The organism is Aeromonas sp. ASNIH2, from assembly GCF_002934795.1.
Classification (GTDB): Bacteria; Pseudomonadota; Gammaproteobacteria; order Enterobacterales; family Aeromonadaceae; genus Aeromonas; species Aeromonas caviae.
The window spans coordinates 4,490,630-4,546,029 of record NZ_CP026406.1; the positions used below are offsets into that span (position 1 = coordinate 4,490,630).

General features: G+C 63.3%; 54 protein-coding genes and 5 tRNA genes (2 of these 59 running past the window's edge). 21 read left to right on the forward strand and 38 right to left on the reverse strand.

The window, feature by feature from the left end; genetic code table 11:
- Positions 1–627, reverse strand: the 5' portion of a protein-coding gene (locus C3F36_RS21345; RefSeq protein ID WP_104456108.1) for a LysR family transcriptional regulator. It extends 252 nt beyond the left edge of the window; 627 of the gene's 879 nt are visible here — the first part of the coding sequence; the start codon lies at positions 625–627; the stop codon falls past the left edge of the window.
- A 161-nt stretch (positions 628–788) separates the two neighbouring features.
- On the opposite strand from C3F36_RS21345, the gene fdhD reads away from it, so the two are divergent.
- Together fdhD and C3F36_RS21355 are read left to right on the forward strand one after the other, a co-directional pair.
- Positions 789–1,574, forward strand: coding sequence for a formate dehydrogenase accessory sulfurtransferase FdhD (gene fdhD, locus C3F36_RS21350; protein ID WP_104455880.1), 786 nt, complete (start codon positions 789–791; stop codon positions 1,572–1,574).
- Complete coding sequence (locus tag C3F36_RS21355) at positions 1,558–3,855, forward strand: FdhF/YdeP family oxidoreductase (protein WP_103858140.1); 2,298 nt, start codon at positions 1,558–1,560, stop codon at positions 3,853–3,855. Before fdhD ends, C3F36_RS21355 begins: the two co-directional genes overlap by 17 nt.
- A gap of 83 nt (positions 3,856–3,938) precedes the next feature.
- Here C3F36_RS21355 and C3F36_RS21360 read toward each other — a convergent pair whose 3' ends face one another.
- Both C3F36_RS21360 and C3F36_RS21365 read right to left on the reverse strand, forming a co-directional pair.
- Positions 3,939–5,513 (reverse strand): sensor domain-containing diguanylate cyclase, encoded by a 1,575-nt coding sequence (locus tag C3F36_RS21360; RefSeq protein WP_010674612.1) that lies wholly within the window; start codon positions 5,511–5,513, stop codon positions 3,939–3,941.
- A gap of 101 nt (positions 5,514–5,614) precedes the next feature.
- Positions 5,615–6,532, reverse strand: coding sequence for a LysR family transcriptional regulator (locus C3F36_RS21365; protein WP_010674613.1), 918 nt, complete (start codon positions 6,530–6,532; stop codon positions 5,615–5,617).
- Positions 6,533–6,695: 163 nt separating this feature from the next.
- On the opposite strand from C3F36_RS21365, the gene C3F36_RS21370 reads away from it, so the two are divergent.
- Positions 6,696–8,129 (forward strand): glycoside hydrolase family 1 protein, encoded by a 1,434-nt coding sequence (locus C3F36_RS21370; protein WP_104455881.1) that lies wholly within the window; start codon positions 6,696–6,698, stop codon positions 8,127–8,129.
- 95 nt (positions 8,130–8,224) lie between these two features.
- On the opposite strand, the gene C3F36_RS21375 is transcribed toward C3F36_RS21370, so the two are convergent.
- Positions 8,225–8,983: an SDR family NAD(P)-dependent oxidoreductase gene (locus C3F36_RS21375; protein WP_104455882.1), complete on the reverse strand. Its 759-nt coding sequence runs from the start codon at positions 8,981–8,983 to the stop codon at positions 8,225–8,227.
- Positions 8,984–9,113: 130 nt separating this feature from the next.
- Here C3F36_RS21375 and C3F36_RS21380 point away from each other — a divergent pair, with 130 nt between their 5' ends.
- The gene (locus tag C3F36_RS21380; RefSeq protein ID WP_104455883.1) at positions 9,114–10,049 is read left to right on the forward strand and encodes a LysR substrate-binding domain-containing protein; all 936 of its coding nucleotides are present in this window, start codon (positions 9,114–9,116) and stop codon (positions 10,047–10,049) included.
- Here the strand turns inward: C3F36_RS21380 and C3F36_RS21385 are convergent.
- Entirely contained in the window at positions 10,029–11,039 is a 1,011-nt protein-coding gene (locus C3F36_RS21385) for a helix-turn-helix transcriptional regulator (protein WP_045524801.1), read from the reverse strand. The two genes, C3F36_RS21380 and C3F36_RS21385, sit on opposite strands and share 21 nt — an antisense overlap.
- A 231-nt stretch (positions 11,040–11,270) precedes the next feature.
- Between C3F36_RS21385 and C3F36_RS21390 the strand changes: the two genes are divergently transcribed.
- The 3 genes from C3F36_RS21390 to C3F36_RS21400 all read left to right on the forward strand — a co-directional run bounded on the left by C3F36_RS21390 (position 11,271) and on the right by C3F36_RS21400 (position 15,347).
- The gene (locus C3F36_RS21390) at positions 11,271–13,307 is read left to right on the forward strand and encodes a glycoside hydrolase family 3 protein (protein WP_104455884.1); all 2,037 of its coding nucleotides are present in this window, start codon (positions 11,271–11,273) and stop codon (positions 13,305–13,307) included.
- 169 nt (positions 13,308–13,476) lie between these two features.
- Positions 13,477–14,334: a deoxyribonuclease IV gene (gene nfo, locus C3F36_RS21395; RefSeq protein WP_042880583.1), complete on the forward strand. Its 858-nt coding sequence runs from the start codon at positions 13,477–13,479 to the stop codon at positions 14,332–14,334.
- 35 nt (positions 14,335–14,369) lie between these two features.
- Positions 14,370–15,347 carry a Gfo/Idh/MocA family protein gene (locus C3F36_RS21400; protein ID WP_052816399.1) on the forward strand — a complete coding sequence of 326 codons (978 nt, stop codon included), beginning with the start codon at positions 14,370–14,372 and terminating at the stop codon, positions 15,345–15,347.
- An 85-nt stretch (positions 15,348–15,432) separates the two neighbouring features.
- Here C3F36_RS21400 and C3F36_RS21405 read toward each other — a convergent pair whose 3' ends face one another.
- Positions 15,433–16,317 carry a LysR substrate-binding domain-containing protein gene (locus C3F36_RS21405; RefSeq protein WP_039039086.1) on the reverse strand — a complete coding sequence of 295 codons (885 nt, stop codon included), beginning with the start codon at positions 16,315–16,317 and terminating at the stop codon, positions 15,433–15,435.
- Between the two features lie 103 nt (positions 16,318–16,420).
- Here C3F36_RS21405 and C3F36_RS21410 point away from each other — a divergent pair, with 103 nt between their 5' ends.
- The 4 genes from C3F36_RS21410 to C3F36_RS21425 all read left to right on the forward strand — a co-directional run bounded on the left by C3F36_RS21410 (position 16,421) and on the right by C3F36_RS21425 (position 20,715).
- Positions 16,421–17,401, forward strand: a complete 981-nt coding sequence (locus C3F36_RS21410; protein WP_104456109.1) for a TDT family transporter — start codon at positions 16,421–16,423, stop codon at positions 17,399–17,401.
- A 219-nt stretch (positions 17,402–17,620) separates the two neighbouring features.
- The gene (locus tag C3F36_RS21415) at positions 17,621–18,610 is read left to right on the forward strand and encodes a lipid A biosynthesis (KDO)2-(lauroyl)-lipid IVA acyltransferase (protein WP_010674623.1); all 990 of its coding nucleotides are present in this window, start codon (positions 17,621–17,623) and stop codon (positions 18,608–18,610) included.
- Positions 18,611–18,764: 154 nt separating this feature from the next.
- Positions 18,765–19,760, forward strand: a complete 996-nt coding sequence (locus tag C3F36_RS21420) for an LpxL/LpxP family acyltransferase (protein WP_104456110.1) — start codon at positions 18,765–18,767, stop codon at positions 19,758–19,760.
- A 94-nt stretch (positions 19,761–19,854) separates the two neighbouring features.
- Positions 19,855–20,715 (forward strand): PA4780 family RIO1-like protein kinase, encoded by an 861-nt coding sequence (locus C3F36_RS21425; RefSeq protein ID WP_104455885.1) that lies wholly within the window; start codon positions 19,855–19,857, stop codon positions 20,713–20,715.
- 60 nt (positions 20,716–20,775) lie between these two features.
- On the opposite strand, the gene C3F36_RS21430 is transcribed toward C3F36_RS21425, so the two are convergent.
- Positions 20,776–21,654 (reverse strand): pirin family protein, encoded by an 879-nt coding sequence (locus C3F36_RS21430; RefSeq protein ID WP_104455886.1) that lies wholly within the window; start codon positions 21,652–21,654, stop codon positions 20,776–20,778.
- Positions 21,655–21,895: 241 nt separating this feature from the next.
- Here C3F36_RS21430 and C3F36_RS21435 point away from each other — a divergent pair, with 241 nt between their 5' ends.
- The gene (locus C3F36_RS21435; protein WP_104456111.1) at positions 21,896–24,298 is read left to right on the forward strand and encodes a DNA polymerase II; all 2,403 of its coding nucleotides are present in this window, start codon (positions 21,896–21,898) and stop codon (positions 24,296–24,298) included.
- 139 nt (positions 24,299–24,437) lie between these two features.
- Here the strand turns inward: C3F36_RS21435 and C3F36_RS21440 are convergent.
- The 7 genes from C3F36_RS21440 to C3F36_RS21470 all read right to left on the reverse strand — a co-directional run bounded on the left by C3F36_RS21440 (position 24,438) and on the right by C3F36_RS21470 (position 26,858).
- A tRNA-Val gene (locus C3F36_RS21440) sits at positions 24,438–24,514 on the reverse strand.
- Between the two features lie 39 nt (positions 24,515–24,553).
- Positions 24,554–24,630 (reverse strand) — tRNA-Val (locus C3F36_RS21445).
- Between the two features lie 37 nt (positions 24,631–24,667).
- Positions 24,668–24,744 (reverse strand) — tRNA-Val (locus tag C3F36_RS21450).
- A 17-nt stretch (positions 24,745–24,761) separates the two neighbouring features.
- A tRNA-Val gene (locus C3F36_RS21455) sits at positions 24,762–24,838 on the reverse strand.
- Positions 24,839–24,849: 11 nt separating this feature from the next.
- Positions 24,850–24,926 (reverse strand) — tRNA-Val (locus C3F36_RS21460).
- 194 nt (positions 24,927–25,120) lie between these two features.
- Positions 25,121–26,449: an MATE family efflux transporter gene (locus tag C3F36_RS21465; protein WP_158656189.1), complete on the reverse strand. Its 1,329-nt coding sequence runs from the start codon at positions 26,447–26,449 to the stop codon at positions 25,121–25,123.
- Between the two features lie 202 nt (positions 26,450–26,651).
- Positions 26,652–26,858 carry a YaeP family protein gene (locus tag C3F36_RS21470; RefSeq protein ID WP_010674629.1) on the reverse strand — a complete coding sequence of 69 codons (207 nt, stop codon included), beginning with the start codon at positions 26,856–26,858 and terminating at the stop codon, positions 26,652–26,654.
- Positions 26,859–26,991: 133 nt separating this feature from the next.
- Between C3F36_RS21470 and C3F36_RS21475 the strand changes: the two genes are divergently transcribed.
- Positions 26,992–27,603: a riboflavin synthase gene (locus C3F36_RS21475; protein ID WP_039039091.1), complete on the forward strand. Its 612-nt coding sequence runs from the start codon at positions 26,992–26,994 to the stop codon at positions 27,601–27,603.
- A gap of 102 nt (positions 27,604–27,705) precedes the next feature.
- Positions 27,706–27,996, forward strand: a complete 291-nt coding sequence (locus C3F36_RS21480; RefSeq protein ID WP_042865290.1) for a YciI family protein — start codon at positions 27,706–27,708, stop codon at positions 27,994–27,996.
- Positions 27,997–28,074: 78 nt separating this feature from the next.
- Here the strand turns inward: C3F36_RS21480 and C3F36_RS21485 are convergent, their stop codons facing one another.
- The 4 genes from C3F36_RS21485 to C3F36_RS21500 form a co-directional block, all read right to left on the reverse strand.
- Complete coding sequence (locus C3F36_RS21485; protein WP_104455887.1) at positions 28,075–28,278, reverse strand: CPXCG motif-containing cysteine-rich protein; 204 nt, start codon at positions 28,276–28,278, stop codon at positions 28,075–28,077.
- Between the two features lie 130 nt (positions 28,279–28,408).
- Positions 28,409–29,068, reverse strand: a complete 660-nt coding sequence (gene hxpB, locus C3F36_RS21490) for a hexitol phosphatase HxpB (RefSeq protein WP_069785071.1) — start codon at positions 29,066–29,068, stop codon at positions 28,409–28,411.
- A gap of 128 nt (positions 29,069–29,196) precedes the next feature.
- Entirely contained in the window at positions 29,197–30,375 is a 1,179-nt protein-coding gene (purT, locus tag C3F36_RS21495; protein ID WP_104455888.1) for a formate-dependent phosphoribosylglycinamide formyltransferase, read from the reverse strand.
- A 73-nt stretch (positions 30,376–30,448) separates the two neighbouring features.
- Positions 30,449–31,339 carry a DMT family transporter gene (locus C3F36_RS21500; RefSeq protein WP_104455889.1) on the reverse strand — a complete coding sequence of 297 codons (891 nt, stop codon included), beginning with the start codon at positions 31,337–31,339 and terminating at the stop codon, positions 30,449–30,451.
- Positions 31,340–31,565: 226 nt separating this feature from the next.
- Between C3F36_RS21500 and C3F36_RS21505 the strand changes: the two genes are divergently transcribed.
- Entirely contained in the window at positions 31,566–32,153 is a 588-nt protein-coding gene (locus C3F36_RS21505; protein WP_199769631.1) for an FMN-dependent NADH-azoreductase, read from the forward strand.
- A gap of 91 nt (positions 32,154–32,244) precedes the next feature.
- Here the strand turns inward: C3F36_RS21505 and C3F36_RS21510 are convergent, their stop codons facing one another.
- From C3F36_RS21510 to C3F36_RS21525, 4 genes are all read right to left on the reverse strand, one after another.
- Entirely contained in the window at positions 32,245–32,424 is a 180-nt protein-coding gene (locus tag C3F36_RS21510) for a hypothetical protein (RefSeq protein ID WP_199769632.1), read from the reverse strand.
- A gap of 161 nt (positions 32,425–32,585) precedes the next feature.
- On the reverse strand, positions 32,586–32,774 hold the full coding sequence (locus C3F36_RS21515; RefSeq protein WP_010674638.1) for a DUF4250 domain-containing protein: 189 nt from the start codon (positions 32,772–32,774) through the stop codon (positions 32,586–32,588).
- Positions 32,771–33,241 (reverse strand): MarR family winged helix-turn-helix transcriptional regulator, encoded by a 471-nt coding sequence (locus C3F36_RS21520; protein WP_010674639.1) that lies wholly within the window; start codon positions 33,239–33,241, stop codon positions 32,771–32,773. The genes C3F36_RS21515 and C3F36_RS21520 overlap by 4 nt, the downstream gene beginning before the upstream one ends.
- Positions 33,242–33,391: 150 nt before the next feature.
- Entirely contained in the window at positions 33,392–34,624 is a 1,233-nt protein-coding gene (locus C3F36_RS21525) for a UPF0149 family protein (protein WP_104455891.1), read from the reverse strand.
- Between the two features lie 271 nt (positions 34,625–34,895).
- Between C3F36_RS21525 and C3F36_RS21530 the strand changes: the two genes are divergently transcribed.
- Positions 34,896–35,765, forward strand: a complete 870-nt coding sequence (locus tag C3F36_RS21530) for a CvfB family protein (protein WP_042014378.1) — start codon at positions 34,896–34,898, stop codon at positions 35,763–35,765.
- Between the two features lies 1 nt (position 35,766).
- Complete coding sequence (locus C3F36_RS21535; RefSeq protein ID WP_042863822.1) at positions 35,767–36,078, forward strand: DUF1289 domain-containing protein; 312 nt, start codon at positions 35,767–35,769, stop codon at positions 36,076–36,078.
- Positions 36,079–36,123: 45 nt separating this feature from the next.
- Here the strand turns inward: C3F36_RS21535 and C3F36_RS21540 are convergent, their stop codons facing one another.
- The 6 genes from C3F36_RS21540 to minC form a co-directional block, all read right to left on the reverse strand.
- Positions 36,124–36,447, reverse strand: coding sequence for an HI1450 family dsDNA-mimic protein (locus C3F36_RS21540; protein ID WP_010674643.1), 324 nt, complete (start codon positions 36,445–36,447; stop codon positions 36,124–36,126).
- 284 nt (positions 36,448–36,731) lie between these two features.
- Positions 36,732–37,439: a monofunctional biosynthetic peptidoglycan transglycosylase gene (gene mtgA, locus C3F36_RS21550; protein ID WP_080767838.1), complete on the reverse strand. Its 708-nt coding sequence runs from the start codon at positions 37,437–37,439 to the stop codon at positions 36,732–36,734.
- A gap of 53 nt (positions 37,440–37,492) precedes the next feature.
- A complete protein-coding gene (locus tag C3F36_RS21555; protein ID WP_029314491.1) occupies positions 37,493–37,819 on the reverse strand; it encodes an HI1450 family dsDNA-mimic protein in 327 nt (108 codons plus the stop codon).
- 180 nt (positions 37,820–37,999) lie between these two features.
- The gene (gene minE / locus C3F36_RS21560; RefSeq protein WP_010674646.1) at positions 38,000–38,269 is read right to left on the reverse strand and encodes a cell division topological specificity factor MinE; all 270 of its coding nucleotides are present in this window, start codon (positions 38,267–38,269) and stop codon (positions 38,000–38,002) included.
- A 2-nt stretch (positions 38,270–38,271) separates the two neighbouring features.
- Positions 38,272–39,084 carry a septum site-determining protein MinD gene (minD, locus tag C3F36_RS21565; protein ID WP_010674647.1) on the reverse strand — a complete coding sequence of 271 codons (813 nt, stop codon included), beginning with the start codon at positions 39,082–39,084 and terminating at the stop codon, positions 38,272–38,274.
- A gap of 18 nt (positions 39,085–39,102) precedes the next feature.
- On the reverse strand, positions 39,103–39,828 hold the full coding sequence (minC, locus tag C3F36_RS21570) for a septum site-determining protein MinC (protein ID WP_104455893.1): 726 nt from the start codon (positions 39,826–39,828) through the stop codon (positions 39,103–39,105).
- A 106-nt stretch (positions 39,829–39,934) separates the two neighbouring features.
- On the opposite strand from minC, the gene C3F36_RS21575 reads away from it, so the two are divergent.
- A complete protein-coding gene (locus tag C3F36_RS21575) occupies positions 39,935–40,213 on the forward strand; it encodes a YcgL domain-containing protein (protein WP_039039102.1) in 279 nt (92 codons plus the stop codon).
- Positions 40,210–41,172: a lytic murein transglycosylase gene (locus tag C3F36_RS21580; protein ID WP_010674650.1), complete on the forward strand. Its 963-nt coding sequence runs from the start codon at positions 40,210–40,212 to the stop codon at positions 41,170–41,172. The genes C3F36_RS21575 and C3F36_RS21580 overlap by 4 nt, the downstream gene beginning before the upstream one ends.
- A gap of 162 nt (positions 41,173–41,334) precedes the next feature.
- On the opposite strand, the gene C3F36_RS21585 is transcribed toward C3F36_RS21580, so the two are convergent.
- From C3F36_RS21585 to ppnP, 3 genes are all read right to left on the reverse strand, one after another.
- Entirely contained in the window at positions 41,335–42,705 is a 1,371-nt protein-coding gene (locus tag C3F36_RS21585) for an L-serine ammonia-lyase (protein ID WP_039039104.1), read from the reverse strand.
- Between the two features lie 283 nt (positions 42,706–42,988).
- Positions 42,989–44,371, reverse strand: a complete 1,383-nt coding sequence (locus tag C3F36_RS21595; RefSeq protein ID WP_104455894.1) for an L-serine ammonia-lyase — start codon at positions 44,369–44,371, stop codon at positions 42,989–42,991.
- A gap of 156 nt (positions 44,372–44,527) precedes the next feature.
- The gene (gene ppnP, locus C3F36_RS21600; RefSeq protein ID WP_010674653.1) at positions 44,528–44,812 is read right to left on the reverse strand and encodes a pyrimidine/purine nucleoside phosphorylase; all 285 of its coding nucleotides are present in this window, start codon (positions 44,810–44,812) and stop codon (positions 44,528–44,530) included.
- A gap of 268 nt (positions 44,813–45,080) precedes the next feature.
- On the opposite strand from ppnP, the gene C3F36_RS21605 reads away from it, so the two are divergent.
- Positions 45,081–46,325, forward strand: coding sequence for a dicarboxylate/amino acid:cation symporter (locus C3F36_RS21605; RefSeq protein ID WP_041215213.1), 1,245 nt, complete (start codon positions 45,081–45,083; stop codon positions 46,323–46,325).
- A gap of 108 nt (positions 46,326–46,433) precedes the next feature.
- Here C3F36_RS21605 and C3F36_RS21610 read toward each other — a convergent pair whose 3' ends face one another.
- Positions 46,434–46,832, reverse strand: a complete 399-nt coding sequence (locus tag C3F36_RS21610; protein WP_010674655.1) for a MerR family transcriptional regulator — start codon at positions 46,830–46,832, stop codon at positions 46,434–46,436.
- 132 nt (positions 46,833–46,964) lie between these two features.
- On the opposite strand from C3F36_RS21610, the gene C3F36_RS21615 reads away from it, so the two are divergent.
- Positions 46,965–48,131: a thiolase family protein gene (locus tag C3F36_RS21615; RefSeq protein ID WP_104455895.1), complete on the forward strand. Its 1,167-nt coding sequence runs from the start codon at positions 46,965–46,967 to the stop codon at positions 48,129–48,131.
- Positions 48,132–48,192: 61 nt separating this feature from the next.
- On the opposite strand, the gene C3F36_RS21620 is transcribed toward C3F36_RS21615, so the two are convergent.
- From C3F36_RS21620 to C3F36_RS21645, 6 genes are all read right to left on the reverse strand, one after another.
- Positions 48,193–49,434, reverse strand: coding sequence for an EAL and HDOD domain-containing protein (locus C3F36_RS21620; RefSeq protein WP_104455896.1), 1,242 nt, complete (start codon positions 49,432–49,434; stop codon positions 48,193–48,195).
- A 116-nt stretch (positions 49,435–49,550) separates the two neighbouring features.
- Positions 49,551–50,807 carry an outer membrane protein transport protein gene (locus tag C3F36_RS21625; protein ID WP_104455897.1) on the reverse strand — a complete coding sequence of 419 codons (1,257 nt, stop codon included), beginning with the start codon at positions 50,805–50,807 and terminating at the stop codon, positions 49,551–49,553.
- 251 nt (positions 50,808–51,058) lie between these two features.
- A complete protein-coding gene (locus C3F36_RS21630; protein WP_041211385.1) occupies positions 51,059–52,330 on the reverse strand; it encodes an outer membrane protein transport protein in 1,272 nt (423 codons plus the stop codon).
- Positions 52,331–52,738: 408 nt separating this feature from the next.
- Positions 52,739–53,482, reverse strand: coding sequence for a DUF3379 domain-containing protein (locus tag C3F36_RS21635; protein ID WP_104455898.1), 744 nt, complete (start codon positions 53,480–53,482; stop codon positions 52,739–52,741).
- Positions 53,475–54,065 (reverse strand): sigma-70 family RNA polymerase sigma factor, encoded by a 591-nt coding sequence (locus C3F36_RS21640; RefSeq protein WP_080769901.1) that lies wholly within the window; start codon positions 54,063–54,065, stop codon positions 53,475–53,477. The genes C3F36_RS21635 and C3F36_RS21640 overlap by 8 nt, the downstream gene beginning before the upstream one ends.
- Positions 54,066–54,095: 30 nt before the next feature.
- Positions 54,096–55,400, reverse strand: partial view of a hypothetical protein gene (locus C3F36_RS21645; RefSeq protein ID WP_373870925.1) — the 3' portion only. The gene runs 231 nt beyond the window's last position; the window shows 1,305 of its 1,536 coding nt (coding positions 232–1,536); its start codon lies off the right edge, out of view — the gene reads right to left on this strand; its stop codon occupies positions 54,096–54,098.

Consider the following 55,400-nt stretch of genomic DNA (forward strand, 5'->3'; position numbering starts at 1 on the left):
CTCGTCCAGGTAGCGGCGAAACTGCATGGTGGTGCTTGGCAGGATCAGGGGGAGCTCTTGCAGGTCCGCCAGGGTCAGCGGCCCGGTCGGGGCGCAGTGGGCAGGCAGGGGGCCCAGCAGGGCCATGGGGTTGGGGTGGCGAAGCTGGACGTCGAGGGCCCTGCGCTGATGCTCGGTGAGCAACTCGTCAAAGCCGAGCCCGATGTCGATGCGATGCAGATCCAGCTGCTCCATCAGGGTGGCATGGGTCATCACGCAGAGGTGCAGGCCCACCTTGGGGTAGGCGTCGTTGAACCCCTTGAGCAGCGGCATGATGTCGATGCTCGACTGGGGCACGACGCCGATGCGCAGCGCCCCCGACAGCCCGCCCCGAAAGAGGCTGAGTTCCTGGCGCATGGCATCCTGCTCCTGCAGCATCCGCTCGGCGTGGTGCAGCACCACTTCCCCCGCCTGGGTCAGGGCCACGAACTGGCTGTTGCGCACCACCAGTTCGGTGCCAAGGGACTTCTCCAGAGCGGTGATGCTGGCTGACAGGGTCGGCTGGGTGATGAAGCAAGCCTTGGCCGCCTTGGCGAAGTGACGGTGCTGGGCCAGCTCGTAGAAATAGTGCAACTGCTTGATATTCATCGTGGTAATGGCAGCAGACAAAGGCAATGAGCGACAAATTTAATCAATCGACATCCTTATAGCAATAGAAGTTATCTATTGGTGAATAGATTTGTTTCATTGGTTTTGGCGCGGCGGCTTATCTAAACTTGAGGCCCGAATACAGCTTATAAGCGTCTCGCATGAGCCCTTTCAATTCACGGTTGCCCAGTCTGGATGAGCTGGTGGAGGAGGTGGCCGTGTCCGTCAACATCAACGGCATCAACCATGCCGTCATGATGGCCACCCCGGACGATCTCGACGATTTCGCCATCGGTTTTCTGTTTGGCGAGGGGATCATCGGGGGCAACCACGATGTACACGATATCCAGAGCACCCCGTCCGAGCACGGCATCGTGCTCGATGTCACCATCGCCAACCGCTGTCTGGCTGTGCTTGGTCAGCGCAAGCGCCGCCTGGCCGGTGCCAGCGGCTGTGGCATCTGCGGGGTGGAGGCCATCGAACATGCGTTGCCCGTGCTCACCCCGCTGACCCCGGGCGCCCCCTTCGACACCGCCTCTTTGCAGGATCTGCGGGAGCGCATCGTCCCCTGGCAGAGCAAGGCCCGCCAGAGCGGCGCCCTTCATGCCGCCCTGGCGCTGGATGATCGCGGCGAGATCCTGGCCTGCCGGAAGGACATAGGGCGGCACAACGCCCTGGACAAGCTCATCGGCATGCAGCTGCGCCAGCCGGTGCAGGCCGCCACCCTGGTGATCACCAGCCGCTGCGGCAGCGAACTCATTCACAAGGCGGTGCAATTTGGCGCCGCTCACCTCATCAGCCTTGCTTCACCCAGCCAGCTCGCGGTGCGACTGGCCCTGAAGTACAACCTGACCCTGATCCATGTGCCCCGATCCGATGCCCCGGTCTGCTATGCCAGCCCCCGCGCCCAGGATCACGTTGGAGATTCCCATGTCCAGTCATATTGAGAAACCGGCCAAGGCCGGCGGCTTTTCCTCCCTGCAGTCCACCTTCAAGCAGGTGCTGCGCAGCCAGAAGACCCGCCAGAACATCAAGAACCTGCTGCGGGTCAACCAGACCGACGGCTTTGACTGTCCCGGCTGCGCCTGGGGTGACAACAAGCAGGGGGCCTTCCAGTTTTGCGAGAACGGCGCCAAGGCGGTGGCCTGGGAATCCACCGGCAAGACGGTGGGGGCCGATTTCTTCGCCGAGCATTCGGTGCGTCGCCTCGCCACCCAGAGCGACTACTGGCTCGAATATCAGGGGCGACTGACGGAGCCCCTGCGCTACAACCCGGCCACCGATCACTACGAGCCGGTGAGCTGGGATCAGGCGTTTGCCCTCATCGCCGACAAACTCAAGAGCCTAGCCAGCCCCGACGAGGTGGAGTTCTACACCTCGGGACGCGCCAGCAACGAAGCCTCCTACCTCTATCAGCTGTTTGGCCGTCTCTATGGCACCAACAACTTCCCCGACTGCTCCAACATGTGTCACGAGGCGAGCGGGGTGGGGCTTATCCAGTCCGTCGGGGTGGGCAAGGGCACCGTGGTGCTCGATGATTTCGACGCCGCCAAAGCCATCTTCGTCTTTGGCCAGAACCCGGGCACCAACCACCCGCGCATGATGAACGCCCTGCGCAAGGCGGCACGCCAGGGGTGCCAGATCGTCACCTTCAACAACCTCAAAGAGGTGGCCCTCGAGCGCTTCGCAAGCCCCCAGAGCCCGGCGGAGCTACTGACCCCGGCGGCCACCACCATCAGCCACCAGTACCTCATGCCAAAGCTGGGCGGTGACATGGCGGCCATTCGCGGCATGGCGAAATACATCCTGGAAGAGGAGGGGGGGCGCATCGATCTCGCCTTCATCGAGCAGCACACCGCGCACTTTGACGACTACCTGGCCCAGGTGAAGGCTACGGAGTGGACGCAGATCGAGGCGCAATCCGGCCTCGGTCGGGAGGCGATCACCCGGGCGGCGCAGATCTTCGCAAGCAGCGAGAGCGTGATCAGCTGCTGGGCCATGGGGATCACCCAGCACAAGCATTCGGTCGACACCATTCGCGAAATCGTCAACCTGCACCTGATGTGCGGCCAGATTGGCAAGCCGGGGGCCGGACTCTGTCCGGTGCGCGGTCACAGCAACGTGCAGGGCAACCGCACCATGGGGATCAACGAGAAACCCAATGCCGCCTTCCTCGATCGCCTGGAGCGCCGCTTCCCGGTGGGCTTCAAGCGCACGCCGGGGCACAACGTCTACGAGGCCCTTAAAGCCCTTCATGGCGGCAAGAGCAAGGTGCTCATCTGCCTTGGGGGCAACCTGGCAGCCGCCGCGCCGGATACCGAGTTCACCTATGAAGCGATGCGAAGGAGCGAGCTCAACGTGCAGATCAGCACCAAGCTCAACCGCAGCCACCTCATGGTGTCAAAAGATGCCCTGATCCTCCCCTGCCTGGGCCGTACCGAGCTCGATCAGCAGCGCTCCGGGGTGCAGAAGATCACCGTGGAGGACACCTTCAGCATGGTGCACGCCTCCACCGGGATGAACGAGCCGGTCTCGCCGCTCTGTCTCTCCGAGATAGACATCGTGGCTCGCATGGCCGAGGCAACGCTTGGCAGCGATCGGGTGGACTGGCTGGCGCTGCGGGATGACTACGGGCTGCTGCGGGATCTCATCGAGGAGACCATCGCGGGCTTTGGCGACTTCAACCGCCGCATTGAGGAGCCCTGCGGCTTCCATCTGGAGAACAGCGCCGCCCTGCTGCGCTGGAACACCGCGAGCGGGCGCGCCGAATTCAGGGCGAGCCGTTTGCCGGACTCCATCCTGCCCGAGTGCACCAGCCACGCGGAGCAGATGGTGGACCAGCCCGTGCTGCTGCTTCAGAGCCTGCGCTCCCACGATCAGTACAACACCACCATCTATGGCATGGATGACCGCTATCGCGGCATCAAGGGGCGACGCAACGTGGTCTTCATGAACGAGGAGGATGCCAGGAGGCTGGGGCTCGCCGAGGAGCAGCGGGTGGACATGAGTGCGGTGTGCAACGACGGGCGCGAGCGGGTGGTGCGGGGCTTTAGCGTCATCTTCTACGAGATCCCGAAAGGCAACATCGCCGCCTACTACCCGGAGACCAACCCCCTGGTGGCCATCGAGAGCATAGGGGAGGGCTCTTTCACCCCCACCTCCAAATCGGTGCCCGTACTGGTGACCCCGAGCGCCGCCTCGGTCGAGAGCCTGGCCGTCACGCTCTGATCTCCTGACATGGATACCGTCCGACCCCTGCCATGGCAGGGGTTTTTTTATGGCCGAACGGTGTCCGGCAAAGCCTGGGCCGATCAGCCCAGGGCCACCACCACGCAGTTTCGGCCCTGGCTCTTGGCATCATAGAGCGCCTTGTCCGCCTCCTTGAGCACGGCGGCGATGCTGGTGGCATCCGCCCCCCAGTGGGCGACGCCGAGGGAGATGGTGATGTGGCCTGCTACCTCCATGTCGTGGCTCGCCACCCGGGTACGCAGGCGCTCGGCGATCTTCTGCGCCTGTGCAAGGGAGACCCCGGGCAGCAGCAGCAGGAACTCTTCGCCGCCGCTTCGACACAAGGCGGCATCGGAACGCAGATCCTGCTGCATCAGGGTGGCGAGGGAGACGATGACGGCATCCCCCACGTCGTGACCGAAGCGGTCGTTGATGGCCTTGAAGTGATCGATGTCCAGGGCAATCACCGTCAGGGGCTGACGTTCGGCCTCGTACTCGTCCAGCATCTGCTGCATGGCCCGGCGGTTGAACAGGCCCGTCATGGGGTCGGTGTGGCTGTCGGTGTGCAGCTTGTCGATCTTGGTGTTGAGCAGCCCCAGCCCCTTGAGGATGGCCTGCTTCAACTGGGCCGCTTCGAAATACCAGGCGCGGATCCCCGAGATGCTGGTGGCGGCCCCCTGCTGATCCATGAGTCCGGCCCGGTTGGCCAGTTGTCGCAGGGGTCTGGCGATGATGGTGGCCGAGAGCCAGATGACGAAGAGAATGAAGAGGGTGACCGGGATCATCCCCTTGAGAATGTCGCTCATCTGTTGATCGAGTCTCGCTAGAGTGGCGCTGCTGGGGCGCTGGGCCACTATCCCCCAGCCTGCGTCCGCCACCGGAGCGAAGCCCGAGAGCATCTCGTTTCCATCGGTGTTGTACATGGTTTGTGCTCCCCCGTTGCCCTGTAACACCTCGTCTACTATCCGGTTGGACGCCACTTTATGGCCAATAAGTTCAGGATCCGGGTGGTAGATGAGGGTGCGCTGGCGGTCCACCACATAAAGATAAGAACCATCCTGGTAGTAGTGCTGCCCCAGCAGGCTGGAGAGCACGCTGGCGGACCCCAGATAGATGGTGCCGGCGACATAGCCGAGGTAGCGCTTGTCTGCCGAGAAGATGGGGTGGGAGAGGCTGATGAGGTAGTTGCCGGAGAGGGAGACAAAAGGATCTGAGATGATCGGCTTCTGCTTCTTCAGGGTGTTTCTCGCATGGGCCGAGGTCAGTTTGGCCCCTTTCACATTCAGAGTCTCGGGGGAGACAGCAACAATGGTTGCCTCGGTGTTGACCACGACCACTGAGTTGAAGGTATTGGTACGTCTACGCAGTTGGGTTACCTCCTCCTCGAGCCCTGCGATGTCATCGGTCTGCAGCAGGGGGGCAAGTTGGCTAGCGCTGTAAGCCAGTTGTTCCTGGGCTGAGTGCAGCATGGTCTCGGCGGAGGCGGCGAGCTTGGCGGCATAGACCCGGTTCGCCTCTAGCGTGTTGTCGATGAGCAGTTGCCGTTGTGCCTGATAGATGGCGTAAAAGCTGTTGCCAAAGGTAGCCAGCACACCTATGACGGCCAGCGCAAGGATGAGGCGATGCAGATCAAACCTCAGCAGCCAGTGAGAGTGCATGAACGAAACGGATCCTTGTCATGGTGTCGGGTTAGGAGGGCATTTTAAGGGGGGCGGACTGCCTAATGCCATCGTTAATGTGATTTTCGAATGATTCCCTTTCATGGGGTGTCCCAGGTGGGAGCCCCGTCCCCTGTCGTCATGAGGCCGGTGAGGGCGGGATCCGCCAGCTCCGCCACCGTCTGCCAGAAGGGGGCGACGAGGGGATTGTCGTTGCCCGGCGGGCGAATGAGCCCGATGATCCAGCTCGCGTCGGCTTCCCCGAGGGGCAGGGTCAGCACATCGGGATGCTCAATGGTGGTGGAGGAGGGGACCAGGGTCCAGGCGATGCCGGCCGCCGCGGTGGCGATGCCGGCGGCGAAGTCGTTGACGTACTGGATGTCCTGAAAGCGCAGGCCGCTCTGGGCGAGGTAATGGATGAACTGATCGTAAAAAGAGGGGGCCTTGTCCCGGCGCAGGATGGCGAGCGGCTTCTCCTGCAGATCGGCGAGCCCTGCCACCCCCTGATAGCCTGCGGGCAGCACGGCGACGAAATGGGCGCGCACCACGGGCAGCACCGGCCAGCCCTTGGGGGCGGGCAGGCGGCAGAAGCCGAGATCCAGCCGCCCCTCCGCCAGCGCCAGCAACTGGTGATGGGTGGAGAGATCGTTGAGCTCGATGGCGACCCCGGGGCGGCTGGCCCGAAAGCGGGCGATGGCGGCGGGCACCAGCAGCTTGGTGGCGACCCCGAAGCCGATGCGCAGGGTACCCGCGTGGCCCGCCAGCACGTCGCGGGCGCTGCGGGCGAGCTGTTCGCTCTGGGCCACCAGGGTGCAGGCGTCGGCGTAAAGGGCGCGCCCGAGCACCGTCAGCCGGGTGCTGCCGGCGTTGCGCTCGAACAGCTCGCCGCCAAGGTCCGCCTCCAGCCGGCGGATCTGCTTGCTCAGGGCCGACTGGGTGACGTGCTGGCGCGCCGCCGCCTGACCAAAGTGCAATACCTCCCCCAGGGTGACGAAGGCTTTCAGGTCTCTCAACTCCATGTTGCCTCGCTTGATTCCAGATAGGAATGATAGGTGGCCATAATTGTCATTGGACGGAATTCTAGAAGTGTTGGATGCTGGTGCCAACTCATTTCGGGCCCCTGTACGGGGCCGACGTATCACGGGATGGCCCCCGCCATCCGCGCAGAAGGAGCAACACCAGATGCATCATCACAAGTTCAATGACTTCCCGAACGGTTTCCTCTGGGGCGCCGCCTCCGCCGCCTATCAGGTGGAAGGGGCCTGGAACGAGGAGGGTAAGGGCCCCTCGGTATGGGACAGCTTCACCAAGCTGCCGGGCAAGACCTTTGAAGGGAGCAACGGAGACGTGGCGGTGGATCACTACCACAGGGTGGAAGAGGACGTGGCGCTGATGGCCGAGATGGGGCTCAAGGCCTATCGCTTCTCGGTGAGCTGGCCGCGCATCTACCCGGCGGGGCGTGGCGAGGTGAACGAGGCGGGGCTCGCCTTCTATGACAGGCTCATCGACGCCCTGCTGGCCCACGGCATCGAGCCGGTGCTGACCCTCTATCACTGGGATCTCCCCCAGGCCCTGCAGGATGAGTACGGCGGCTGGGAAGACAGGCGGATCATCGACGACTTCGAGCGCTATTGCGTGACCCTCTATCAGCGCTTCGCCGGCAAGGTGAAGTACTGGGTGTCGCTCAACGAGCAGAACTACAACCTGACCAACGCCTACCAGCTGGGCACCCATCCTCCCGCGGTGCAGGACAGGAAGCGTTTCTTCGCCGCCAACCACATCGCGTTTCTCGCCAATGCCCGGGTCATCAAGGCGTTTCGCCAGCACGTGCCAAACGGCCTGATCGGGCCGAGCTTTGCGTACTCCCCCGCCTATCCGGCCTCCTGCGCCCCGAGCGACATGCTGGCGTTCGAGAATGCCGAGGAGTTCACCAACCTCTGGTGGCTGGATGCCTACTGCTTCGGCCGTTACCCCCAGGCGGCGCTCGCCTATCTGCGGGAGACCGGCGAGGTGCCGGAGATCCTGCCGGGCGATCTAGAGCTCTTGCGCGAAGGTACCCCCGACTACATCGGGGTCAACTACTACTACACCCTGACCTTCACCGACAACCCCCTCGGCGGCCAGACGATGCAGCGCATCAACACCACGGGCAAGAAGGGCACTACGCCCTCCAGCGGCATTCCCGGCCTCTACAAGACGGCCCCCAATCCGCACCTTGAGACCAGCAACTGGGACTGGGCCATCGATCCTACCGGGATGCGCATCGCCCTGCGTCGGCTCTCCTCCCGTTACGCCCTGCCGCTGATGATCACCGAGAACGGCCTGGGGGAGTTCGACAAGCTGGAAGCCGGGGACAAGGTGAACGACGACTACCGTATCGCCTATCTGCACAGCCACCTCAAGGCGTGCCAGGAGGCGATGCAGGACGGGGTCGAGCTGATTGGATATTGCGCCTGGTCCTTCACCGACATCCTGAGCTGGCTCAACGGCTACCAGAAGCGCTACGGCTTTGTCTACGTGGACAGGGACGAGCAGGGAGGGTCTCTTCGTCGCATCAAGAAAGAGAGCTTCCACTGGTACAGCCAGGTCATTGCAAGCGGTGGCAAGACCCTGTAACGGGCCCGGTGCGCCGCACCTCGTCTGCCCAATGCCGGAAGGCCCCCTCATAGGAGGGGGCCTTCCTTGTTTGTGCAGCAGGCAACCATGACCGCCTAGATAAACATGCCGCCCGAGGCTTCGATGCGCTGGGCGGTGATCCAGCGGCAGTCATCGGAGAGCAGGGCGGCGATGGCGCCACCGATGTCGTCGGGCTGACCCACCCGGCCAAGGGCGGTCTGGCTCGCGAGAAAGTCGTTGACCCCCTTGTTGTCGCGCACCACGCCGCCGCCAAAATCGGTCTCGATGGCGCCGGGGGCCAGCACGTTGACCGCGATGCCCCTGGGGCCCAGCTCCTTGGCCAGATACTGGGTGAGCACCTCGACGCCCCCCTTCATGGCGGCGTAGGCGGCATAACCCGGCATGGCGAAGCGGGTGAGGCCGGTGGAGAGGTTGAGGATGCGACCGCCGTCTGCCAGAAGGGGCAGGAGCGCCTGGGTCAGGAAGAAGGTCCCCTTGAGGTGGATGTTGAGCAGGGTGTCGAACTGCTGCTCCGTGGTCTGCTCGAAGCTGGCATGAATGCCGATCCCGGCGTTGTTGACCAGGAAGTTGAAATGGGCGCGCTGCCACTCCCGGGCGAGCAGTTGCGTCACCTCCTCTGCGAAGGCCGCGAAGGTGGCGCTCTCGCCCACGTCCAGAGCCAGGGCATGGGCCCGAACGCCGAGGGCGCGGGCCTGGGCCACCACCGCCTCCGCCTCTGCGGCCTGGCTGTGGTAGGTGATGATGAGGTCGACGCCTTTGGCGGCGAGGGCCAGGGCCCCGTGCTTGCCAAGGCCGCGGCTGGCCCCGGTGATGAGGGCGATGGGTCTGGTCATGGTATGACTCCTGTCAGGGTGGCGGACACAGGCTCGATACGAGCCGACCGGATCACTGTATTGTTCTTTTTAAACTGGATAAATAGCGTGATAATAGAATCACTGTTCCGTTTATCGAGACAATCAGGTCATGGATCAACTGGATGCGATGAGAGCCTTCGTGCGGGTTGCCGAGCTGGAGAGTTTTACCCGCTGCGCCGAGCAGACGAGCATCCCCAAGGCGACCCTCTCTGCCGCCATCCGCCGGCTGGAGGAGCGCATGGGGACCCGGCTCCTGCTGCGTACCACGCGGCGGGTGCAGCTCACCACGGACGGCCAGCTCTGCTATGCCAGATGCCGGGAGCTTTTGGCAGATATGGAGGAGTTTGACGGCCTGTTTCGCCAGGGGGGGCAGATCTCGGGACAACTGCGGGTCGACATGCCAAGCCGGATGGCCCGCCACCTGGTGATCCCGGCCCTGCCGGACTTTCTGGCGCAGCATCCCGCCTTGCAACTGATGCTGAGCAGCACGGACAGGCGGGTGGATCTGGTGCGCGAGGGGTTTGACTGCGTGGTGCGGGTCGGGGCGCTTGAGCCCTCCAGCCTGGTGGCCAGGCCCCTTGGTCACTATCGCCAGATCAACTGTGCCAGCGCAGGCTACCTGGCTCGCCACGGGGTGCCCCGCACCCTTGGGGATCTGGCGGGCCACCGGCTGGTGCACTATGGTCCCGGGTTTGGTGCCGGGCAGGGGCGCAGCGAGCCCGGCTTTGAATACCTGGCGGAAGATGGCCGCCGCGCCCTGCTGCCCATGGCGGGGGCCCTCATGGTCAATGACAGCGAGACCTACCTGGCGGCGGCGCTGGCGGGGCTTGGCATCATCCAGATGCCGCGGGTCGGGGTCGAATCCCTGCTCGCGGGGGGCGAGCTGGTGAGCATCCTGCCCCAGTGGCAGCCGCCGCCGCTCCCCATCCACGCCCTCTATGCCCATCGCCGCCAACTGGCCCCCAGGGTCCAGCTCTTCATCCACTGGCTGGCGGGGTTGCTCGCCGCCCATCTCGGGGGCGCCTCAGAGGCGGCTGCGCCTTGAGCGAAACTCGCGGGGCGAGAGGGCAAACGCCTCACGAAAGAAGCGGGTAAAGCTGCTCTGGCGGGCAAAACCCAGGCGCTCCCCCACTGTCTGCAGGGGGAGGGCGGGATCCTGCAACAGGCGGCAGGCCTCCTCCCGGCGTACCCGCTCCAGCAGGCCCGAGAAGTGGCACCCTTCCTCCCGCAGATGGCGGTTGAGGGTCCAGCGGGTCAGCTTGAGGTGCTCGCACACCCCATCGAGCAGAGAGGAGGCCTCGGCGCTCTCTTGCCACAGCTGCTGGCGGATGAGTGCCATCACCCTGTCCCGGTAGCGGCTGCTTGGGCGAAGCTGGGCCATCTGCCGGTCGAGCTCCCCGAGCAGCAGGGGTTGCAGGGGCAGGTTGCACTGCCCGTGGGCGAGATCGAGCAAGGCGGCGGGAAAGCGCAGCTCGAAGGCTGCCCCCTGCTGCAACCGCCCTTCCAGCCAGCCTGCCAGCTCACGCCACAGCCTGGGGCGTACCGGGGTGGGCAGCACCAGCAGCCCCTGGCCCGGGTGGTAGAACTGGAGCAGGGCATAGAGGTGGCAGAGGTTGGCCAGGCTGCTCAGGGCGATGACGTCCGGGTGATCGGACTCCGAGTGGTAGCTGATCCTGGCCTGCCCCTCTTCTTCTTGCAGGCGGATCTCGTCGCTCTCGCCGATAAGGGGACGGTAGGCGAGGAAGAAGTGCAGAGCCTGGCGAAGGGTGGCGGCGTTGCAGCACAGGCTCGCCAGCGACATGAAGTCGGCAAAGAGGCCGGGGAGGGCGGGAGGCGTCCAGTCGAGGGCCAGATCCACGTGGGGGGCTGCCCCGGCCAGCAGCCGGAAGTGGCGCCCGGTGTCGAGCCGCCCCTGGGGGATCAGCAGCTCTTCGTGAGCGATGCCGCAGGGGTGCAGGAGGGCAGCAGGATCCCGCCCGCGGGCCTGCCAGTGGTTGAGGCAGTGCAGGGCAATCCGGTTGGAGACGGTCTTCACGGCAAAAATCCTTGTCAGCGGTGGCCCACCATCATCGGCCAACGGCGGCGGATTGCCGTGAGCCAGCGCCGCTTTCATGTTTCAGATTTGTAACCAAGGGTAACCCTGCAACCCTTTTCACACTTTTCAATCCTGCTCCCAACCGGCAACTTCCTGCACCCGACGGGCAAGTGAGAGGGGCCGCTTTTGCATAGAGTGGCGACTCCTACACACACAAGGAAGATAACAACAATGAAACACCACTCGCTCTCCCGAACCCGTGTCGCCCTCGCCATCGGGGCCCTGCTGCTGGCAGGGTGCAACGACAACGATTCCACCCCCAAGCCCGAGCAGCCGGTTCTGGGCCACCGCACCGTCACCCTCATCGAGCAGGACGGCCTGCAATTCAAGGATCTCGATGGCAGCGGCACTCTGACCCCCTACGAGGACTGGCGCCTCGGCGCCGCCGAGCGAGCCCGGGATCTGGTGGGCAGGCTCACCCTGGCCCAGAAGGCAGGGCTGATGATGCACGGCACCCTGGTGCTGGACGGGGCGGGGCGGGTGAACCTCGCGGCCATGGACAAGATGCTGCGCGAGGACGGGGTCAACACCTTCATCACCCGCATGGCCGGTGATCCGGCGGCCATCGCCGCAGACAACAACACCCTGCAGGCCCTGCTGGAAGGGGTGGGATTCGGCATCCCCATGACGGTGAGCACGGATCCCCGCAACCACTTCACCCATGATCCGAACGCCACCAGCATCGGTGCCGGGGCCTTCTCCCAGTGGCCCGAGACCCTGGGGCTGGCCGCCATCGGCGATGCTGCCCTGGTGCAGCGCTTTGGCGACATCGCCCGTCAGGAGTACCGTGCCGTCGGCATCCACGAGGCCCTCTCGCCCCAGGCGGATCTCGCGACCGAGCCGCGCTGGGGCCGCATCAACGGCACCTTCGGGGAAGACAACCTGCTCGCCAAGTCCCTGGTCAAGGCCTACATCGAGGGCTTCCAGCAGGGGAGCGAGGGGATAGGCAAGGAGAGCGTGGTCACCGTGGTCAAGCACTTCGCCGGGGCCGGTCCCCAGAAGGACGGGCTGGATGCCCACAACCCCTGGGGCAAGGAGCAGATCTACCCCGGCGGCCAGTTTGCCTACCACCTGGTGCCCTTCGAGGGCGCCTTCGAGGCCAGGGTGGCCGCCGTGATGCCCTACTACGCCATGCCCCTGGGCCTGACCCAGGATGGGCAGCCCGTCGAGGAGGTGGGGTTTGGCTTCAACCGCCAGATCATCACGGATCTGTTGCGGGGCCACTTCAAGTTTGACGGCGTGGTGCTGAGCGACTGGGGCATCGTCAATGACTGTGACAGCCGCTGCGAGCAGGGGTTGACCCAGGATGAAGTCAATGCCGGGGTGAGCCCCTGGACCGTGCCCTTTGGCATGTCCTGGGGCGTGGAGAAGCTCACCAAGGCCGAGCGTTATGCCAAGGCCATCGACGCCGGGGTGGATCAGTTCGGTGGCGTGGAAGATCCGGCGCCCCTGCTGGCGGCGGTGCAGAGCGGTCTGGTGACCGAGGCGGCCATCACCACTTCGGCCGAGCGGATCCTGGCCCAGAAGTTTGCCCTCGGGCTCTTCGAGAATCCCTATGTGGATGCCGAGGCCGCGGTGGCCCTGGTGGGCAAGACCGAGTTCCAGCAGGAAGCCCAGGCCGCCCAGGCCGCGTCTCACGTGTTGCTGAAGAACGAGGGGGCCCTGCTGCCGCTGAAGGCGGACGGCAAGCGGGTCTATCTGCACAATGTCAACGCCGAGGTGGCCAGGGCCAACGGCTATACGGTGGTGACGAACCTGACCGACGCGGAGCTTGCCATCGTGCGGGTCAACGCCCCGGGCGAGCAGGATCCCCGCTTCCCGTTTGGCAGCATCCACTTCGGTCAGCTCGGTTTTGCCAGCAATGATCAGGTGGTGCAGGAGACGGCCCATGAAGGGGTCTACCGCGGCGCGGATGACTATGCCGCCATCCAGGCCATCGAGCAGGCCGGGGTGCCCCTGGTGCTCTCCGTCTATCTGGACAGGCCCGCCATCCTGACCGAGGTCGCCCCGTCGGCCCGGGTGCTGCTCGTCAACTTCGGCGCCCTGGATCAGGCCCTGTTCGATGTCATGAGCGGCACCCAGAAGGCACGCGGCAAGCTCCCCTTCGAGCTGCCCTCGAGCTGGCAGGCGGTGCTGGCCCAGTCCCCGGACGTGGCCAAGGACTCACAAAGCCCGCTCTATCCCTACGGGGCCGGTCTGGCCTATTGACGGACAGGGATGTTCTGTCTCTCATCAAGGCGCCTTCGGGCGCCTTTTCCATTGCCCCCATCGACAATCCCGGTTTGGCGCAAGGGGTTGGCTTGGGCATAATGGCGCCCCGGCAACGGGTGCGGTGGCCAGCGCGGCAGGCACCCGGTCACAGTGCACAGGAGATGAGATGAAATTTATCGGAGCCCACGTCAGTGCGGCGGGCGGGGTGGAAAACACCATCGCCCGGGCCAAAGCCATCGGGGCCAACGCCTTCGCCCTGTTTACCAAGAACCAGCGCCAGTGGCAGGCGGCGCCCCTCTCCGAGGCCAGCATTCGCGCCTTCAAGGCCGCCTGCGAGAAGGAGGGCTTTCGCCCCGAGCAGATCCTGCCCCACGACAGCTACCTCATCAACCTGGGTCATCCCGACCCCGATGCCCTCGCCAAGTCCCGGGATGCGTTCCTGGACGAGATGAAGCGCTGCGAGCAACTGGGGCTGTGCTACCTGAACTTCCACCCGGGCAGCCATCTCAAGCAGATCCCCGAGGCGGTGAGCCTCAAGCTCGTGAGTGAGTCCATCAACTGGGCGCTGGAGCGCAGCGAAGGGGTGACGGCGGTGATCGAGAATACCGCAGGCCAGGGCACCAACCTCGGCTGGTCGTTCGAGCACCTGGCCACCCTCATCGACGGAGTAGAGGACAAGAGTCGGGTCGGCGTCTGCTTTGACACCTGCCACGCCTTCGCCGCCGGTTACGATCTGCGTACCCCCGAGGGGTGCGAGGCGGTGTTTGCCGACTTCGACCGCATCGTGGGGTTCCAGTACCTCAAGGGGATGCATATCAACGGCGCCAAGTGTACCTTCGGTAGTCGGGTCGACCGTCACCACAGCCTGCGGGAGGGCAACCTCGGCGAGGCGGTGTTCCACCACATCATGAACGACGACCGTTTCGACGGCATCCCGCTTATCCTCGAGACCATCGACGAGTCCATCTGGGGCGAGGAGATAAGCTGGCTGCGCAGCCTGGCCGGGAGCCCGCGCCCGGCGTGATGCCGGGGTCCACCATTGGGTAGCAAGGAGAGACGATGCACGACGAGACAAGGGCGCCCCTGCGCTTTGGCATTGCCGGGGCGGGGGCCATCGCCCGGCGTTTTTGCCGCGATGTGAACGGGCACGCCAGGGGAGCCGAGGTGGTGGCCATCGCCGCTCGGGACCAGGGACGGGCGGACGAGTTCGCCCGGGATCTGGGGCTGCCCCACGCCTATGGCAGCTATGAGGCCCTGGCCGCCAGCCCCGAGGTGGAGGCCGTCTATGTGGCGGTCATCCACCCGGAGCACGCGGGCCTGGTGAGGCAGATGCTGCTGGCGGGCAAGCACGTACTGGTGGAAAAACCGGCGGTGACCCGGGTGGCGGATTGGGACGCACTGGTGGCGCTCGCCCACGCACGCGGCCTGCTGCTGCTCGAGGCCATGAAGGTGATGTGCTTTCCCGCCATGCGCGCCCTGTTGCAGCGCCTGCCCCTGCTGCCGCCGCCGCGCGAGCTGCGGGCGGCGTTCGGTTCGACCCAGCCCAGGGTGGGCAAGCTGTTCGATCCGGCGCTGGATGGCGGCGCTGCCTGGGACGTGGGGGTCTATCCCCTCTGGCTCCATGCCGCCCTCTGCCATCGGCTGGGGCTGGGCTGCCCCGCCCCCGAGGTGACGCTGACGCGGGCTCCGGGGGAGGTGGATCTCGCCGCCAGCTTCACGTTCGATGAGCCGTTTCGGGCCGAACTCGGGGCCTCCATCATCGAGGATCTCGAGCGGGAAGCGTCCTTGTCCGGGGAGGGGTGGCGCCTGGTCATCGAGGGCAAGTGGTGGAATCCCCAGCACATTCGCTGGCAAGGGGGGCCTGCTCCCGTCATCTGGCCGGCGGACATCTACCTGCCGGTGGAGGGGGGCGGCATGCAGCACGAGGCGGATCACTTCGCCGATTGCCTGCGTCACCGGCTGCTGGACTCCCCCTGGGTGCCCCAGGCCGTGACCCGGCAGGTGCTCGGCTGGATTGAAGGGGGACTCGCCGGCTGAGGCCGGGGAAGGGCTGAGGGCCGAGGGGAGCATCGGCTGAACGACAAGGGCGCCAATGGCGCCCTTGTCGTATCCGAAGGGCTTCTCACGCCAGGGTCTGGGCGCGGCAGAAGGCCAGGAAGCGGCGCAGGGCGGCGGAGTGGAACTTCTGCTTGTGCCAGACGAGGGAGAGCTGGCGGGGGAAGCGGCGACTCGGGGTGAGGGCAACCAGGCGCCCCTGTGCCAGCCGATCCGCCACCGCGAGGCGGGAGATGAAGGAGATGCCGAGCCCCTTCTCCACCGCCAGCATCACCGCCTCCAGGGTATTGAGCTCTATCCCCGCCTGCCAGCGGGGCAGGTGGGGCTGGAGCTGCTGCTCGAACTGCTCGCGGCTGCCGGATTGCGCCTCGCGCAGCACCCAGGTTTCCCCGGCAAGCCGGCGCAGGGGCAGCTCGAGCTGATCCGCCAGGGGGTGACCGGGGGCGGCGATGATGAGCATCTCGTCCTCCAGCCAGGGTTCGCTCACCAGGTCCGGGTGGTGGTTCTCCCCCTCGATGAGGGCGAGATCCAGTTCGAAGTGGGCGAGGGCATGGCACAGGAGGTGGGTGTTGGCGATGGTGACCCTGGGGGCGGCCCCCAGCTCCTGGGCCCCCTCCGCCAGCAGGGCGGGCAGCAGGTAGTTGCCGATGGTCTGGCTGGCCCCGAGGTGCAGCTGGCCGCTCGGCTCGGCATCGGGGCTGAAGAGCTGCTCTATCTCCTGCATCCGGGTCAGCAGCTCCTCGGCGGCCGGTTGCAGCAGACGCCCCTCGCTGTTGAGCTGAAGCCTCGGGTGCACCCGGTCGAACAGGGGCGTGGCGAGCTGGCGCTCCAGCTCCTGCAGCGACTGGGAGACGGCCCCCTTGCTCAGGCAGAGTTCATTGGCGGCGCCCCCCAGGTTGCCGTGGCGGGCGATGGTGGCAAACACCTTGAGTTGTTGCAGGGTGAGCTTCATATCGTTTGATTTTCCTAAACGCTAAGTTCAATTCATTTAGATATCGTAAACGATAGACCCCCTTTATCCTATGCCCATCGTCATCATCAAGAGGGTATCCGCCATGATCGCAAGAACCCGCCGCTCCCTGGCCGCCGCCCCGACCCCCATGGCCGGTCTGGCACTCGGGATCGCCAGCCTCGGCTGGTGCTGGGAAAATGCCGGTCAGTTCGATGGCCGTCTGCAACTGCTAGGGGCCGCCATCGCCGCCGTGCTGCTCCTCGTCCTGACCTTCAAGTTTCTGATCCACCCGCGCCTGCTGTGGCAGGATCTCGCCCATCCCGTGGTGGGCAGCGTGGTGCCCACCTACGCCATGGGGACCATGGTGGTCTCCAAGGCGGTCGGCCTGCTCGCCCCGACGCTGGGGCAGGGGCTCTGGCTTTTTGCGGTCATCGTCCACCTCGTCTTCCTCGCCACCTTCGTCTGGCACAGGGCCAAAGCGTTTGAAATCCATCACATGGTGCCGAGCTGGTTCGTGCCGCCGGTGGGGATCATCGTGGCTGACGTGGCCTACCCGGGCGGTCCCTTCGCATCCCTGGCCACCGGCCTGCTCTGGTTCGGCATGGCCTGTTACGGCCTGATGCTGCCGCTGATGCTCTATCGCCTCATCTTCAGCCACGAGGTGCCGGATGCCGCCAAGCCCACCATCGCCATCCTGGCCGCCCCGGCGAGCCTGTCGCTGGCCGGCTACCTCACCGTGAGCCAGGATCCCTCCCTGCTGCTGGTGGCGGTGCTGCTCGGGATCGCCGTGCTGATGACCGGCATCATCTACCTGGCCTTCATCAAGCTGCTGCGCCTGCCGTTCTCGCCGGGTTACGCCGCTTTCACCTTCCCCCTGGTGATCGGGGCCACCGCCCTGTTCAAGGTGAGTCACCTGCTGTCGCAGTGGCCACAGGCGGCCCGCTATGCCGAGCAGCTCCATCAGCTGGCCTATCTGGAGCTGGGGGTGGCCACCCTGGTGGTGGGTTACGTGGTCCTGCGTTACCTGATGTTCTTCCTGCCGGCCGTGCAGGATGACCTGCCGGGGCAGCCCGCACGCCGCTAGGCACAAGGTTTTCTTACACCCTCGTCATCGACCTCGCCCGTGCGGGGTCTGCCGTTCGTGATGCAGTGAAACAGAGAGGAATCAAATGAAGCAGATTATTTTTGTCAATCCGTGAAGTGGCTTAAATAGTTGCCCATACAGGCGACATTCAGTTGGCGTAAACTGGTAATACCTGTCACGATGTGCGCCACTTTATCTTCCCACTGTTTTGTCGTGCCCATGTCCTCATCTGATCCCGTGTTTGACGCCCGATTCCAGCCTCGTCTGCTGCACCCCCGTTACTGGTTGAGCTGGCTCGCCCTCGGCGCCATCGGTGTGCTCGCCTTCGTTCCCCCGCGCTGGCGGGATCGCCTGGCCGATGCTCTGACGCCCCTGGTATGCGCCATCTCGAAGAAGCAGATCTACATCGCCAGGACCAACCTCGCCATCTGCTTCAAGGAGAAGAGCGAGGCCGAGCGGGAGGCCATCCTGATGACCTCCATCCGGGTCGGCCTCAAGAGCCTGCTGGGCTTTGGCGAGTTCACCTGGCGCAGCCCCGCCCACGTGATGGGGCGGATCCAGGTCAGCGGCTGGGAACATATCGAGGCGGAGCAGGCCGCTGGCCGACCGGTGATCCTGGTGGTGCCCCACAGCTGGCCCATCGATGCGGCGGGCTACTACTTCGCCCAGCGGGGCCTGCCCATGTGCACCATGATGAAGAGCGCCCGCAACCCGGTGTTCGACTGGCACATCAACGGCGCGCGGGCCCGGCACGGCTGCCGCGTCTATGAGCGCAGCGCCGGCATCAAGCCGGTGATCAAGGCGGTGAAATCCGGTCTGAGCTTCTTCTATTTGCCGGATCAGGATCACGGCCGGGAGGCGAGCCTGTTTGCCCCCTTCTTCAACCACCCCAAGGCGACGTTGCCGGCCCTGCCACGGCTGGTGAAGCTGACCGGTGCCCGGGCCCTGCCGGTGCTGGCCTGCTATGACGAGCAGGCGCACGGCTACCGGCTGGAGGTCGAGGCTCCCTACGCCGACTACCCGAGCGGGGATCTGATGGCGGATACCTGCCGCATGAACGACAGCGTGGAGCGCCAGCTCTGCCGCCACCCGGGCCAGTACATGTGGTTCCTCAAGATCTTCGACACCCGTGAGGATCAGGTGGGGCCGGATGGCCTCTACGAAGAGGGGATCCGGCGCATCCGCCGGGGCCTTGCTCCTCACCCCTGAGCCTTGCGCTCACCCGGTGCAAAAATGTGGCCCCAAGCGGGCCACTTTTTATTTCTAACTTGTCTGATCAGTGACTTGGCGCGGTGGCGCTGTGCAGGGCAGGGTAGAAAAAGGTGTCAGGATCACTAAAATGACGGTCTGTTTTGATGATTCGATGGCGACCATGTCCGCACAAGATCCGGTGTTTGATACCTCTTTTCATCCGCGCCTGCTGCACCCCCGTCTGTGGGGCAGCTGGCTGGCCGTCGCCCTGCTCTCCCTGCTGGCCTGGGTGCCGGCAAGGGCACGGGACAAGCTGGCCGACTACCTGGCCCCCCTGCTGCTGCGCGTCTCCAGGAAGCAGGCCTACATCGCCGACACCAACCTCAAGATCTGCTTCCCCCATCTCGACGAGGCGGGCCGTCAGGCCCTGCTGCTGAAATCCATCCGGGTGGGGCTCAAGACCTTCCTGGGCTTTGGCGAGCTGACCTGGCGCAGCCCCGACTTCCTCAAGGGGCGCGTCAAGGTGAGCGGCTGGGAGCACGTGGAAGCGGAGCGGGCCGCTGGTCGCCCCATGATCTTCGTGGTGCCCCACACCTGGGCGGTGGATATGATTGGCCGCTACTTCCCCCTCCAGGGGATCAAGATGTGCACCATGATGAAAAGCCCCAAGGATGCGGTGTTCGACTGGTACATCAACCGCGAGCGCAGCAAGGGCGGGCGTATCTACGAGCGCAGCGTCGGCATCAAACCCGCCATCAAGGCCCTGCGCAGCGGCGACAGCTTTTTCTATCTGCCGGATCAGGATCACGGCCGGGAGGCGAGCCTCTTCGTGCCCTTCTTCAACCACCCCAAGGCGACCCTGCCGGCCCTGCCCAAACTGGTGAAGCTGACCGGTGCCCGCGCCGTGCCCATTCTGGCCTGCTACGACGAGGGCGAGGGGTGCTACCGGCTGGAGATCGAGGCGCCGTTCGACCCTTATCCCACCGCGGATCTGGTGGCGGACGTCAACCAGATGAACCGCATGGTGGAGCAGCAGCTTGGCCGCTTCCCCGAGCAGTACATGTGGTTTCTCAAGATCTTCGAAACCCAGGAGCACGATCAGGGCGAGGACGGTCTCTACGAGGCGGGGATCCGCCGCATCCGCCAGGGGCTGCCACCGGAACCTTGATCGACACGGCCCCCTTGCGGGCCGTTTCTGACAGGGGTGGCAGGCCACCAGCAAACAGGTGCAAACAAGGTGCAAATAGGGTAAAAGGGCGGTCATGAAAATTCCAAATCGAATCCAACCTCTGGTTGATGACGGCCTGGTGGACGATGTCATCAGCCGGCTGATGAGCGGCAAAGAGGCCGACGTCTATGTGGTGCGCTGCGGCGACGAGATCCGCTGCGCCAAGGTCTACAAAGAGGCGTCAAAGCGCAGCTTCAAGCAGGCCGTGGTCTATCAGGAAGGGCGGCGGGTACGCAGCAGCCGCGATGCCCGCGCCATGGAGAAGGGCTCCAAGTACGGTCGCAAGCAGCACGAAGAGGTGTGGCAGAACACCGAGGTGGATGCCCTGTTCAAGCTGGCGGCGGCCGGGGTGCGGGTGCCCAGGCCCTATGTCTGCCTCGATGGCGTGCTGCTGATGGAGCTCATCACCGACGCCGACGGCAACGTCGCTCCCCGTCTCAACGACGTGGCCCTGACCCGTGAGCAGGCTCTGGCGGATCATGGCAAGGTGATCCGCTACGTGGTGCGCATGCTCTGCGCCGGGCTCATTCACGGGGATCTCTCGGAGTTCAACGTGCTGGTGGACGAAGAGGGGCCCGTCATCATCGACCTGCCCCAGGTGGTGGATGCTGCCGCCAACAACCAGGCCAGGGCCATGCTGGAGCGGGATGTCGACAACATGCGCAACTACTACGGCATGTATGCCCCCGAGCTGCTCAAGACCCGGTATGCCCGGGAGATGTGGTCCTTGTTCGAGGATGGCAAGCTGGGCCCCGAGACCGAGCTCACCGGCCTGTTCGAAGAGAGCCGGGAGGCCATCGATCTGGATGGTGTGCTGCACGAGATAGAGAGTGCCCTGGAGGAGGCCATGGCCCGCCGGGCCAGGTTGCAGGCGGAGCAGGAAGAGGAGTCCTGACGGGCCTTCATCCCAGTCAACAAGAGCGCCATGGGCGCTCTTTTGTTTTGGAACCCTGGCTCAGAGCCCGGTCAGGGGCGGCGCCTTGAGACGGGGCCCCTGGTAACCCGTCACCTCGCCAAAGCGCGGATGACCGCTCTCCCAGTCGGCGGCGGCGGTGCGAATGGCCTCCTTGTCGACGCTCACGAAGTTCCACCAGATCTGCAGCGGTCTGGGCAGGGGCTCGCCGCCGATGAGCAGCAGCCGGGCGCCCGGGCGCAGGGTCAGCGCCACCTCCCGGTTGCCGGGGGGCAGGTAGAGCAGCTGCTCCGGGGCCAGGGCCTCCCCTGCGACGATGGTCTCCCCTGCGAGGGGAAAAAGGCCGTGCTCGAAGGCGAGGTCCAGGGGGAGGGTGATCTCGCCTCCCTCGGGGGCGTGCAGATCCAGCCCCAGAATGGGGGAGAAGTGCAGAGTGGGGGCGCGCCGGCCGCCGTGCTCGCCGATGAGCAGGGTGAGGGTGATCTCCCCTTGCTGCCAGCGGGGGAGCGTCGGGTAGTGATCGAAGCGGGGCGGGGTATGCTGATCCGCCTCGGGCAGGGCTATCCAGAGCTGGGCGGCGTGCAGATCGGGCTGGTTCGGGACCGACTCCTCCGTGTGGGCGATGCCCCGTCCTGCGGTCATCAGGTTCACTTGCCCCGGACGGATCACCTGCTTGCTGCCCAGGCTGTCCCGGTGGAGGATCTCCCCCTCCAGCATCCAGGTGAAGGTCTGCAGGGCGATGTGGGGGTGGGGCCCCACATCCATGCCGGGTGCGCCGGGGGCAAAGCGGGTCGGGCCGATATGATCGAGAAAACACCAGGGCCCGATGGTGCGCCGCTCCTTGACCGGGATGGCGCGAGCCACCGGGATGCCGCCCACATCGGTGAGGCGGGAGGCAATGCGTTGCCACTGTTGTGTCATGGGGTGCTCCTTGTCGAGGAAAAGGTTGGCGCACGCGCGCAGGTGGCTGCGTCTGCCGGGAGTTGGACATGCCGTCTCGCCCGGTGCCGGTGAGTGATGCCGAGGTTACTATGCCCCAATCCGGCGCCGGATGGCAAAGACGGGGCACAGCGCCTGCCCTGAGGGCCCAGCCCGGCAATTGCAGCCGGGTACTGTATGAACGTACAATGGTCCCATCCCACTCATGAGCCCGACCACCTGCATGACCGACATCCAGCCACTCCCTCCCGTGACCCCGCCGCTCGACGGCTTCATCCTGACCCGCCATGGTCGGGATGTGCAGGGGCGTACCGAGATCGTGATGTGGCTCTGGAGCGCACAGGGGCCGGTACGGGTGGTGGTGCCGGGGCAGGAGCCGGTCTTCTTCCTGCCGGAACGGCACCTGGAGGAGGCGGCAGAGCTCTTCAAGGGGGCCGGGGTGAGGGGGCGTTTTCGCCGCCTGCCCATGCACACCTTCGAGGAGAGCCGGGTGGTGGGCTGCTACTTTGCCACCCTGAGCGCCTTTCACCGCGCCATCGAGCTGCTGCTCATCCGCGGATTGGAGCACTTCGAGGCAGATATCCGCCTGCCCGAGCGCTTTCTCATGGAGCGCTTCATCACCGCCGGGATGCGCTTTGACGGCAAGGCGAGGCGAAAGGGGGGCAGGCAGGGTTACTGGGAGGTAAACGAGGCGCGCTGTGCGCCGCAGGCGGTGACGCCGACCCTCTCCTGGGTCTCCCTGGACGTGGAGTGCGCCATGGATGGCACCCTCTTCTCGGTGGGGCTCCATAGCGAAGAGGACGCGCGGGTCATCATGATTGGTGCCCCGGAGCCGGACTCGCAGGATTGGGAGACCCCCGTCGAGTGGGTGGCGGACGAGCCCGCCCTGCTCGCTGCCCTGGAGGGCTGGTTCAGCCTGCACGATCCCGATCTCGTCATCGGCTGGAACGTGGTGAATTTCGACTTTCGCCTGCTGCTGCGCCGCGCCGAACTCCACAAGCGGCGGCTGCGGCTCGGGCGCGGGCGGGAGCTCTGCTTCTGGCGCTCGTCCCGAAACGACCCCCAGAGCGGCAACGTCATCATCCCGGGGCGCATGGTGCTGGACGGCATCGATACCCTCAAGAGCGCCACCTGGCAGTTCCCGAGCTACAGCCTGGATGCGGTGGCGAGCGAGCTGCTCGGGCGGGGCAAGGACATCGAGGACGTGGCCAACCGGGGGGAGAAGATCACCGAGCTGTTCCACTCCGACAAGGAGGCGCTGGCCCGCTACAACCTGGAAGATTGCAGGCTGGTGTGGGAGATCTTCGATTTCTGCCACCTCATCCCCTTCGCCATCGAGCGCGCCTCCCTCACCGGTCTTGAGCTCGACCGGGTGGGCGGGTCGGTGGCGGCGTTCACCAACCTCTATCTGCCACGGCTGCACCGCGGTGGCTATGTGGCGCCCAACCTGCCGGCAGACGGCGGGCTCGCAAGCCCCGGCGGCTATGTGATGGACTCCAAGCCGGGGCTCTATCGCCACGTGCTGGTGCTCGACTTCAAGAGCCTCTATCCCAGCATCATCCGCACCTTCTGCATCGACCCCATGGGGCTGGTGGAGGGGCTCAAACACCCGGATAACGCCATTCCAGGCTTTCGCGGCGCCCTGTTCTCCCGAACCCGCCACTTCCTGCCGGATCTCATCGCCACCCTGTGGGCGGCGCGGGATCGGGCCAAGGCCGCCAGTAACAAGGCCCTCTCCCAGGCCATCAAGATCATCATGAACTCCTTCTACGGGGTGCTGGGGTCGGGGGGTTGCCGCTTCTACGACCCGAGGCTCGCCTCCTCCATCACCTTGCGAGGCCACGGCATCATGCAGCAGACCCGGGAGTGGATAGAGGCAGAAGGGTTCGAGGTGATCTATGGGGACACCGATTCCACCTTCGTGCACCTGGGGAGCGATATCCGTCTCGAACAGGCGGACGAGATTGGCCAGCGACTGGCGAAGATGATCAACGACAACTGGGCCGCGCTGATCAGGCGGGAGTTCGACCTGCCGAGCCATCTGGAGATCCAGTACGAGACCCACTACCGCCGATTCCTGATGCCCACCATTCGCGGGCTGGAGAAGGGAAGCAAGAAACGCTATGCGGGACTGGTGGGCGAAGGGGAAGGGGAGCACCTGGTGTTCAAGGGGCTGGAGACGGTGCGCACCGACTGGACACCCCTTGCCAAGGCATTCCAGACCCGGCTCTACGAAATGGTGTTCCACGACCAGGACCCCAGCAGCTATGTGCGCACCATGGTGGACGAGACCCGGGCCGGCCGTCACGACGATCTGCTCATCTACCGCAAGCGGCTGCGCCAGAAACTCGAGGAGTATCAGAAGAACGTGCCACCCCATGTGCGGGCGGCGCGCCTGGCGGACGAGGAGAATCTGCGCCGCGGCCTGCCCCAGCGCTATCAGCACAGGGGCACCATCGCCTACCTGATGACCCTGAACGGCCCCGAGCCTTTGGAGTACCGGCGCAGCGCCGTCGACTACGAGCACTACATCGACAAGCAGCTCAGGCCCATCGCCGACGCCATCCTTCCCTTTGTGGGGGAGTCGTTCGAGCGGATCTGCGGCCAGCAGCTCGATCTCTTCTGACGAAGCGAGGTAAACGCGGCCGCCATGGCACGACAATGGCGGCCCGCGTGCCAGAGGGGAAGGAGGCAGATGACGGGGGAGAGAGGGTGCCAGAGCAGGGCAATGCAAAAAGCCCGCTATCAAGCGGGCTTTTCAAATCTGGTGCGTCCTAGTGGATTCGAACCACCGACCCCCACCATGTCAAGGTGATGCTCTAACCAGCTGAGCTAAGGACGCAGGGTGCGCAAAGCGACTTTGTGTGTCATTGCAGGGGAGTGGTGGGTTTAATTGGATTCGAACCAACGACCCCTACCATGTCAAGGTAGTGCTCTAACCAACTGAGCTATAAACCCACATCAAATTCATATCTGCAATTTATTCAAACTGTTATGGTGCGTCCTAGTGGATTCGAACCACCGACCCCCACCATGTCAAGGTGATGCTCTAACCAGCTGAGCTAAGGACGCATAACAGGGTTTCGTGATGGTGCGTCCTAGTGGATTCGAACCACCGACCCCCACCATGTCAAGGTGGTGCTCTAACCAGCTGAGCTAAGGACGCATCACGAAAAGTGGTGGGTTTAATTGGATTCGAACCAACGACCCCTACCATGTCAAGGTAGTGCTCTAACCAACTGAGCTATAAACCCACTTCATAAACCGGGCTGAAGACCCGTTTTATCCCGCCAGCACTGCTGGCGTGGTCGGCATACTACCCATGGCCCCCAAAGCTGTCAACAAGGGACATGCACAAAGGAGACTGTTTGCCCAGTTCTTGTGCAGCCTGTTGATTTTACAGGCGAGCCGTCCCAAAAGTGCGGCTCCCCGTGCCCCTAGCCGCGCCCTATTGCGCCCGGGAGAGGGCTGTGCAGGCCGCGGGGCTGGCGAAGCGGCCGTAGATGACGCGCAGCCGCGCGCCCAGCATCAGGGCGGCGGAGGTGAGACCGACGATGAAGCCTATCCAGAAGCCCTGCGGGCCCATGCGCGGTACCACCCAGTCGGTCAGCCCCAGGATCATGCCGGTGGGCAGACCCAGCCCCCAATAGGCGACGATGGTGACGTAGAAGATGGCCTGGGTATCCTTGTAACCGCGCAGGGCCGCCGCGGCCACCACCTGTACCGAATCGGAGATCTGGTAGATGGCGGCGAAGAAGAGCAGGGTGGCGGCAAGGCCGATCACCTGCAGGTCGTCGGTGTAGATCCCCGCGATGGGGTCGCGCAGCAGCACGGTGAGGGCGGCGGTCGCGGCGGCGACGCCCATGCCCAGTATCAGGCCGGTGCGGGCGGCGACCCTGGCCTGATCCGGTTGACCTTCCCCTATGTTGTGACCGACCCGGATGGTCACGCCGACACCGATGGAGAGGGGCAGCATGAAGACCAGGCTGGAGAAGTTGAGCGCAATCTGGTGACTCGCCACCGTCTCCGCGCCGAAGGGGGCCAGCATCAGGGCGACCACGGTAAACAGGGTCACCTCGCAGAAGATGGCCATGGCGATGGGGAACCCCAGGCGGAACAGGCGCCAGATCCGGCTGCCGTTGGGGCGTGCCAGCTGGGCGAACAGGTTGATGCGCTTGAAGTGGGCAGAGCACTTCACATAGACGATCATCGCCAGCAGCATGGCCCAGAGCACGATGGCAGTGGCCACGCCGCAGCCGACGCCGCCGAGTTTCGGCATGCCGAAGTGGCCGTGAATGAAGATGTAGTTGGCGGGGATGTTGACCGCGAGCCCCACGAAACCGATCACCATGGTCGGCATGGTGTGGGAGAGCCCCTCACTGAAGTTGCGCAGCACCTGGAACATCACGAAGGCGGGCAGGCCCCACAGGATGGCGTGCAGGTAGCCGGCAGTCTTGGCCGCCATGACGGGATCCACGTCCATGAATTGCAGTGCCAGGGGGCTGAAGTAGAGTGCCACCATGGCGATGGGCGTGACGATGAGGGCGAGCCAGAAGCCCTGGTGCACGGCGGGGCGCACCTCGTCCTGCTTGCGGGCGCCGTTGAGCTGGGAAACGATGGGGGTGAGGGCCATGATGATGCCCTGCACCAGCAAGATGATCGGCAGCCAGAAGCTGGACGCCACCGACACGGCGGCAAGATCCACGGCGCTCACCTGTCCCGCCATCACGGTATCGACGAAGTTCATGGCGATCTGGGCCACCTGGGCGACCAGAATGGGGCTGGCTAGACGAACGAGCTGCTTCGCCTCGGACCATTAACGTTGCACTGACACCTCCGAGTGGATCAGATAAAAGAGAAAGAGCGGGCAAGAGAGATGGGCTTTTGCCTCCTCGTCCTGAGGAGACAAAATGCGGGGGTGTCATTCTAGCCTGAAAAACCGCCAACGGGGAAGGTCGGCGGCAGATTTGTAGCCGGGATCAGGCGTCTTCGTGATCGCTGATCAGCAGGTTGGCCGCGGCATAGGCCGCCTGCTCGCGCAGATCCGCCGGTACCCGCTCGTCGGAGGCCACGGCGTTGAGCGCCCGTATGCTGGCGGCGATGGCCTGGGGCACATAACCCTGCTCACCGGAGCCAATCTGGTTGTAGGCGATGCGAATGGCTTCACAGCATTGATATACCTGCATTTTTGTTTCCTCGTTCAGTCTGGATTGATTGGGGTCACTATAGCGATCGCGCTTCTCCTTGTCAGCCGGCACCCTTGTCTTGCAAGGTGGCCGGGGGTAACCTGCCGACAATTTTCACAGCCTGGAGAGACTCATGTTCACCGGCATCGTACAAGGGACCGCCGAACTGGTGGCCATCGATTCACTGCCCAATTTTCGCACCCACGTGATCCGCATGCCGAGCCCGGCCTGGGGCGAGGGGCTGGCCCTGGGGGCCTCGGTAGCCCACAACGGCTGCTGCCTGACCGTCACCCGGGTGGAGGGGGATCTGGTCAGCTTCGATCTGATGCAGGAGACTCTGCGCCTCACCAACCTTGGGCAACTGGTGGTGGGTGACAAGGTCAACGTGGAGCGGGCCGCCCGCTTTGGGGACGAGATTGGCGGTCACGCCATGTCCGGCCACATCATGGGGACGGCCGAGGTGACCTCGGTCATCGACACCCCCAACAACCGCCAGGTGTGGTATCGCCTCGATCCTGCGCTCATGAAGTACGTGCTGACCAAGGGCTACATCGGCATCGACGGCATCAGCCTCACCGTGGGCGAGGTGCGCGCCAGCGAGTTCTGCGTCAACCTGATCCCCGAGACCCTGGCCCGGACCAACCTGGGCTGGGTCAAGGCCGGCTGGCGGACCAACATCGAGATAGACCCCCAGACCCAGGCCATCGTCGACACGGTGGAGCGGGTGCTGGCGGCGCGCCAGTAACCATCTGAGCGCTGCCCCCAGGGTACGAAGAGGAGGGCGGCATCACGGGAAAGGCGCCCTCTTGTGGAAGAGGCGCCGCCCCAGAGCCTTGGAGACTTCTTTATGTTTGTCGTGACATTGACCTATGTGAAACCGCTGGCGGAGATCGATGCCCTGATCCCGGCCCACATTGCGTGGCTGGAGCGGCAGTATGCCGCAGGCCATTTTCTGGCGTCCGGGCGTCGGGTACCCCGAGTCGGGGGCGTCATACTGGCGCAGGGAGTGAGCCGAGACGCCCTGGAGGCGATGCTGGCAGAGGATCCCTTCAAGCAGACAGAGGCGGCCGATTATCAGGTGGTGGAGTTTGTTCCGACCATGACGTCGGCGAAGGCGGCGTGCTTGAGGGAGGCGTGACCCAGCCTGACGATGGCACCAGAACAAACGGGACCCACAGGGTCCCGTTTGTTTTTGTCTGTGTCTGGACAGGGGGATTCAGAACAGCTGCTCGTCGTCGGCATCCACGAAGAGTTGCAGGCAGTCGCGGGCTTCATCCCGGTGCAGCCGCAGATGGATGGGGTTGCAGCAGGCCATGCAATCATCGTAGAACTCCTGATCCCCCTGGCTGGCATCCAGCTCGACCCGGGTGTGGTGGCCGCAGTGGGGGCAGACGATACGCTTGCTGGTGTATTCGATCATGGTGACCTCCTCGGGCCCGTGGGCCGTCTCTGTGCTCCTGCTGATTCTAGTCGCCACAAGGCGGCGCAACCGCGAGCAAGCGCACGTTTATGAGCGGGCTCAAGGGAGGCAGGAGGTCAGTCCGTGTTGCCTACTTGACCCAGTCGGCCAGCATCTCTGCGTTCAGCTCGGCAAGAGAGCGCAGCTCGTGGTTGGCGATGGCCAGACGGGGATCGCCGACCAGCGCCGGGTCCGGCACGATCAGCGCCGTCATGGAGGCTGCCTTGGCCGCCAGCAGGCCGGTGAAGCTGTCCTCGATGGCGAGACAGTGCACAGGCTCGACGCCGAGCTTCTCGGCGGCGTGGATATAGACATCCGGGTGGGGTTTGCCAAAGCGCTCCACCTCGGCGGAGTGGACCGCCATGAAACGGTCCTGGATGCCGAGTTTGCCGAGCACCGCCTCGACCATGGCAAACGGGGAGGAGGTGGCGAGCCCGATCTTGAGCCCTTGGGCCTCGATGAGGTCGAGCGCTTCCAGCACCCCGGCCTTGGGTTGTCCCTCTTGCAGGATGAGCGCGATCACCTGATCCAGAATGCGCTGTACCACCTCTTCCTGGCTGGGGCTGCTCCAGGGGCGGATCCGGTACCAGTGGGCCACCAGCTGATCGATGCGCACCCCTATGGTGGAGTTGCAGTCCTCCTCGGTGTGGAAGTGGCCCAGTTCGGCGAAGACGGCCATCTGTGCCCGTTGCCAGAAGGGTTCCGAGTCGATCAGAACACCATCCATATCGAAGATCACGGCAGTTAACATCTTGTACTCCTGACATAGGTGAAGGGGGGATTATAAGCCCGGTGCTTCAATGGGAAAGGGGCAGTCACCTGCCCCTTGCGCCGGATCACGCAGATAAACGTTTGTTTTTGCGTGGTAAAGCGGATTGCCTAGAAGTGTACTTCTACCCGGGCTGCCACCGTCTTGGCCTGCTCCACGGCTTCCTGGCAATTCTGCCCACGGGCGAGCGCCACCCCGAGGCGACGACGACCGGCGATCTCCGGCTTGCCAAAGAGACGCAGCTGGGCACCCGGCACCAGGGCCAGTGCCTCGCCAATCCCTTGATAGCGGATATCCTGGCTGTGGCCTTCTCGCAGCACCACGGCAGAGGCGCTCGGGCCGTACTGGGTGATGGTGCCGACGGGCAGCCCCAGGATGGCGCGCACGTGCAGGGCGAACTCGGAGAGATCCTGGGAGATCAGGGTCACCATGCCGGTGTCGTGGGGGCGGGGGGAGACTTCGCTGAACCACACCTCGTCACCCCTGATGAAGAGCTCGACCCCGAACAGACCGTAGCCGCCAAGGGCTTCAACCACCTTGGCCGCCACCTCCTTGGAGCGGGCCAGGGCCAGCTCGCTCATGGCCTGGGGCTGCCAGGATTCGCGGTAGTCACCATCCTCCTGACGATGGCCGATAGGCTCGCAGAAGTGGATGCCATCGACCGCGCGCACCGTGAGCAGGGTGATCTCGTACTCGAAAGGAACGAAGCCTTCGACAATCACCTTGCCACGACCGGCACGGCCCCCCTCCTGGGCATAGGTCCAGCTTTCATCCAGCCTGGCGAGATCGCGCAGCAGGCTCTGCCCCTTGCCGGAGGAGCTCATCACCGGTTTGACCACGCAGGGGAGGCCGATGGCCTCGACGGCGGCCACAAACTCCTCCTTGCTCTGGGCAAAGCGGTAGGCAGAGGTGGGCAGCCCCAGGGTTTCGGCGGCGAGGCGACGGATCCCCTCCCGGTTCATGGTGAGCTGGGTGGCGCGGGCATTGGGCACCACCTTGACCCCTTCCTGCTCGAGGGCGGCCAGGGTGTCGGTGGCGATGGCTTCAATCTCGGGGATGATGAGGTCGGGCTTGACCTCGGCCACCAGGGCGCGCAGGGCGGCACCATCCAGCATGTCCAGCACACGGGCCTGGTGGGCCACCTGCATGGCGGGGGCGTTGGCATAGCGGTCGGCGGCGATCACCTCGATACCGAGCCGCTGCAGCTCGATGGCGACCTCCTTGCCGAGTTCGCCTGATCCCAGCAGCAGGGCGCGGGTCGCAGTGGGGCGGGTGGCGGTTCCAAACATCTGATCTCTCCTGAGGTCGGTGGTCAGCAGGGCTGATCCGGGTGAGCAAAAAAAGAGGCACGCATGGCGTACCTCAGGAAGTGGGTGGGTGGGCGCGCTGCTCCAGATGGGTGAGCAGGGTGATGGCGCCGATGATGATGGCCGCCCCCAGCCACAAGCGACCGGGGGGCGCCCAGCCAAATACCAGCCAGCCGGCCAGCACGTTCATGGGCAGCTTGGCAAAATCAAAAGGTTGCACGAAGGAGGCCTCCGCCACGCTGTAGGCGCGGGCGATGGACATCTGGGCCAGTGCCGACAGTACGCCCGAGGCGGCCACCAGCAGCCACTGGGTTTCGCTCGGCCACTGCCATTCAGGGATCGCCAGCATGGCGTTGAACGGGGTGCTGAAGACGAGCAGGTAGACGACGATGGTGTGGGACGACTCGCTGGCCGCCTGATAGCGCACCAGCAAGGAGTAGCCTGCCCAGAAGAGGGCGGCCGCCACCGGCAGCAGGGAGGCCAGGGTGAAGTCGTCGGTCCAGGGGGCCAGGATCAGCATGGCGCCGACAAAGCCGGCCAGGGTGGCCAGGATGCGGGCCCGGCTCACCTGCTCTTTGAGAAAGAGGGCTGATCCCAGGGTGGCAAACAGGGGGGAGGTCATCAAGAGCGCGATCCCCTGCCAGATGGGGACGGGGACCGCCAGGGCCCAGAGCCAAAACTGGATGCCGGTCACCGCAAGGGCGACCCGCAGCAGGTGCAGGCGCAGCTGGTTCGTCATCAGGGACTGGCGCAGACCGTGGCGCACCAGCCAGGGCAGCAGGCAGACCAGGGCGATCAGATATTGGTGAAAGGCGACCTGGGTCGAGGGGAGGCCGAGCTTGAAGCTGACATACTGGCTCAGGCTGTTGACGGCGGCGAAGCAGAGGCCTGCCACCATCATCCAGACGGCGCCGGCAAAGGGGGAGTGCCTGCGGGAGGAGGTCATGAGATCCGGATCACGTACAAAAATTGCGGCGGATCATAACGGCAATCGTTTGTCATGCCAAGGGTGCGGAGTTTGATGAGCCCCTCTCCGCCGAGGAAATGCACAGACATCAAATTTTTTGAATGACTTGAGCATCTATTTTCGCTATCAGGCTTTAATGCCAGTCTTTATAGTGACCTCCATCGACAGCCTGGCTGTTCAATTGACAATCAAATGGAGTTTCACCATGGCCAATATCCTCGTTCTGAAGTCCAGCATCCTGGGCCTGTATTCCCAATCCAACGCCCTGATCGACGGCTACCTGGCCGAGCGCCAGGGTGACACCATCCAGGTACGCGATCTGGCGACCCTGAACCTGCCGGTGCTGGACGGCGAGCTGGCCATGGGCCTGCGTGGTGGCGAGAACCTGAACGAGCGTCAGCAAGCGGTGCTGGCCCAGTCCGACGAGCTGGTCGCCGAGCTCAAGGCGAGCGATCTGGTGATCATCGCGGCCCCCATGTACAACTTCAACATCCCGACCCAGCTGAAAAACTGGATCGATCTGGTGGCCCGTGCCGGCGTGACCTTCCGTTACACCGAGACCGGTCCGGTCGGCCTGGTGGAGAACACCCGCGCCCTGGTGGTCAGCCCCCGTGGCGGCATGCACGTGGGCAATGCCACCGACCTGGTGACCCCCTACATGCGTACCGTGCTGGGCTTCATCGGCATCACCGAAGTGGACTTCATCTATGCCGAAGGCATGGGCATGGGGCCGGAGGCGCAAGCCAAGGGGATCGAGCAGGCCAAGGAGCAGCTGGAAACCCTGGCTTACTGATGCGACTCGGGGCCTCCCCAGTATCCTGAAACAACAACGCAGCCCTCGGGCTGCGTTGTTGTTTTTGGGCAGTCATCGCGCTCTGGCGTCGTTATTCGCGCAGGAAGTGGCGGCAGCCGCTGCCGACCATCAGAAAGACCGCCACGAGGGAGGCCAGCAGCAGGGTGGTGAGCCACTGCTCGGCGCTGTTGGGGACCTGGGAGAGGAAGAGGCTGATCACCAGCAATGTGCAGAGGGTGATCAGGCTGGTTGGTCGAATGAGGCGCATCATGGGTCATCCTTGGCTGCGGGTGGTGAACAAGAGGCTAACCGCGGTCTGTGACAACAAGATGTATCCATACCTCTTGCGAACATCAACGGACCGGGTAGCCACCACCTTAGCAGCTTTTGCCGACGGAGCCAGCGGCATGGGTCGGGTTGTGATCCGGATCCCTATCTGAACTGCTTCTGATCTTCCTGATAGTGAAAATCGCCACTGGCCAGCCTGGCAACCAGGGCCTCTTGATCGAGATCCTGCGCCCGGCAGAGATCATCGAGATCCTCGTAGTGATCACGCAACTGCATGTTGACCAGGCTCAGCAGCATGTTGACATCCATGGTGGCAAAGTTGTTCAGCTTCATGAGGGTTGCTCGTTGTCCAGCAGGTGAAGTTGTTCGATGGCATCGCTGACGCTCTGCAGGTGCAGGCGAATGCTCTGGCGCGCCTCGGCCGGCAGATAGTCGGTGAGAGTGTGCTGCCAGCTTCCCGCCTCCGTCTTGAGCTGCTGGAACAAGGTGAGCCCCGCCGGGGTGAAGGAGACCAGGCTGATGCGCTTGTCCTGCACGCTGTTCTCGGTGAACAGGATGCCTTTCTCCACCAGACGATGGATCTCGCGGGAGATCCGTACCTTGTCCATGCCGCTCGCCTCCACCAGCTCCTTCTGGCTGATGGGGTAGTGGGGGCCGAGCACCATCATCAGGCGCCACTGGGGCACGGTGAGTTGGTACCGCTGCTGATAAAACTGTTCAAAGGTATCGCGCACCATCTCAGCGGCGTGAACCAGCTGATAAGGAGGGTAGTGCGCGAGCAGCTCAATGATCTTCGACATATGACATCCTGCTGTGGCGGCTGCATCGGGTGCAGTTTCTCTTGATACTTTGGCCTTGATGATACGTAACACAGGGGCATTTGTCTGACCAGTCACCAGAAAAATGTGCGTTTGCGCACGTGTTCTGTCATCGAATCGGCAATTGGGGTCTCAACTGGCCTGCTTGCCCGCACTCTTTCGCAGCCATATCAAGGCGTTGTGGGTCAGCCAGGCCTCGCGACTCTGCAAGGCGTAGAGCGCCGCCTCGTCACGGCTGCCTCCCTGCCAGCGGCGAGGCTCCTGCTTGGGCAAGCGGCGCTGGCCCAGCAAAGTGGCGGGCACATGGGGATTGACCCCCATTGCCGCCGCCAGATGAGGGCGCGCCGCCGTTTCCCCTTCGCAGACAAAGCTCATCAAGGCCTTGTTGTAGAGCAGCCAGCAGGAGGCTTCATCAAAGCGCACCAGCAGTTGTTGCAGGGCATCCCACTCCCCTTGCCAGGCATAGAGGGTGGAGAGGGGGTGGCGGCAAGCGGGCTCGTCGGCGCGGCAGAGGGCGAGCAGGGACAGGTACTCATCCCGTGCCTGCCCAAGCTGCCCAAGTCGCAGCAGGCAATCGGCTCGACCGGCCCTGGCCGCGATCAGAGGGCGTGCCTCGGGGACCTGCCAGCCATGGCCCGCGTGGGCTTGCCAGAATGCCTCATCGAACAGGAGGTTGGCATCGGCAATGATGCGCTCGAACCAGCCAAGGCGAGCGAGGGGATCGCGGCTCTCTGCCGCCAGCTCGAACCACTGCTGCCACTGGCGAGTCTGCTCGTTGTCCAGGGATGGGCTCTCTTCAGGCTCGGCCTCGTAGTGATCCTGGCCGAGCAGGAGGTTGAGGGCCGTCTTCATCTGCTGGCGTTGACGCTTGCAAAAATCGAGGAAGGGGAGCTCGCTGGCCGCAGCCTGGTGCAGCATCATGGCCATGGGCTTGTCGCGAAACAGGCAGAGCTCGGCCACCAGGCTGAAGCGATGGCGGGTCGCCGGATCGTTCAGGTCGGTCGGCGCCGGCCAGCAGGCCACCCCCTGACTGAAGCCATAGCTCCATTGGCCCAGAGGATGGCGCTGGTCAAACACCTGCTCCGGGTTGTCGGTGGAGAGGCGACACTGGCTCGGCAGGGCCAGCTGCGCGTCGTCGGCCTGGGCTTCCAGCTCGGCGATCAGGTGATGCAGCGCCTCGGCACTCTTCTCGTCCAGCGCTGCATCATGAGGCAGCAGGCCGGCCAGCGGATCTTGCCAGTCGGGGGCTACGGGCCCCGTCAGACGGGCGCACAGGAAGCCGTGCAGGGCGGGGTAACTCATCTCCTGCTGGCTGTGGGTCTGGATCCATTGATTGAGATGACGGGTTCGAGTGGCTGGGTTCATCGGCGCTTCCTCTGGATTTGACGGCCGCGAAGTCTACCTAAAAGTGGGGTTATTTGCAGCAAAGGGGGAACTGAATGCTGCTAATATCGTCAATCTGGCCGCCCGGGAGCGGGAAAAGAGGTCAGACACAGGGGGGAGGGGCTAGGTCCTGCTGCCGCTCTGGGGTAACATGCGCGCCTGCATGACATAAATCGGCCCCGTCCTCTCTCATCCGACGGCGGCGATGCACCTCTATATGACGGGTCTTCCATGAGATGGGCCCATCCGGATATTGAAAGAAGAGATCACCATGTTACAGATTGGCAAGATGAACACCCTGACCGTCGTCGAGATCGAGGAGCGCGGCGCCTGGCTGGCGGCGGGGGAATACGGCGAGCTGCTGCTGCCCAGGCGCCAGTTGCCGGAAGGCGTCGCCGAGGAGAGCGAGGTGTCCGTCTTCCTCTATCTGGATGCGGATTGCGAGCCGGTGATCACCACCGACAAGCCCTTCGCCATGGTGGGGGACATCGTCGGTCTCAAGGTGGTCAACGCCAACAAGATTGGTGCCTTCCTCGACTGGGGCATGAAAAAGGATCTCTTCGTACCAAGCCGCGAGCAGAACAAGCCGATGCAGGTGGGCCATGTCTATCTGGTGCATCTGATGCTGGACAACGAAGGGCGCATGGTCGGCACCAGCCGTCTGGAGCGCTTCCTGCGCATCGACCCTCCTTTCAAGAGCGGTGACGAGGTGACGGTGCTGCCGGGGGAGCACACCCCCCTTGGCATCAAGGCCGTGGTCAATGGCCAGTACGCCGGCATGCTGTTCAAGAACGAGGTGTTCGGCCGCGTGATGACGGGCCGACCGCTGACCGCCTGGGTCAAGCAGGTGCGCGAAGATGGCAAGCTGGACCTGACCCTGCAAAAGCCGGGGCTGGCCCGGATGGATGACGCCGGCGCACGCATTCTGCTGCGCCTGCAAAAGCAGGGGGGCAGCCTTGCGGTGGGAGACAAGAGCGATCCTGACGTCATCTACAAGATGTTCAGCATGAGCAAGGGCACCTTCAAGAAAGCGATCGGCGGCCTCTACAAGCAGGGCAAGATCGTCATCGAGGAGCACAGCATCCGCCTCGTGGGCTCCGACACGCCGGCAGGGGACGAATAAGGTGCCGAGTCCCTGCATCGGTGACTGCCGGGCCAAGGAGGGGCTCTGCCTCGGTTGTGGCCGCACCCTGACCGAGATAGGCCAGTGGTCCGTCATGGACAGCGAGGCCCAGCTGGCCCGCATGGCCGAGCTCGATGGCTCGAAGAGCACCCATGCCTGCCCGGGCTGCGGCGAGCCGGCGTTCTGCGCCGTGTCGGCGGGGGAACCCATCGAGCGCTGCTGGTGCAGCCAGCTTCCCGCGTTGCCCATGAGCGATGCCAGCGCCTGCTGGTGTCGCCGCTGTCTGGCCAAGGCCATCGCGGCACGCCCCTGACTCGGGCTGCGCAAAAAACGAAAAAGGCGCCTGGGGCGCCTTTTCTTATGCCTGTTGCTGGCGGTGCCAGCGGATATGCACGTCGTGCTCGCTCTGATCCCGGGGGAGCAGGAAGGTGGCGTAGATCACCTCGAACTCGTCCTGGTGATCCAGCAAGCCGACCCAGACCTCGGCCCAACGTGCCATGTCCACCGGCTCGCCGAGTTCGGTCGACCAGTCGGCATTGGGCAGGGTTGCCTCCACCGCGCCACGTTGCTCGAACTCGAGGGTGATGTCGACGATTTGTTCGGGGGCCAGCATGTCGGCGGCCTGCTCCAGAAACTGATCATAGGCCCACTCGACCAGCTGATCCGGGCTACGTTGTTCCATGAAATCACTCCAGATACGTCCAGGTTCGCCACTTTAGCAAGTATTGGGATGGGCAGCCAGCCCGGGGGCGGTGACGCCGTGCTGTCAAATGGCGGGATCAGGGGATAAGGTTAACAGAGCCGCCAGCAGGGGCGGCGTGACGGGGCGGCCTGGCAAGATGAAGCGACGACAGTACAGAAGGCAGATCAAGCGGCGGCGCGAAACCTGGTGGTGGCACTATCTGCCCCTTCATCGGGAAACCGTCGGCGGCCATCTGGGGCCCGCCTCTGATCCGCAGGATGGCGTTACTCTGTACCGTGGACCCGGTTCAGGGTGACTTGCCCGAGTTGACCCATCTGACGACGGATCCAGGCCGAGCGCTGCTGCACATAGGGTGAGGGGGGCTTGACCCGATAACGCCAGGGATTGGGCAGGGCGGCGGCGAGCAGGGAGGCCTCGTAGCGGGTGAGGCGTATCGCCGGTTTGCCGAAGTAGTGCCTGGCGGCCGCCTCGGCGCCATAGATGCCGGGTCCGAACTCCACGATGTTGAGATACACCTCGAGAATGCGGGACTTGTCCCAGCCCAGCTCCATCAACAGGGTGAACCAGGCCTCTATCCCCTTGCGCAGGAAGCTGCGATCGCTCCACATGAAGAGGTTCTTGGCGGTCTGCTGGCTGAGGGTGCTGGCACCGCGCACCCGCCCGCTTTGCTGGTTGTGCCTGAGGGCCGAGCTGATGGCGTCCATGTCAAAACCGTGATGTTCGGCAAAGCGCTGATCCTCGGCGGCGATCACCGCCAGTTGCAGCTCCCGGGAAATCTGCTCAAGCGGCACCCAGTCGTGCTTCACCTCGGCCACCTTGGCAGGGGGAAACAGGGCGCGTTCGAGGCGCCAGGTCCACATGGGAGGGTCGATGAAGCGCAGCAGCGCGACCGAGACGATGGTGCTCGCAAAGGCGGCCAGCAGCAGCTTGCCGAGCCAGCCCAGCAGTCGCCGTCTGCGCGAAGGCCTCACGGGCTCGGGCCCGCCGTCCCAGTCATAGTGGCCAGGATCATCGGGATCCGGAATTATTGGGGCAGCCATTCGATGTGGCAGAACTTCTCGTCGACGCGGCGGGAGAGCAGCATGCGGGCAAACAGGTGCTCGTACTCTTCTTGTTCGTTGCCAAGGCCGACCCAGATCTCGGCATAGTCGGCGTCGCTCACCTCAAATCCCACGTCGGCCGCCCAGTCGTCGGCGGGATCGGTCTCCGCCAGCAGGCCGCGGTCGTTGAACTCCTGATTGAAGCGGACGATCTCCTGCTCGGGCAGGTTGTCGGAGGCCAGCTCCATGAAGAGTTCGAGGGCGGTGTCGAGAAGTTCCTCGACGCTGTGCATTTCGTCATTCAAAGACATAAAAGCCGTGTTCCAGATAAGGGGGGAGGGAAAGTCCGTCGGCAGCGCCTCGGGGTGCGCGGTATTCTAGCTGGCCCTGATGCCCTTGGCGAGATGCCGGGACGCCAGGCATTAAAAAACCGGATCCTGGGAAAGGATCCGGTCTTCATTGGGGGAAGGGGTCGCGCATGGTGCGTCAGCTCATCCCTTCTTCTGGTCGTCGGCGAAGGTGATGTTGAGCTCCAGCACCGACAATTCGTCACTCTTCTGATCAAGCTGGACGGTGATCTTGTCCGGGTCGATCTGCACGTATTTGCGGATCACGTCGAGGATGTCCTGCTTGAGCTGGGGCAGGTAATCCGGCCCCCCTCTGGATGAACGCTCGTGAGCCACGATGATCTGCAACCGCTCTTTGGCCAGTTGTGCGGTGTTCTGTTTCTTGTTGGAACGAAAATAATCCAATAATGACATGCTTAACTCCCGAACAGTCGGCTAAAGAAGCCTTTCTTCTCTTCTTCCAGAAAACGGAAATCCTTGGTGTCACCCAAGAGGCGGGCGACGGCGTCCTCGTAGGCCTGACCGGCATCGGACTCCTTGTCCAGAATGACCGGCTCGCCGGAGTTGGAGGCGCGCAGCACCGCCTGGGACTCCGGGATCACCCCGAGCAGTTTGATGGCCAGGATCTCCTGTACGTCCTGCACGCTCAGCATGTCGCCGCGGTTGACGCGGGTCGGGCAGTAGCGGGTCAGCAGCAGGTGCTCCTTGATGGGATCCTCACCGCGCTCGGCACGGCGGGACTTGGAGGCCAGGATACCGAGGATGCGATCCGAGTCACGCACGGAAGAGACTTCCGGGTTGGTGGTGACGATGGCCTCGTCGGCGAAATAGAGCGCCATCAGGGCGCCGGATTCGATACCAGCGGGGGAGTCGCAGACGATGTAGTCAAACTGCATCTCCGCCAGCTGATCCAGGATCTTCTCCACCCCTTCACGGGTCAGGGCATCCTTGTCCCGGGTCTGGGAGGCGGGCAGGATGAACAGGTTTTCGCAACGCTTGTCCTTGATGAGGGCCTGGTTGAGGTTGGCTTCCCCGTTGATGACGTTGACGAAGTCATAGACCACGCGCCGCTCGCAACCCATGATGAGGTCCAGGTTTCTCAGACCAATGTCAAAATCGATGACCACGGTCTTGTGGCCACGCTGGGCCAGACCGGTGCTCAGTGCCGCGCTGGTTGTCGTCTTGCCAACGCCACCCTTGCCCGATGTAACGACTATGATTCGCGCCATTCTCGCTTCCTTGTAACTCTATTTGATTCGGTCTATACGAAGTTGTTCATTGTCGAGCCGGATATGGACCGGCTCTTGTATCACGCCTGCAGGCAATGCATCGCTGAGCTGGAAGGTGCCCGCGATGGAGAGCAGCTCGGCCTGCAATTGCTGGCAATAAATGCGGGCCTTGGGATTGCCCTTGGCCCCTGCGATGGCTCGGCCACGCAGGGCACCATAAACATGGATGCTGTCATCGGCGATGACTTCGGCGCCAGGGCTCACCGAGCCCAGCACCACCAGCGAGGTGCCGGCTGCATAGATCTGCTGACCGGAGCGCACCGGGCCCACGTGGACCTTGCTTGCCTCCACGGGCGTTGGCACCGGGGGAACCGGTGCGGCCTCCACTGGCTTGGACTCAGGTACTGGCGGCGTCGGCTCAGGTTCTGCCTTGCGGCTCTTGCCTGACACCATGACGGCGAGGCCTGCCGCCTTGGCGGCCGTCTTCATCGCCTCGTCCCGCGCCCCCGTGATCCCGACCAGCACGAAGTCTTCCGACTCGACCAGCTCCCTGAGCTGTTCGAAATCGGGGATCGCCTCGAGGCGTTCCACATTGAGGACGAGGGGGGCACAATTAAAAAACTGGGGGGCCTGCGCGACCTTGGCCTCCAGCAGTTGTCGGATCCGGGCCGGATTGCCATCGCTGAGATGCAACACAGAAATAGTGAAGGTGGTCCCTTTCAATTCGTTATCGCGTTCAACCATGAATCTTCCCCGAACCGAGACGGTAATACGTTATTGTTATTCAATTCCTGATGTTATAGTTTGCCACCACCAGAGGCAATAAACCCGTCGGATTATATCAATTTCCATGTTGTGTGCAGTCTATAAAAGTCGCAAAAAAGCCGAGACCTATCTCTTTATTGAACGAAGAGAGGACTTTTCCCGCGTTCCCGAGGTGCTGATGAGTACCTTCGGGCGTCCCGAACTGGTCCTGATGACCAAGCTGGACCCGGCCAAGCCCCTGGGGCTGGCCTCCACGGAGCGGGTGATGGCCGCCCTGAAGAGCCAGGGCTTTTATCTGCAGGTGCCACCGCCACCGGAAAACCTGCTGGAGCAGCACAAGGCGCAATTAAAGGACGCACGATGAGGGCGGGGCGGCTGGCACTGCTGTTGTCAGGCGCCCTGTCGGGATCGCCGGTGCAGGCCGGCCCCGATTTTGACCAGTACGTGGCGAGCCTCAAAGAGCAGGCGCTGGCGGCGGGCATGTTGCCCGAGACGGTGAGTGCGGCCTTTGCGGATGTCCACCTTGTCGATGCCGCCATCAGGCACGACAAAAATCAGCCGGAATTCAAACTGACCCTGGACACATATATTCCCCGGGCGGTGCCGGAATGGAAAGTCAAGCAAGCCCAAACCTTATATCGCCAGCATTTGCCGCTGCTCACAAAAATAGGCAGGGAATATGGGGTTCAACCCCGCTTTATTGTTGCCTTGTGGGGAATTGAAACCAATTTCGGCAAAATAACCGGCCATTATCCCCTTATCTCTTCTCTCTCGACCCTGGCCTGGGACGGTCGCCGTGAAGCCTTCTTCAAAGGCGAGTTGTTCGATGCCCTGCGCATTCTGGAGCAGGGACATGTGAACCCCGCCAACTTCAAGGGATCCTGGGCGGGGGCCATGGGACAGGTGCAGTTCATGCCCTCGTCATTCCTGCGATACGCGGTGGATCAGGACGGGGACGGCAAGAAGGATCTCTGGGGCAATCTGGCGGATGTATTTGGATCGGCTGCCAATTATCTGAGCCAGAACGGCTGGCGCGAAGACCAGACCTGGGGACGGCGGGTGAGGGTGCCAGAACGCCTGGACCCCGCCTTGCTGGGACTTGATACCCGCAAGTCCCTGGCGACCTGGCAGGCCCTCGGGGTTCGCCAGCAGGACGGCTCACCTCTGCCTGCGGTCGACATGCAGGCCTCCCTCATCCGCCCCGACGATATTCACGGGCGAAGCTACCTTGCCTATGACAATTACCGGGTACTGCGTCACTGGAATCGCTCCCCCTATTTCGTGGTGGCCGTCGGCACCCTGGCCGATCGCATCGTGAAATAGCTCTCCCCCGTTATCCTGTCACGGCGAACGGGTGGAGGTGATATGCCCGTCTCTTTTTATCCCTTGTCGGCCTCCCTTTATCCACGAACGCTGCCCTTTAAATCGCGACCAAAAAAAAAGCGGGAATATATCCCGCTTTTTTCATGTCATCGCGACTCGGCGTTAGTCGCAGGCAACCTGCATCACCTTGATGGCCAGGCCACCGCGGGAGGTCTCGCGGTACTTGGAGTCCATGTCCTTGCCGGTGATGTACATGGTCTCGATCACCTTGTCCAGCGACACGCGCGGCTTGGAGGTGCGACGCAGGGCCATGCGGGAGGCGTTGACCGCCTTCATGGCGGCGATGGCATTGCGCTCGATGCAGGGTACCTGTACCTGGCCGGCCACCGGGTCGCAGGTCAGACCCAGGTTGTGTTCCATGCCGATCTCGGCGGCTTCACAGACATGCTCGGGGCTGCCGCCCATCAGCTCGGTCAGGCCGGCGGCGGCCATGGAGCAGGAGACGCCCACTTCACCCTGGCAGCCCACTTCGGCGCCGGAGATGGACGCGTTCATCTTGTAGAGCATGCCGACGGCGGCAGCGGCCAGATAGAAGCGGGTGTACTCGTCGCGGCCCACCGGCTGGATGAACTTGTCATAGTAGGCCAGCACGGCGGGGATGATGCCGGCGGCGCCGTTGGTCGGCGCGGTGACGACGCGGCCACCGGCGGCGTTCTCTTCACTCACCGCCAGGGCGAACATGTTGACCCAGTCCACTATGTTCATGGGATCGTTGGAGAGGTTCTCGTTGGTGGTCAGCTGGCGGTAGAGCGGCGCGGCGCGGCGCGGTACGCGCAGCGGGCCGGAGAGGACGCCCTCGGTGCGGCAGCCGCGCTCGATCCCTTCCCGCATGGTGGTCCAGATCTTGCCAAGCTTCTTGTAGATCTCTTCCGGGGTGTTGAAGCACTTCTCGTTTTCCATCATCAGGGCGGAGATGGAGAGACCGCTCTGGCTGCAGTGGGCGATGAGCTCGGCGGCACTCTTGAAGGGATAGCTGACGGACATGTCGCCGCTGTCACCCTTGCCAAAGTTCTCTTCGTCGACGATGAAGCCACCGCCGATGGAGTAGTAGGTCTTGCTGTAGACGGCGTCATCTTCGATGAAGGCGGTCAGCCTCATGCCGTTTTCGTGCAGGGGCAGGGCCTCGTCATGGAAGATCATGGCGCCCTTGGGGAAGCTGACGGTGTGGCAGTGCAGGCCGATGGGCAGACGACCGGTCTGCTCCACGCGGGAGATGAATTCGGGGATGGCGTCGATGTCGACGTTCTCCGGCAGGTTGCCCGCCAGACCCATGATGATGGCGGTATCCGTGTGGTGGCCTTTGCCGGTCCAGGAGAGGGAGCCATAGACATCGACCTGGATCCGGGTGATGTCACGGATCTTGCCGCCAGCACGCAGTTCATCCACGAACTGTTTGGCTGCCTTCATGGGGCCGACAGTGTGGGAAGAGGAGGGGCCAACACCGATTTTGAAGATATCAAAAACGCTGATCATGTAACAATTACCTCAGGGTAGAAGGGGGCGCCATGCCCACTCGCAGAAAAGGGATCCATGGGACGGGTCTGTCGTCACAAAGGCCAGGGAACCGGATAACCACAGTGTAACGGTTCAATGCCTAAAAAAAGTTGAAACAGATCTATTTTTGTTGAATTCGTGGCGCGAGTATAAAATTTATTTTGATGGTTATCCATTTTGTTAAGCGCCAGACAAACGTTTTGCAAAAAATACCCGGCGATGCCGGGTATTCAAGTGCCATATGCGGCTTTATCACAGAGGCTTAACACTCGGTGATGTTGACGGCAAGGCCGCCCCGGGCGGTCTCCTTGTACTTGGTCTTCATGTCGTTGCCGGTTTCCCACATGGTTCTGATCACCTTGTCCAGCGACACCTTGTGCTCGCCGGTGCCACGCAGGGCGAGGCGGGCAGCATTGATCGCCTTGACCGCGCCCATGGCGTTGCGCTCGATGCAGGGCACCTGCACCAGACCACCGACGGGATCGCAGGTCAGCCCGAGATTGTGCTCCATGCCGATCTCGGCGGCGTTCTCGACGATGGCGGGGCTGGCGCCCAGCAGCTCGGCCAGGGCACCAGCGGCCATGGAGCAGGCCACGCCGACCTCGCCCTGACAGCCCACTTCGGCCCCCGAGAGGGAGGCATTCTTCTTGTAGAGGATGCCGATGGCGGCGGCGGTGAGGAAGTACTGCATCAGCAGCTCGTCATCCACCTTGCGCACGAAACGATCGTAATAGTGCAACACCGCGGGGATGATGCCGGCGGCACCGTTGGTCGGCGCCGTCACCACCCGGCCCCCGGCGGCGTTCTCCTCGTTGACGGCCAGCGCAAAGAGATCCACCCACTCCATCACCATCAGCGGATCCTTGTTGAAATTGGTCTCGCCACAGAGCTGGCGATAGAGGGCGGGAGCCCGGCGCTTGACCTTGAGGCCGCCTGGCAGCACCCCCTCGCTCTTGCAGCCACGCTCCACACACCCCTGCATCGCCTGCCAGATCTTGCGAAGCCCGGCCTTGATCTCCGCTTCCGAGCGAAACACCTTCTCGTTGGCCAGCATCAACCCCGAGATGGAGAGGCCGCTCTCCTGGCACTGGGCCAGCAGTTCGGCGCCGCTCTCGAAGGGATAGGGGATGGGGTGGGCGGCATCGAAGCGGGCCGCCTCTTCCCGGGCGTTGGCGAAGTGACTCTCCTCGATGATGAAACCGCCCCCGATGGAGTAGTAGGTCTGCTCGAACACAAGGGTGTCACCCTCATAGGCGCGCAGTGTCATGCCGTTGGAGTGGGCGGGAAGGGTCTTGCGCCGGTTGAAGAGGATGGCGCCGATGCGGGGAAATTCGCTGGGTTGCTCGCCGCCAAGGCAGAGGGTCTGGGTCTGCTCTACCTGGGCGAGGAAGGCGGGAATGGCCTCGATGTCCACGGATTCGGGTTCAAATCCGGCCAATCCCAGGATGATGGCCTTGCCGGTGCCGTGCCCCTTGCCGGTCTGGCCCAGTGAGCCGTAGCACTCGACGACGACGCGTCCGGTACGGGAGAGGAGTGCGTTCGCATTGAGGGTCTGGATGAAGGCGCAGGCGGCCCGCATCGGTCCCACGGTATGGGAGGAGGAGGGGCCTATCCCGATGGAAAACATGTCGAAGACACTGATCATGACGTACTCCAATTATGGATTTCGTCTAAACATTGTAAATTTTTTGTAGTCGTTGAAAAGGGGGGAGATAGCGGGGTGTGATGGCGGTAGGGAAATGGGCGCGGGAGAGACGCGCCATGGGGGAACCGCTCGGCATCCCATGGCGCCCGTGATACATCAGTCGAGGAACTCGCACAGATAGGCGGAGGCGATCTTCACTTCCAGCTTGAAGGAGGAGTGACCGGCCACGTCGAAGGATTCTCCCTGCTGGTAGGTGTGCCACTCATCTTCGTCGGCCAGCTGGATGGTGAGGGCGCCCTTGATCACCGTCATGCGCTCCGGGGCGGCGGTATTGAACAGGTACTCGCCCGCTTCCATCACACCAACGGTAGCTTTCTCGCCTTTTTGCTCAAAACCGATGGATTTAACATTTCCGTCAAAATACTCGTTAACTTTCAGCATCTTTTCTTCCCTGTATGCACGTTTGCAGAGCCAACGTAGCACACTGTTTTGGATGTTGTCATGGTAAAAGGAGTAAAAACAGCCGTGTCTCTTTTGAGGCTTTACTTTCTCATAAAGTTATCAATGCATTTCGTTAACGGGTTCTGATGTAAAACGGGGTGCAAATATGAGATAAAGCGCACCGCCAGAGCAATGGAGAGGATTTGACGCTCTGGGTGGTCATTTACGCTGTAAAAGTGTGAGTAATTGCTAAATAAAGGAACATTCTGTGTTAACAAAAGGATTAATCAAAAACATCGGCTTCCAGGTAGTGGTGGCCATGGTGCTGGGCGCGCTGGTCGGGGCGCTCATGGGAGAGCAAGCCACAGTGTTTGCGCCGCTTGGCACCCTGTTTATCCAGCTGATCAAGATGCTGGTGATCCCGCTGGTGGCGGTGGCCATCCTGTCCGGGGCCGCCAACCTGGGGGCCAGCCCCGCTGCTGGCAAGATTGGCGTCACCACGCTCGCCTTCTTCCTCGGCACCTCCGCACTGGCGGTGTTCCTGGCGCTGGTGATGGGTCAGGTGTTCAAACCTGGTGTGGGCGTTGACTTTGGCGCCACTGCGGCCATGTTCTCCGGCGACTACGCCGACAAGGGTGCACTGCCCGATGCGGTGGCCACCCTGCTTGGCATGATCCCGACCAACGTGTTCAGCGCCTTGAACGAGGCCAACATCCTGCAGATCCTGGTGTTCTGCATGTTCCTCGGCATCGCCCTGGCCAAGCAGCCCCGTGAGCGCGCCAAGCCGCTGGTAGACGGGCTCAACACCCTGGTGGACGCTTTCGTCTGGATGATCAACAAGGTGATGCTGATCGCCCCCATCGGCGTCTTCGGCCTGATGGCCGACGCCATCGGCACCTACGGCTTCGACGTGCTGACCCTGGTGCTCAAGCTGTTCGTCGTCTATGTCGCCGCCATCCTCATCTTCGGCTTCGTGGTCTATCCGCTGCTGATCGCGTTCTTCTCCAACACGCCGGTACGCAAGTACTTCTCCGCGATGAAGAAACCGCAGATCGTGGCCTTCTCCACCGCCTCTTCCATGGCGACCCTGCCGGTCAACATGGAGACCTGCGAGCGCGATCTGAAGGTGACCAACGCCACCGCTTCCTTCGTGCTGCCGCTGGGCGCCACCATCAACATGAGCGGCAATGCCATCTATTACGGCCTGGTCGCCATCTTCTTCGCCCAGGTCTATAACATCGATCTGTCCATGGGTGCCTGGGCGGCGATCATCGTCACCTCCACCCTGGGTGCCATCGGTCAGGCCGGTGTACCGGGCCCGAGCTTCCTGGTGGTTGCCGTGCTGCTGGCGGCCGGGATTCCCATCGAGGGTCTGCCGCTGCTGTTCGCGCTGGATCGTCTGTTCGACATGATCCGCACCGCGCTCAACATCACCGGCGATGCGGCCTGTGCCATCATCGTCGATCGCTACAGCCCGGATTACGATCCGAACCGCTGGAGCAAGGAGGCCTGATATCGGGTCGACCACCGTGCATGACAAGAGGGAGGCTTCAAGCCTCCCTCTTTCATTTGTGTCTATTTGCTGGCGGTGTTCCCCGCTCGCCTCGCCCGTCTGCGTAACTCAGGGAGAGAGGTGTGCCAGGGCCTGGCGGCAGCGCTGTTCGGCCGCCTCCAGCTCCAACAGGACCATCTGGATATCTTCCAGCTGCTGCTGCAAGGTCTCCCGCTTGTCGGCCACCAGCCCCAGCATGGTCTGCAACTGGGAGCGGCTGCTCTTGTCCGCATCGTAGAGATCGAACAGCTCCCGGATCTCTGCGAGGCTGAAGCCCAGACGCTTGCCACGCAGGGTCAGCTTGAGCCGCACCCTGTCCTGACGGCTGTAGATCCTGTGCTGTCCCTGGCGGGTGGGGTTGAGCAGGCCCTGATCCTCGTAGAAGCGGATGCTGCGGGTAGTCACATCGAACTCGCGAGCCAGTTCGCTGATGCTGAAGGTGCGGGTGTCGTCCCTGGATTTGGTCATGGGGCTGTCTTGGCTGCCATCTGGTTGTCAATGCAGGCTGGCACCTTACCCAAACGTCAACTTCCCCGCAAGTCTTGTTCCTGTCGCGGTCGCGGCATATGTTATCCCGATGTAACAAGGAGAGTGCTATCGATGGATATCGTGATTGTGGCGGCCAAACGTACCCCCATGGGGGCCTTCCAGGGGGCCCTGAGCGCGCTCGGTGCCCCCGAGCTTGGCGCCTGCGCCATTCGCGCCGCGCTGGCGCCGGCCGGGATGACGGGGGAGCAGGTCAATGAGGTCTATATGGGTAACGTGCTGAGCGCAGGGGTCGGCCAGGCGCCAGCCCGCCAGGCGGCGCTCAAGGGGGGGCTGCCGGACAGCGTGCCCTGTACCACCATCAACAAGGTGTGCGGCTCCGGCATGAAGGCGGTGATGCTGGCGGCGGACAGCCTGCGCCTGGGGGAGGCCGAGGTCGTGGTGGCGGGGGGCATGGAGAGCATGAGCCGCGCCCCCTATCTGCTGGACAAGGCGCGCAGCGGTTTTCGCATGGGGCACCAGAGCGTGCTCGATCACATGTTCCTGGACGGCTTGCAGGATGCCTACGAAGGCCATCTGATGGGGCATTACGCCCAGTTGAGTGCCGATCGCAGCGGACTGACCCGGGCCGACATGGATGCCTTTGCCATCGCCTCCCTGGAGCGGGCGCTGACGGCGCAGCGCAGCGGTGCCTTTGCCGCGGAACTGGCCCCCGTCATGGCCGCTGACCACACCCTGCTGCTGGCCGAGGATGAACAACCGGGCAAGGCCAGGCCCGACAAGATCCCCGGCCTCAAGCCGGCCTTCAGCAAGCACGGCACCATCACGGCGGCCAATGCAAGTTCCATCTCGGACGGGGCGGTGGCGCTGGTGCTGACGCGGGGCGAGACCGCTGCCCGGCTCGGATTGCCGGTGCTGGCCAGGGTAGTGGCTTACCAGAGTCACGCCGCCCTGCCGGCGGAGTTTACCAGTGCCCCCGTCGGCGCCATCGACAAGTTGCTGGCCCGGGTGGGCTGGTCGGTGGAGGAGGTGGACCTGTTTGAGGTGAACGAGGCATTCGCCATGGTGAGCATGCTGGCCATGACCGGGTGCGGCATTCCCCATCACAAGTTGAACGTGAATGGCGGTGCCTGTGCGCTGGGGCACCCTCTTGGCGCCAGTGGCGCCCGCATCCTGGTGACCCTGATCCATGCCCTGCGTACCCGCGGCCTCAGGCGAGGGGTGGCGAGCCTGTGCATCGGGGGAGGGGAGGCAACGGCCATCGCCATCGAGGCAGGCTGAATGCGTGGGTGAGATTGCTGCGGGTTGATGAAATGACAACGTCCCTTCAAGAGGGACGTTGTCATGTCTGGCGGGAGTGAACCGGTTGCTCTTCCATGGCCTGAAGCTGCTGGTTGACCCAGGCGGTGGCGCTCAGATAGAGGTGGCTGACCTTCTCTTCGTTGAGGCCGAGCCGAACGGTGTTGGCGGCGACCCGCTGCCAGTCGGCTTTCTCGAAATCTTCACAGAATGCCAGGTAGAACCCGAGCTTGCCCTTGCGGGTGAGCAGGGCGGCACGAATGTCATCGGTCAGGGGAATGGAGCCGAGCAGCTGATCCAGCGGTTCTCCCATGAGCACGTCCAGCAGGGAGAAGAGGCCGGTGACAAATGCTTGCTGTGCCTGCTCTGCGGGCGCATGGGTCTGGGCCAGCAGTTCGCAGAACCGGGCTCGGATGAGGGACATCTGATGGAGCTCGGCGCTCTTTTCACTCCCCGCACTGGTGGCGGCGATCAGGGCGACGAAGCGCTTGAGCTGGGCGTGCCCCAGGGAGCTTGCGGCCTGGCGAAACGAGGCGATGGGTTGTGGGAAGCGCTTGAGGTGGTTGATGTAGCGCAGCAGCTTGAGAGAGAGGGTGAGATCCTGATTGAGCAATTGCTCAATCTTGTCCAGATCCGGTTCTGTCTGATTGACCACCTCGAGCAACTGCATCACCACCAGCTGGGCCGGCGGTATGGTGGGCTGTTGAACCATCTGGGGGCGGCTGAAGAAAAATCCCTGGAACAGGGTGACGCCGAGCTGCTTCATCCGCTCGAACTCGGCCTGATCCTCGACTTTCTCGGCCAGATAGGTGAGGGGCAGGTGGCGATGATTCGCAATGAAGTGCTCTATGCAGGGTTGCGGAGTGCTGCGCAGGTCGAACTTGATGATATGGATGTAGGGGAGGAACCTGTCCCAGTCTGAGACCATGGTGAAGTCATCCAGCGCCAACCGATAGCCCAGCCCATAGAGCTGGATCACTTTTTCCAGCAGCGCATCGTCGGGCTCGGCATCCTCCAGAATCTCGATCACCACCTTGTCCCGTGGTAGGCACTCGGCCAATCCGTCCAGCAACAGGGAGTGGGGGAAATTGATGTAGCAGGGGTGATCTCCGATGAGATGATCGATGTTCTGCTGCAAGAACTGCTCGGCAACCAGCCTGGAAGTGGCCTGCTGTGCGGAGACGGAGGGAAATACATTGTCCAGGCTGTCGCGAAACAGCAGCTCATAGGCTTGGGTGTTCAACTCCCGATCCAGAATGGGCTGCCTTGCTACATAGGAATACATGCATCTCTCCACCATGGTTACAGGCTTGATTCTATGGTGAAGCGGATCACTATGCCAGTGCCGACCGGTCGGGAAGGTCAACAACTGGCATACTATTTGTCAGGAAACCCGGGGGGTCAGAACAGGTAGTTGAGCTGCAGGCCGGCGAGCCAGGCATCCCCTTCCGAGGTGCCATTGAAGGTGGAGGTGGTCTGCGGGATGCCCGGCCTGAGCTGCATGGTTTCGCTCACGTCCACCTTCTTGCCATCGATCAGGGTCAGCCCCAGATCCAGCGAGAGGTGGCGGTCAATCTGGTAGCCCACGCCAGCGCTGTACCAGACCCGATCCGAGTCGGGGATGGAGATGGTGCGGCGATCTGCCGGGACCGGGCTGCGGTCGTAGGCGATACCGGAGCGCAGTTGCCATTGGGGGGCCAGCTGGTAGGTCATCCCCAGGGCATAGCGCCAGCTGTCTTCCCAGTGCTCCTCCTTGATATGCATGGTGCCGTGGTGGTCGAGCTCGGATTCGAGCTGCACGAATTTGCTCCAGTTGGTCCAGTTGATGCTCGAATGCAGCGCCAGGGCCGGGGTGAGTTGATGGAACAGGGCCAGCTCGGCGGTGGCGGGCAAGGGCAGATCCAGGCTGCCGGTATCGGTGAAAGGCTGGCCCCTTTGATCGATGCCGATGGCGTCACCGGAGAGGGTCAGGGTCACGTCGTGGCGATAGGAGAGACCGACGCGGGTTGCTTGCGACAACTCAAGCAGGGTGCCCAGGTTCCAGCCCATGGCCCAGCCATCCCCCTTCAGGTGCTTGGCTATCTGGTTGTTGGAGGGGAAGGTGCCACCCACTTCCCCTTCCCCCTGAATGGCGGAGAGACCGGCCCCGACGGACCAGACGCGGTTGATGCGATAGGCCAGGGAGGCCCCCAGATCCACTGTCTTGATGTCGGAGACGTTGCCGAAGTGACCGGCGTTGTAGTTGTCCGGCATCTTGACCCCGAGTCCGTAATAGGAGGTGGCGGCAAGCCCGAGGCGCCATTGCTCGTTGAGGGGCACGATGAGATAGGCGTTGGGTACCCAGGCGTCACCCGCAATGTCGTGGGCTCCGGCATCCAGACTGACCGGCCCCTGAGTGGTAGGCACCCGGGTGGTGCCCTCTATGTTGACGTCGGGGTGCACATGGATAACGCCGCCGGAGAAGGCCAGGGTATCGAACCGGGTCATGGCGGCGGCATTGCGGGAGAGCACGCTGGCATTGTCGGCGATGGCGGCCTCACCCGCGAAGGCACGCCCCATGCCGGTGGCGGATTGCTCCGCGAGCTGGAAGCCGGCAGCCTGCACCTGGCTCGACAGCAGCAAGAGGGCTATAAGGGAGGGTTTGAACGTCGGATGCATGGTCTTTCCTCGGGATGAACTGGGTGTTCATTCTGTTATTCGGTTGGGGCCGGGATTTTATATGGTATGACCAGCAAGGCAACGGGGAGAGGGGAACGTGGGGCAAAACGGGATTAAATTCTGAAAGAAATACCCATAACAGCTTGATAAAAAAAGAAAAGAGTACAGTTGTTTACTACAGCTGTGCGCTCAGTTGGCGAAATTGGATAAAAAAAGAGCGCCCTGGGGCGCTCTCGATGATGACATGAAAATCAGAATTTCATGTTGAACTGGGCGGAAGCCAGCAGGGCGTTGCCGTGGGAGGTGCCCTTCCAGCGCAGCGCATCGCTGTGGTTGCGCAGGCCTTCGTTCACGTCCACTTCCTTGCCGTCCAGATAGGCCATGCCGAAGTCGAGGCTCATGTCCGGATTGATGTGGTAGGTGGCACCGGCGCTGTACCAGATACGGTCGGAGTCAGGAATGCTCAGGCTACGGTATTCCGGCTCGATGGGGCTGTTGTCGTAGGCGAAGCCGATACGGGCTTCCCAGGACGGGTTGACGTACCAGGTACCGCCCAGGGCGTAACGGGCAGAGTCCTTGAACTTCTCGTCTTTTTGCAGACACACGCCGCCGGCGCAGTTGCTGCTGGTGGCCTTGAGCTCCTGGAAGGCGCTCCAGTCGGTCCAGTTCACGGAGTAGTGGACAGCGAATTGCTGGTTCAGGCGGTGGTAGCCTGCGAATTCGGCCTGGGCCGGCAGATCCAGCTTCAGGTTGCCATCGACGACGCGGTTGCCGGAGGTGGCACCCTGGAAGTCGCCGTCAAAGCTCAAGTCCACCTGGGAGCGGTAGGTCAGGGCGAGACGGTTGTTGTCGTTGATCTCGTACAGGGTGCCGACGTTCCAGCCAAAGCCCCAGGTGTCGCCCTTCAGGTGAGCCAGACGGGTATCGGAGTTGGCACCCGGAATGGCAGCGGAAAGCGCACCGGCATAACGGTTCAGCTCGGCGGCGGCGTAGACGGCATTGATGCCGGCACCGACGCTGAAGCTGGAGTTGATGCGATAGGCGATGTTGGGGTTGATGTTGAAGGTCAGCAGCTCGGTGTCACCGGCGCCGGCACCGGCCGCGAAGGTCTTGGAATATTCGGTGGAAAGGCCGTAGTTGGAGAAGAGGCCGATCCCCCAGGCCCACTGATCATTCAGGGGCTGGATAAAGTAGGTGGCCGGCACGAAGGCATCGGGGGCGATGTCGCTTTCGCTGGACGGAGCCAGCTTGGTGGGGCCGGCATAGATGTCGCCAGCCACGTCCACGTCGGGCTTGATATAGGTGCCGGATACAGACAGTGCCATCTTGTCGAAGGTGGTCATGGCCGCCGGGTTGCGGGACAGCACGGCCGCGTTGTCGGCGATGGCTGCTTCACCTGCGTAGGCGCGCCCCAGACCGGAGGCCGAGTGCTCGTTCAGCTGGAACGCGGCGGCGAAGGTCTGGGTGCTGGCCAGGGTCACGGCCGCAGCGATCAGGCTTTTCTTGAAAAAGGCAGTTGTCATAGTGTTCTCTCTTTGTAAGCAGATTTTCTGTCGACATCGCGGCTCTTTGGCGGCTATTGACGACATGATCTGTTGTTATGTCAGCTTCTTCCCATTCATTGCTGGCGTGATTCTATGGATCTGGTAGGAGGTAAGAAATCAGACCAGTGACAGCAGAATACATAAAAGTTTCCATTGTGTTAATCATTTGTTTTAACTTGCCGTTTTATTAGGCTGATTTATCTATTATTGGATAAATAAAGCACAAATGGTGCCATTTGAGTCATTTAAAATAAATGGTAGAAATGTGACTTCGCGCGGGCAATGGGCGGGAACATGCGGGGATGTGGGGATGAACAGGCAGACAATGAGGATGTCTGCCTGTGATGTGGCTGAGGCGGAGGACGAGTCAGCCTGGATCAAGGTCTGTTAAATGGACCAGTGCAGACGTGACTCAAGCTGGCGGGCAACCGGGGCGAGGGGCTCCTGCATGTCTCCGATGAGCACCATGTTGGCCCCCTTGAGCGGCAGTATCTCCCCCTTGAGGGTCCCGTCTGCAAAATCGGACTGGATCGTCAGTGGCAGATGCTTGGGGACGAGGAACAGGGTGACCGGTCCCATCTTGCCCTGCAGCACCATGTGCAGGGCCGGTCCCTGGTAGAAGGCGCAGTGGTTGACATAGGTTACCTTCATGCCCGGCATCTCGCTCAGGGTGGCGCCATACTTCTCCATTTTCGCGTTGATGGTGTGCAGGCTGACCCGCTCATCCACCGCATGAATGAAGGGCTCTTCCCCATAAACGTGGGACATGGCGACCTGAGCCAGCGACAGGGTGTCCGGTGCCACAGGCCAGCTGATCCAGCGGGTGCTCATGCCGAGCAGGAAGGCGACCGAGGCCGCGATGGCCAGAGCGCGCCATTGCGTGCGTGCAGGAGTGACGGGCAGCGGGACCACCTGCTCCTCTTCGGCTGCCATCGCCTGCCTGAGCAGGATCCGCTCCGCAAGACCGGTCGGTACGTCCACTTCCAGGGTGCTGCGCACCTGGCGGTCGAGCTGCTGCATCTCGTCCAGATGCTTGCGATTGGCCGGTGACGCCTCGGCGGCTTTCAAGAAGGCGGGATCCCTGTCCGAGGGGTGAGTGATGGCCCGGCGGCGAAATTCAAGCTCATCCATTGGTGTGTCCTCTCTGTTGTTTCGCAGACTCCATGGCCTCTTTTATCTGGTTGCGGGCGCGAAACAGCCTTGTCATGACGGTGTTCTTGTTCAGGCCGAGTTGCTCGGCGATCTCCTCCCCGCTGAATCCCCCCAGTACCTGCAGCAGCAGCGGCTCCTGATACTCGGCAGGCAGGCGGGCGATGTGGCGCCTGAGCCATTCGTGCTCCATCTCCTGCTCGCTTGGCAGGACACCCTGATCCCGCAGGGGGTGCTCGTCGAGGTCGACGAGATCGAACTGCTTTCGCTCAAAGCGGCGGGCATTCTCCCGCCGCAATATGGTGATGAGCCACGCCTTAGCAGCCTTGTCGTCCAGCAGGGTATCTATCGCCTTCCAGGCGCGCAGGAAAGTCTCCTGCACCAGATCCTCGGCGATTTGCGGATCCCGGCACAGCCAGTAGGCGTAGCGGTAGATGTCTCCGTGCAGGGCGTGCACCAGGGCTTCGTACTTGGTTTGTTTGTCTGCCATCTCCCCATAGACCGGAGAAGCGCAGGGATCCTTTCCCGTGTCGGCCCTTTTTCTTCTGAAAAAACCTAACGCCATAAAGGGGTGTCCTGTTTCATGAGGGGCGCATCATGCACGCATCCACGCCAGTATTCGAAGACCATAGGCTATCGCAAAGCTCTCCCAGGTGCACAACTCCCTGGCGAGCGCCTGCCTGGGCAGGTGTTCGCCAGGGACTCGCTTGGGGGAAAAACAGGCCCGATCCAGGCCGTCCAGCAGCGCCCCCATGGCGGGGTCGCGGTGACAGGGCAGCCTGGCCAGATGCAGACAGGGGGTGTCCCAGCGCAGGACGGCCCAGGTCAGCAGGGTTTCCCTGGCCTCGTCAGGAGAGCCCGTGGCGAGGGCCCGTTGCAGGCGATAGAAGGCGTGCCAGCGCGGCCAGCGGCGCATGAATGCCCGCAGCAGGATGGCCAGGAGCACCCAATAGAGATACTGGACCCCTGGTGCGGGGGAGGCGGGAGTGGCGCTCTCCCTTGCCGTGAACACCAGAGGATGTGCGGGCAGGCGCGCCTCCTCGATGCGACCGCTCTGGGTGTTGAACCAGCGCAGGGTCTGGGGGGGCAGCACATAGCGCCCCGCCTCGTCGGCGGTCAGGGCCTGGCGCCACTGGCGCTCGAAGCGTAGCGCCCCCTCGGCCACGAATCGCTCCTGTTGCTGCTCGCCGTCCGGCTTCATGGAGAGGCCGGCGGGCAGGGGCGGGGCCGGCAAGGGGGGCAGGCGGTTGCCATCCCCCCCTTCCATCACCAGGGTGAGGGTGCGGATCACCGGCTCACCCACCCTGGCCTGGGCCGGGCTGAACTGCTGGCGCAACACCAGGCTGCTCGCCACCGGCTCCAGGGGGGCCTTGTCCACCTTGATGAAGAGGGTCGCCGCCCTGGCGGACAGCAGATCCCCCGCGTTGCCCGGCGCGGTCGCACCGGCCTGGTCCTGGGGCGGCAACCGCCCCTGAAAGCGGGGGGATTCGACGGGATGGAGCCCGGGTCCTTTGGCCTGCAGCAGCCATTTTCGCGTGAGACGCCCGGGCAGGCCGGGGCTGGTGGGAGAGTCCCAGCGGTCCTCGCCAAGGCGGCGAATGGTAAAGGCCGGGGTGATGGGCTCGCCGAGGTTGGGGGCCTCCAGGTTGGCAGGCAGCCAGAGGGTCAGCTCATAGATGAAGGGCTGGCCGGGGTAGAGATTCCCCTCATGGAGCACCCGGGCCTGCAGCTCGACCGGAGAGAATACCGGGTCTTGTGTCGGCATCAGGGTGCCGTCCAGGGAACGTGTCGGCACCGCCAGGGAGGGGGTGAGATCGGCGCCAAGGGGCAGGGAGGGCACCTGGCGCGGGCTGGTATCGAGCAGGTGCAGGGGGATCTGCCAGCGGGTCAGGCTGCGGCT

Coding starts and splice junctions, on each gene's coding strand:
- C3F36_RS21610 (WP_010674655.1), bottom strand. CDS start 46,832: ATGACCAAATCCAGGGACGACACCCGCACCTTCAGCATCAGCGAACTG.
- ppnP (WP_010674653.1), bottom strand. CDS start 44,812: ATGCTGAAAGTTAACGAGTATTTTGACGGAAATGTTAAATCCATCGGT.
- C3F36_RS21540 (WP_010674643.1), bottom strand. CDS start 36,447: ATGGAACAACGTAGCCCGGATCAGCTGGTCGAGTGGGCCTATGATCAG.
- C3F36_RS21400 (WP_052816399.1), top strand. CDS start 14,370: ATGCACGACGAGACAAGGGCGCCCCTGCGCTTTGGCATTGCCGGGGCG.
- C3F36_RS21420 (WP_104456110.1), top strand. CDS start 18,765: ATGGCGACCATGTCCGCACAAGATCCGGTGTTTGATACCTCTTTTCAT.
- C3F36_RS21485 (WP_104455887.1), bottom strand. CDS start 28,278: ATGATCGAATACACCAGCAAGCGTATCGTCTGCCCCCACTGCGGCCAC.
- C3F36_RS21430 (WP_104455886.1), bottom strand. CDS start 21,654: ATGACACAACAGTGGCAACGCATTGCCTCCCGCCTCACCGATGTGGGC.
- C3F36_RS21505 (WP_199769631.1), top strand. CDS start 31,566: ATGGCCAATATCCTCGTTCTGAAGTCCAGCATCCTGGGCCTGTATTCC.
- C3F36_RS21625 (WP_104455897.1), bottom strand. CDS start 50,807: ATGCATCCGACGTTCAAACCCTCCCTTATAGCCCTCTTGCTGCTGTCG.
- C3F36_RS21370 (WP_104455881.1), top strand. CDS start 6,696: ATGCATCATCACAAGTTCAATGACTTCCCGAACGGTTTCCTCTGGGGC.
- C3F36_RS21380 (WP_104455883.1), top strand. CDS start 9,114: ATGGATCAACTGGATGCGATGAGAGCCTTCGTGCGGGTTGCCGAGCTG.
- hxpB (WP_069785071.1), bottom strand. CDS start 29,068: ATGTTAACTGCCGTGATCTTCGATATGGATGGTGTTCTGATCGACTCG.
- C3F36_RS21500 (WP_104455889.1), bottom strand. CDS start 31,339: ATGACCTCCTCCCGCAGGCACTCCCCCTTTGCCGGCGCCGTCTGGATG.
- minD (WP_010674647.1), bottom strand. CDS start 39,084: ATGGCGCGAATCATAGTCGTTACATCGGGCAAGGGTGGCGTTGGCAAG.
- C3F36_RS21520 (WP_010674639.1), bottom strand. CDS start 33,241: ATGTCGAAGATCATTGAGCTGCTCGCGCACTACCCTCCTTATCAGCTG.
- nfo (WP_042880583.1), top strand. CDS start 13,477: ATGAAATTTATCGGAGCCCACGTCAGTGCGGCGGGCGGGGTGGAAAAC.
- C3F36_RS21480 (WP_042865290.1), top strand. CDS start 27,706: ATGTTTGTCGTGACATTGACCTATGTGAAACCGCTGGCGGAGATCGAT.
- C3F36_RS21475 (WP_039039091.1), top strand. CDS start 26,992: ATGTTCACCGGCATCGTACAAGGGACCGCCGAACTGGTGGCCATCGAT.
- C3F36_RS21425 (WP_104455885.1), top strand. CDS start 19,855: ATGAAAATTCCAAATCGAATCCAACCTCTGGTTGATGACGGCCTGGTG.
- C3F36_RS21410 (WP_104456109.1), top strand. CDS start 16,421: ATGATCGCAAGAACCCGCCGCTCCCTGGCCGCCGCCCCGACCCCCATG.
- C3F36_RS21595 (WP_104455894.1), bottom strand. CDS start 44,371: ATGATCAGTGTCTTCGACATGTTTTCCATCGGGATAGGCCCCTCCTCC.
- C3F36_RS21640 (WP_080769901.1), bottom strand. CDS start 54,065: ATGGCGTTAGGTTTTTTCAGAAGAAAAAGGGCCGACACGGGAAAGGAT.
- fdhD (WP_104455880.1), top strand. CDS start 789: ATGAGCCCTTTCAATTCACGGTTGCCCAGTCTGGATGAGCTGGTGGAG.
- C3F36_RS21620 (WP_104455896.1), bottom strand. CDS start 49,434: ATGTATTCCTATGTAGCAAGGCAGCCCATTCTGGATCGGGAGTTGAAC.
- C3F36_RS21585 (WP_039039104.1), bottom strand. CDS start 42,705: ATGATCAGCGTTTTTGATATCTTCAAAATCGGTGTTGGCCCCTCCTCT.
- C3F36_RS21360 (WP_010674612.1), bottom strand. CDS start 5,513: ATGCACTCTCACTGGCTGCTGAGGTTTGATCTGCATCGCCTCATCCTT.
- C3F36_RS21635 (WP_104455898.1), bottom strand. CDS start 53,482: ATGGATGAGCTTGAATTTCGCCGCCGGGCCATCACTCACCCCTCGGAC.
- C3F36_RS21615 (WP_104455895.1), top strand. CDS start 46,965: ATGGATATCGTGATTGTGGCGGCCAAACGTACCCCCATGGGGGCCTTC.
- C3F36_RS21355 (WP_103858140.1), top strand. CDS start 1,558: ATGTCCAGTCATATTGAGAAACCGGCCAAGGCCGGCGGCTTTTCCTCC.
- C3F36_RS21415 (WP_010674623.1), top strand. CDS start 17,621: ATGTCCTCATCTGATCCCGTGTTTGACGCCCGATTCCAGCCTCGTCTG.
- C3F36_RS21510 (WP_199769632.1), bottom strand. CDS start 32,424: ATGATGCGCCTCATTCGACCAACCAGCCTGATCACCCTCTGCACATTG.
- C3F36_RS21525 (WP_104455891.1), bottom strand. CDS start 34,624: ATGAACCCAGCCACTCGAACCCGTCATCTCAATCAATGGATCCAGACC.
- minE (WP_010674646.1), bottom strand. CDS start 38,269: ATGTCATTATTGGATTATTTTCGTTCCAACAAGAAACAGAACACCGCA.
- C3F36_RS21575 (WP_039039102.1), top strand. CDS start 39,935: ATGTTGTGTGCAGTCTATAAAAGTCGCAAAAAAGCCGAGACCTATCTC.
- C3F36_RS21470 (WP_010674629.1), bottom strand. CDS start 26,858: ATGCAGGTATATCAATGCTGTGAAGCCATTCGCATCGCCTACAACCAG.
- C3F36_RS21580 (WP_010674650.1), top strand. CDS start 40,210: ATGAGGGCGGGGCGGCTGGCACTGCTGTTGTCAGGCGCCCTGTCGGGA.
- C3F36_RS21515 (WP_010674638.1), bottom strand. CDS start 32,774: ATGAAGCTGAACAACTTTGCCACCATGGATGTCAACATGCTGCTGAGC.
- C3F36_RS21555 (WP_029314491.1), bottom strand. CDS start 37,819: ATGTCTTTGAATGACGAAATGCACAGCGTCGAGGAACTTCTCGACACC.
- C3F36_RS21435 (WP_104456111.1), top strand. CDS start 21,896: ATGACCGACATCCAGCCACTCCCTCCCGTGACCCCGCCGCTCGACGGC.
- C3F36_RS21405 (WP_039039086.1), bottom strand. CDS start 16,317: ATGAAGCTCACCCTGCAACAACTCAAGGTGTTTGCCACCATCGCCCGC.
- C3F36_RS21365 (WP_010674613.1), bottom strand. CDS start 6,532: ATGGAGTTGAGAGACCTGAAAGCCTTCGTCACCCTGGGGGAGGTATTG.
- C3F36_RS21390 (WP_104455884.1), top strand. CDS start 11,271: ATGAAACACCACTCGCTCTCCCGAACCCGTGTCGCCCTCGCCATCGGG.
- C3F36_RS21375 (WP_104455882.1), bottom strand. CDS start 8,983: ATGACCAGACCCATCGCCCTCATCACCGGGGCCAGCCGCGGCCTTGGC.
- C3F36_RS21630 (WP_041211385.1), bottom strand. CDS start 52,330: ATGACAACTGCCTTTTTCAAGAAAAGCCTGATCGCTGCGGCCGTGACC.
- purT (WP_104455888.1), bottom strand. CDS start 30,375: ATGTTTGGAACCGCCACCCGCCCCACTGCGACCCGCGCCCTGCTGCTG.
- minC (WP_104455893.1), bottom strand. CDS start 39,828: ATGGTTGAACGCGATAACGAATTGAAAGGGACCACCTTCACTATTTCT.